Raw genomic sequence first — 55611 nt, 5'->3', positions numbered from 1 at the left:
ATCGAGGTGCGCTCACGCTCTCGCTCGAGGACTCCGACGCCCGCATGACCCGCCTCGGCCGCTCCGAGCTCGGCACGGGCGAGTTCACCGACCTCGCGACCGCCCTCGAGCGCGTGGACCAGGTCACCACCGCCGACGTCCTCGACCTGGCGCGCGACCTGCTCACCCGCCCGACGATCACCTCGGTGGTGGGCGCCGTGCGGCAGGACGAACTGGCAGCCGCGATCAGGATCGGCGGTTGAGCACCGACATGTCGCACTACCTCTACCTCGTCCGGCACGGTGAGCACCAGGACGCGGAACACGGACTCCGCGACGGCAAGCTGTCGGAGCGCGCGGCAAGCGGCAGGCGGTCGTGGCGGACCGTCTCGGCGGGGTGCCCTTCGACGGCGTCGCCACTCCCCCGTTGGAGGCCCCGAGCGAGACGGCGTCATTCTTGGCGCAGCGGTTGCCGGCGATCCAGCCGGAGCCGTCGACCCTGCTCTTCAAGCTGCATCCCCTCCGGACCCACGCCGGACATGCCGCACGCCTACCAGGGGTGGTACCGGCGACATCACCGAAGAGGAGATCGTCGCCGGACAGGCGCAGATGGGCGACGCCGTCGCCAGTGGTTTCACGCCCGCGCGCAGGACCGGCACGACCTCATCACGCACAACGCCGTCATCGGCTGGTTCGTGCGCGAGGCGTTCCAGGCGCCGGAGTGGCGCTGGATGGGCACGAACGTCGCGCACACGGCGCTGACGATCATCCGCATCCGGTCCGCGAAGCCGGCCGGGGTGGTCGCCCTGAACGACCTGGCGCACCTGCCCGTCGAGCTCCTGCAGGGTCTGCCCGTCGGCCAGCCCGTCCAGCGTCCCGCCCCGGCGGATCGTCGCGTCGTGCCGTCCTGGAGGCGCGGATCGCCTCAGCGCACCGGCTTGCGGTACCAGGCGGTCGCGTTGGGGTTCGCGTTGAACGGCTCCACGCGCTGGTAGCCGCGGCTCAGCACATCGCCCCCGCGGCGACGGGTAGTCGTTCGTGTCGAGCACGACCGCGGTTGCCCCGAGCCGCACGGCGTCGGCTTCGAGCGCGTCCATGACCGCGGTCGCGACGCCACGTCCCGACCCGCGGGGGTGACGAAGACGTGCTTCACCTCGAAGCGGACGTCGTCGCCGTCGTCGTCGCCGTCGTCGTTTGGGATCCGCCGGAGCCCGCCGCAGCCGACCGGCAGGCCGCCGTCGTACCCGCCCACGACGAAGGTGCCGTTCGGCGGCGTGAACTCGTCCGCCGGGGTGCGCTTCCAGGCGTACGAGCCCTGCGCGCTCGGGAACGTCGCCTCGCGCTCGTCGAGGTAGGCGTCGAGCAGCTCGTCCTGGGGCGTCTGCCGGCACGGTCCTGACCTCGAGCGTCATGTGTCGATCCTAGGATGGGACGCATGGTCACTCCGTCGCCGTCGTCGGCGCCACCGGTCGTCTCGGGGGCCTCGTGGCCGCCGTCGTCGAGGAACACCCGGACTTCGAGCTCGTCGCGAGTCTGTCGTCGAAGGACAGGGGCACCTGAAAACCGGCCCGTCGGTGTTCCGCGGCGCCGCGCTCGTGGTCGACGTGACGGTCCGGCGCTCGGCCCGGCCATCGTGGACACCGCCCTCGAGAGCGGCGCGAACGTCCTGGTCGGCACGTCCGGGTGGTCGCAGGACCGCCTGGCGAAGCTCCGTGCCGGGCTCGAGCAGCGCCCCGGGCAGGGCGTGTTCGTGGTCCCGAACTTCTCGATCGGGTCGGTGCTCGGCACGCACCTGGCGACGATCGCGGCGCCGTGGTTCCCGTCGGTGGAGATCGTCGAGACGCACCACGCCCGGAAAGATCGACTCGCCCTCGGGCACCGCCGTCCGCACCGCCAGGCTCATCGCCGAGGCCCGGCGCGAGGTCGGTCCGGTCGAGGCCCACCCCAGCGCGCCCGCGGCCAGCAGGTCGCCAGCGTGCCGATCCACTCGCTCCGGCTGCCCGAGGTGAAGGCCGTGCAGGACGTCCTGCTGAGCGGACCCGGCGAGACCCTGACGATCCGGCACGACACCAACGACGACGTCGCCTACCTGGCCGGCATCCGCGCCGCGCTGTCGGCGGTCGGCTCGATGCGCGGCCTGACGGTCGGCCTCGGCAGCGTCCTCGACATCGGCTGACCCGCCGTGGGCGTCGCTCGATCGCTGCGGTCGCCGTTCTGGGGCGCCGCCCTCATGACGGTGCTGCTGGCGCTGTACATCGTGCTCGTCGGGCAGCGGGCCGTCGCGTTCATCGCGACCGGGTTGCCGATCGGCATCGGCATCGGCGTCGCGCTCTTCGTCGTCGCGGCGATCGGCGCACTGCTGCTCGTGCTCGAGTTCCGGTTCGGCATCCGCATCACCCGCCTCGGGGCACGGCTCGAACGCGAGGGCGCCCCGGCCGACGTGGTGCCGGGAATGCGACCCTCGGGGCGGCCGGAGCGCGAGGCCGCCGACGAGCTGTTCCCGACCTACAAGGCCGCGGTCGAGCAGGACCCGGCGGACTGGCGAGGCTGGTACCGCCTCGGCGTCGTGTACGACGCGGCCGGTGACCAGGCGCGCCCGCGCCGCCATGCGCACGGCCCTGTCGAAGTCGAGCGCGGTGCGGAGGGCTAGAACGGCACTGGGCTAGAACGTGGCGTCGACCGCGTCCTCGGCGCGCGGGTACCGGGCATAGCCGGACTCGAGGGCTTCGTCATCTGCTGGCTCGACAGCAGCATCTCGTCGGCGGCCTCGCGCAGCACGAGCCGGAGTGCGAACCCGGGCATCCGGAACAGGTACGGCCGGTGCAGGTCCTCGGCGACGCGCTTCGTGATGCGGTCGGCCACGGCGGGCTCAGGTCCGGCGAGGTTCACCCGGCCCGCACCTCCAGGACGCGGACAGGCTCGTCGCGAGGTGCACGATCGCGCCGACCTCGTCCTCGAGCGCGATCCACGACCAGAACTGCCCACCGGTGCCGAGCCGCCCGCCGAGTCCGGTCTTCGTGAGCGGGACGAAACCGGAGCCAGGGCACCCGCCGCCCTTGCCGACGGTACGGTGCGGGCGATGACGGCGCGGACACCCTCGGGCGCCGTGTTCGCGCGGCCTCCCACACCGTGCAGACCTCGGCGCGCGCGCGCGCGCGCGCGCGCGCGCGCGCGCCGCTGCCCCCGGGCGGCGTCGTCCTGCAGGACGTCGGCCGGCCGGTCGCCGTACACGCCCGACGCCGAGCCGGACAGGAAGAGCGCAGGTGGGACCGCGCGGCGCCGCATCGCCTCGACGAGGGTCTCGGTGACGTCGACGCGCGACCGGCGGATCTCCTGCTTGTAGGACTCGGTCCAGAGGCTGCCGATGTTCGCGCCGGCGAGGTTCACCACCACGTCGGCGCCGTCGAGGATGGCCGGATCGAGCGGCCGGAAGCCCGGGGACCAGCGGAACTCGCTCGCCGTGCGCGGTTCGCGCCGGACGGGCGCGTCGTCACCTGGTGTCCCGCGTCGCGCAGGGCGCGGACGAGCGGGGTGCCGATGAAGCCGGACGCGCCGGCGACGAGGATCGAGAGCAGCTGTTCCGCCGTGTCTGCCATGGCTGCAACGCTACTCACGTCGACGTAGTCTTCTGTGTGTGACCGACAGCGAGACCGTGCAGCCCGACCCCACCGTCCCGACGCCGTACGAAGAGACTCTGCTCCGCCCGGGTCCTCGACGAAGGGGCTCCGAAGGGCGACCGCACCGGGACCGGCACGCGGAGCATCTTCGGCACTTAGCTCCGCTACGACCTGTCGAGAAGGGCTTCCCGCTCGTCACGACCAAGCGCGTGCACTTCAAGTCCGTGGCCGTATGAGCTGCCTCTGGTTCCTCCGCGGTGACGGCAACGCCCGCTGGCTGCAGGAGCACGGCGTCCGCATCTGGAACGAGTGGGCGGGCGAGGACGGCGACCTCGGTCCGGTGTACGGCGTGCAGTGGCGCTCGTGGCCGACGCCGTCGAGGAGCACGTCGACCAGATCGCGCACCGGGTCATCGAGCAGATCACGTCGAACCCGGACTCCCGCCCGCCTGATCGTCTCGGCGTGGAACGTCGCCGACGTGCCGGACATGGCCCTGGCCCCGTGCCACGCGTTCTTCCAGTTCTACGTCAACGACGGCAAGCTGTCGTGCCAGCTGGCCACCAGCGGAGCGCGGACATGTTCCTCGGCGTGCCGTTCCAGCATCGCGTCGTACGCGTTGCTCACCCACCTGATCGCGGCGCAGGCCGGGCTCGAGGTCGGCGACTTCGTGTGGACCGGCGGCGACTGCCACGTGTACGACAACCACGTCGAGCAGGTCGAGGAGCAACTGTCCCGCACGGCCTACCCGATGCCGATGCTCGACTCGCCCCGCGCGACTCGATCGACGACTACGAGTACGAGGACTTCACGCGTCGTCGGATACCACCACCACACGGCCATCAAGGCCGCCGTCGCCGTCTGATGCCGGACGGCAGCGCGACCGAGCTGGCTGGACCGAGCCGGTCCGCGGCTTCGTCGGCATGAGTCTGGGCGCGGTCCACGAACGGCGTCATCGGCGCCGACGGCGGGATGCCGTGGCACGTGCCCGAGGACCTCGCGCACTTCCGGCAGGTCACCGGCGACGCCACGGTCGGCGATGGGGCGGCGCACGTGTAGAGTCCCTGCCCGAGCGCTTCCGCCCGCTGCCCGATCGCCGCAACGTCGTGCTCACCCGTGACGGGTCGTGGTCGGCCGAGGGCGCCGAAGTGGCGCACGACCTGGCGACCGCGCTCGACACGGACGAGCCGGTGTGGATCATCGGCGGCGGGCAGGTCTACGCGGCGGGGCTGCCCTTCGCGGACCACGTCTCCGAGACGGTCGTCGACCTCGACGTGCCCGGCGACACCGTGGCGCCGGCGTTCGGCGGCGACTGGACGCTTCGTCGACGAGGGCCCGTGGCGAACGTCGCGGAACGACGGCACACCACTACCGCTTCCTCGAGTGGCGCCGCCGCGCTTGACGCTCTCGTGCGTTCGCGCCCCGTGCGAACGTCGCGCCCCCGCACACTGGGGCGCGACGTCTGCTACGGGGAGTGCAGCGTGGCTCGGCGGCCGGCCGACCACCGGGCAAGGACACGCCTGACGGGGGCGATCCGTGCCTCCAGGACGGCCACCGTCCACACGGACGGCGGTCCCGGCGCGCATCCCCGGTACGCTGGTGCCCGTGTCCCCGCGTGAGGAATCCCTTCGGTCCAGGTCCTCGTCGCCCTCGTGACCCCGTTCACGGCCGACGGCGAGGTCGAACTGGCCCGGCGTCGAGCAGCACATCGACGACTGCATCACGGCCGGTGCCGACGGCATCGTCGTGACCGGCACGACCGGCGAGACCAGCACCCTGACCGACCCGGAGAAGCTCCGTCTGGTCGAGGTCGGCAAGTCGGTCGCCGCGGGCCGCGCGAAGATCATCACCGGCGGCGGCTCGAACGAGACCGCGCACGCGATCCACCTCTGCAAGCAGAGCGAGCGGGCCGGCGCCGACGGCGTCATGATCGTCACGCCGTACTACAACAAGCCGACGCAGTCCGGTTGTACTCACCCACTTCCGGATGATCGCGGACGCCACCGACCTGCCGGTGATCCTGTACGACATCCCCGGCCGCACCGGTATCCCGATCGCCTACGAGACGATCGTGCAGGCCTCGCACCACCCGAACATCCTCGCCGTGAAGGACGCCAAGGGCGACTCGCCGAGGTCTCGCGGGTGCTCAACAACACCGACCTCATGTACTTCTCCGGTGACGACATGAACGTGCTCCCGCACCTGTCGATCAAGGGCAACGGGCCTGATCGGCGTCACCCGCGAACATCGCGTCGACGCCGTACCGCACCATCGTCGACGCGGTGAACCGGGGTGACCTCGCCACCACCGCACTGACCGCCGAGCACAAGCGCGTCGAACCCCTCGTCCGCGCGGTGATGACGCACGTGCCCGGCACGGTCGCGGCGAAGTACATCCTGCACGGGCTCGGCCGCATCGGCAGCCCGCGCGTCCGGCTGCCGCTCGTCGGCCCGGAGAACTCCGAGGCCTACGCCATCGAGACCATCCCTCGAAGCCGTCAAGGACATCCCGAACCCGACTTCTCGAACTTCCGCCCCGACCGCAACGCAGCGGCCGGCGGTGCTCTACCAGAAGGTGCCAGGCACCACCCGCTAGCCGAACAACCGCGGCGCGCAGCACGCGCGTCGCCCGAATCCGCAGGACCGAATGCCCACACAGATCTCCGAACCCCAGCCGCTCGAAGCCGGCACCCTCCGCGTGATCCCCATCCGGGAACTCGGCGAGATCGGTCGCAACATGACCGTCTACGAGTACGAGGGCAAAGCTGCTCATCGTCGACGCCGGCGTCCTCTTCCCCGAGGAGCACCAGCCGGGCGTCGACCTGATCCTGCCCGACTTCGCGCCGATCCAGGACCGCCTCGACGACATCCTCGGGGTCGTGCTCACCCACGGTCACGAAGACCACATCGGCGCCGTCCCGTACCTGCTGACGCCGACTCCGCAGCGACCTCCCGCTGATCGGCTCCACGCTGACCCTGGCGCTCGTCGAGGCGAAGCTCAAGGAACACCGGATCAAGCCGTACACGCTCGTCGTGGCCGAGGACCAGACCGAGCAGCTCGGCCCGTTCCACCTCGAGTTCGTCGCCGTGAACCACTCCATCCCGGACGCGCTCGCCGTCGCGATCACGACCCCGCCGGTGCGTCGCACCCGCACCGGCGACTTCAAGATGGACCAGCTGCCGCTCGACGACCGCATCACCGACCTCCGTGCCTTCGCGCGGCTCGGCGAGGCCGTCGACCGACCTGTTCCTGCCGGACTCGACCAACGCCGACGTCCCGGACTACACGCGCCCCCGAGCGCGACATCGGCCCGGTGCTCGAGAACATCATCATGCGCGCCCGCAAGGAGGTCGTCGTGGCGAGCTTCTCGTCGTCACGTGCACCGCGTGCAGCAGGTCCTCGACGCCGCCGCCGCCGCGAACCGCAAGGTCGCGTTCACCGGGCACTCGATGATCCGCACCATGGCCGATCCGCCGCCGACCTCCAGGTACCTCCGGGTGCCGGAGAACGTGCTCATCGACCACGAAGAAGGCGAAGAACGTCCCCGGCGGCCAGATCGTCTACACATCGACCGGGTCCCAGGGCGAGGCCGATGAAGGCCGTGCTCGCGCGGATGGCGAACCTCGAGCACCAGATCGAGATCGGCGAGGGCGACACCGTCATCCTCGCGTCGTCACTCATCCCGGGCAACGAGAACGCCGTCTACCGCGTGATCGACGGGCTGACGAAGCTCGGCGCGAAGGTCGTGCACAAGGGCAAGCGCGAAGGTGCACGTCTCCGGGCACGCATCCGCCGGCGAGCGACTCCTCTACTGCTACAACATCCTGCGACCGCGGAACGTCCTGCCGGTGCACGGCGAGCAGCGTCACCTGTACGCGAACGCCGACCTGGCGATCCAGACGGGCGTCCCGCCGCGCAACGTGATCCTCGGGCAGGACGGCATCGTCGTCGACCTGAAGGACGGCGTCGTGAACGTCGCCGGGCAGCTCGACATCGGGTACGTCTACGTCGACGAGGTCCACCGTCGGCGAGATCACCGACGCCGACCTCAAGGACCGCCGTGTCCTGGCGGAGGAGGGCTTCATCTCCGTCTTCTGCGCCGTCGACTTCACGACCGGCCAGTGCGTCATCGGCCCGGAGATCCAGTCGCGCGGCTTCGCCGAGGACGACTCCGTCTTCGACGACGTCCGTCCGCAGATCGCCAAGGCCCTGGCCGAGCGGCCGCGAGCGGCGGGCGACGGCCACGCGTTCAGCCAGGTCGTCCGCCGCACGGTGGGCCGCTGGGTGAACACGAGCACCGCCGCCGTCCGATGATCGTCCCGGTGGTCATCGAAGGCGTAGCGACCGCGCGCCGGTCCCGCTGGGTGCGACGCGCCTGCAGACCGGCCAGGAGGCCCGGTGCACGTTCCTCACGGACGTGCACCGGGCCTCCAGTCCGTTCCGGAGCACGCGGCCGGTCTGGGCTGTCGGCACGGTTCGGCGAGTGGCTGGGTCCGCGCTGCGCGCGAGTTTCCGGCCTGTCGGCCAACCTGGTTCATCCCACAGGATGATGTTCTGTCGGTATGTCACTCAATAGTGTGCCGGTGTGACCGTCCTGCGTCGCTGGGTGTGGCCCGGCCTGAAGTTCCTCGTGTTCGCCGCCATCGCGGTGGCCCTCGTCCACCTCGCGTTCTTCGCGGCCCAGCCCGAGGGTGAGGAGACCGTCCCCACCGGGCAGATCGCCGGCCCGACCGTGACCGTCGAGAAGGGCGACGTCGTCAACGACGTCGAGGCCACCGGCACCATCCGCTCGGTCGCCTCGACCGCCGTTCGGTCGTCGGCGGAGGGGACCGTCAACAAGGTCTTCGCCGGGAACGGCGCCCACGTCGAGCAGGGTGCCCCGGTGATCGACCTGCGCGTGGGGCCCGTCCGACCGGCACCACCGACGACGGCGAACCGCTGCCGCCCACCGTGACGTTCTCGACCGTCGTCGCGCCGGCCGCCGGCACCGTGTCCGGGCTCGACCTCGTCGCGAAGCAACCCGTCGCGATCGAGAACACCGTCGCCCAGGTCGCGCCCGAGGCCTACCGCGCGAGTGCGACGCTCGACGCCGCGCAGCTGTACCGATTGACCTCCCGGCCGTCCAGGCCACGGTCACCGTGAAGGACGGCCCGGCGCCGTTCACGTGCACGAACCTGTCGCTGACGAGCGCCGCTGGCGGCTCGCAGGTGCCTCGTCCGACGCCGGTGACGGGTCCGACGGCTCCGACGGCTCCGGTGGCGGCGACGCCGCCGGCGGGACCCAGCTCGAGTGCGACGTGCCGAGCGGGGTGACCGTGTTCCCGGGCCTCGAGGTCACGGTCGCCGTGCCCGCCGGCAAGGCCGAGGGCGTGCTGACCCTGCCGACCACCGCCGTGCAGGGCACCGCGCAGAAGGGCGTCGTCACGGTGCTCGACGACGCCGGCAAGCGCTCCGAGCGGACGATCGTGCTCGGGCTCAACGACGGCGAGACCGTCGAGGTGCAGTCCGGTCTGCACGAGGGGGACACCGTCCTGCAGTTCGTGCCCGGCAAGGAGCAGGCAGAGGACGACGAGTCCGCCGACGGCGGTTCGGTGATGGTCGGATGAGCCTGGTCTCCGTCCGCGGGCTGCGCAAGTCGGTCGAGCTGCCCGACGGCTCGCCGCTCGAGATCCTCCGTGGCGTCGACCTCGAGGTCGACGCGAGCACCTCGTGTGGCCATCGTCGGCCGTTCCGGCTCCGGCAAGTCCACGCTCCTCAACGTGCTCGGTCTGCTCGACACCCCGACCGAGGGCGTCCACGAGTTCGACGGCGTGGACGTCGGTCGCGCCGGCTCGCTCCGACGTGACCGCATCCGCGGCGACGAGGTCGGGTTCGTGTTCCAGCAGTTCAACCTGCTGCAAGGGGCGCACCGCGATCGAGAACGTCGAGGTGCCGCTCCTCTACGCGACCGGTCGTGCGTTCTGGCACCGTCGGCGGCTCGCGCTCGAGATGCTCGACCGGGTCGGGCTGGCGGACCGCGGCGACACGCAGCCGCACCGGCTGTCCGGTGGCGAGCAGCAGCGCGTCGCGATCGCCCGCGCCTCGTCCGGCAGCCGCGACTGATCCTCGCCGACGAGCCGACCGGTGCCCTCGACGTCGACACCGGCCGTGCCGTGATGGAGCTCCTCGAGACCGTCGCGGCCGAGACCGGTGCGGCGCTCATGACGATCACGCACGACGCCGCGGTCGCCGCCCGCGCCGACGTGGTGCACCGGAGTCGACCACGGGGTGGTGGTGGACCCCGCAGCGGCCTCGGCCGAGGGGATCGCCGCCGAGGTGGCCGGCGCGGGGGGTGTCCGCGTGAACCGCGTGCTGACCACCGTCGTCGGGACGTTCTCCCGTCGAGGTCCTGCTCAAGGAAGCTCCGCGTGCACCGGACGGCCATCGTCCTCCTCGAGCCTCCATCCGGGTCACGATCGCCGCGTCACGATCCCGCTCGGCCAGGTCGTGGTCGGGTTCGGATCCCTGGCCGGAGCGGGTCACCGCGGCGTTCAGCGAGCAGTACGGCGGTTAGGCCGCGACCTACAGCCTGACGGGGACCGGCCCCGGCGACGCGCGGCTCGGCCTCGGACACAGCGACCTCGGACGCCCTCGACCGGGAGCTCCGATGCCGCCGTCGCCCAGTACGACGTCCGCTACACCACCGAGGCGACCTACACGTCCCGCCTGGTGCAGTTCCCGGACGGCGTCGCCGAGGTGCAGGGCCAGACCGTCGATCCGCCGTACGCCGAGATGCACCGGCTCCGGATGGCCTCGGGGGAGTGGTTCACCGAGTCCGACCGCGAGCGCCTCGCACCCGCGATCGTGGTGAACCAGGCGTTCCTCGACCAGCTCGGTGGGGCCGACGTCGTGACCCACCCCACCGTCCGGCTGCCCGGCACGCCCGGGGTCACCGCCGTGGTGGTCGGCGAGTACACCTCGTCCGAGTACGACACCGACCCGATGTTCTACCAGCTGGCGAACTCGGTGGCGACCTCGAGCGGTGGCCCCGGGGACGGCCGACGGCAACCCGCGGTCGTTCGAGGTCTGGGTGCCCGAGTCCGGCGGCAAGGCCCTCGCGAAGCGCATCGCCAGCGATGCCGAACGCGCCGTCGGCGACGGGATGTCCGTCGACGCGACCCGCATGGACGCCGCCGGCTCGGTGGACGGCGACCCGCTCGGGGCGATGCGGTACGTCATCGCCGGCGTCGCGGTGCTCGTCCTCGTACTCGGTGGCCTGGGCCTGCTCAACGTCTCGCTCGTCAGCGTCCGGCAGCGCATCCGCGAGATCGGCATCCGCCGGGGCGTCGGAGCCTCGGCCGGTCGGATCTTCGTCGCGGTGCTCCTCGAGAACGTGCTCGGCACGCTCGTCGCCGGCGGGGTCGGTGTCATGATCGGCGCCGCGGTGCTCGGCAACGACACGGTCCGCGGGCTCATCACGAGCGGGGTGGAGGTCGGCGGGGCGCCGTTCCCGCTCGAGGCGGCCCTGGTCGGCGTGGGCTCTACGGTGTTCGTCGGCGCGCTCGCCGGGTTCCTCCCCGCGATCGTCGCGGTGCGGGTCAGGCGTCATCGACGCGATCCGGTACTGACCGCGCCCTCGGCCTGGAGGCCCGTCCCGCGTCCGCCCCGGACGTCGCGGCGGGCCTCCCTCGGTTTGTCCTGAGAGGGGGATTAGGGTTCTGCCCATGGCCGGAGGCACCAAGTCGACCACGCGCTCGCGCGCGTCCTCGTCGTCCCGTGGAAGCGGGACGCGTGCTCCGTCGCGCACCCAGGCCACGACGAAGAAGCTCCCGCAGGCGGCACCCACGCCGGTGTTCCGCGAGCAGAGTCCGTTCGTGACGTTCTGGCTCGCGATGGCGCACGGCGTCGGGGCGATGTTCCGTCTGCTCGGCAAGGAGACCCTCGAGAAGGACCAGCGCCGCGACGGCTTCCCGTTCCTGCTGTTCGTCCTCGCCATCGCCGGCGCGGTGGTGGGTGGCTCAACCCGACGAACTCCGTCTCGGTCGCGCTCGACGCGTACACGTTCGGCGGGCTCTTCGGCCGGCTGGCGTTCGCGCTCCCGGTGATCATGGTCGTCTTCGCCGGCTGGCTGTTCCGGCACCCGGCCTCGGTGCACGACAACACCCGCATCGGGATCGGCCTCGGGCTGCTGCTCGTGTCGATCGCCTCGCTCTGCCACGTGTTCGGCGGCCGGCCCAGCGCCGCCGACGGCATGCCGCGCTCGCCGCGGCCGGCGGGGTGATCGGGTGGGTCGTCATCGGGTGGCTCGTCACCATCGCCACGGCCTGGGTCGCGGTGCCCGTCGCGATCGTGCTGCTCGTGCTCTCCCTGTTCATCATCACGAAGACCCCGCCGAACAAGCTCGGCCGACGGCTGCACGAGCTCTACGCCTACCTGTTCGGTGCACCGGCCCCCGCGGCCGAAGCCGAGGCCGAGGTGGCCGAGGCTCCTGCACCACGAGCGCGGTCGACGAAGCGCGCGAAGAAGGGCGACACCAACTTCCAGCTCTTCGACGACCTCGGCTTCGAGGGCGACGAGGCCGCAGCGGCCGACGCCCGCCGAGGACGGCGGCACCGTCCCGTGGTGGCGCCGGAACAAGTCCGGCCGCGAAGAGGACCCTGCCTACGACAGCCCGGTCATCACGGGCGCGACCTCGACGGTCCCCGACGTGCCGGCAGCCGCCGCGTCCCCGAGCCCGAACCCGGGTGCCGCGGCCGGCCTGATCGACCATACCCCCGCCGAGCCCGCGTCGGTGAACCTCAACGACTCCGTCGAGCACGACCTCGAGGTCGCCGAGCAGGCGCTCCGCGACTTCGGCACCGTCGTGCCGGACCGCGCCGACGCCACCGAGGTGATCCGTCCGGACGCGTCCGTGTCCCCGGTGGTCTCCCCGTCCCTCCCGGCCGAGGACCCGGCAGACGACGTCGCCGCCGACGCCGCCGACGGACTGCCGCCGATGTCCGGCACCGACGAGGACCCGTCCGCGCCCTACCGCCTGCCCGCCGCGACCACCCTGAGCTCCGGCTCGCCGTCGGTCGCACGCAGCCAGGCGAACGACGACATCGTCGCCGCGATCACGAGCGTCCTCACCGAGTTCAAGGTCGACGCGAAGGTCACCGGCTTCTCGCGCGGCCCGACGGTCACGCGCTACGAGATCGAGCTCGGCCCGGGCGTCAAGGTCGAGCGCGTCACCGCGTCTCGAAGAACCTGTCGTACGCGGTCGCCTCGAACGAGGTCCGCATCCTCTCGCCCATCCCCGGCAAGAGCGCGATCGGCGTCGAGATCCCGAACTCCGACCGCGAGACCGTGTCGCTCGGCGACGTCCTCCGGTCGAACGCCGCTCGGAAGTCCAAGCACCCGATGACCATCGGCGTCGGCAAGGACGTCGAGGGCGGCTTCGTCGTGGCGAACCTCGCGAAGATGCCGCACCTGCTCGTCGCCGGCTCGACCGGGTCGGGCAAGTCGGTCTTCATCAACTCGATGATCACCTCGCTCCTCATGCGCGCCGAAGCCGTCTGAGGTCCGCATGGTCCTCGTCGATCCGAAGCGCGTGGAGCTCTCGATCTACGCCGGGGTCCCGCACCTCATCACGCCGATCATCACGAACCCGAAGAAGGCGGCCGAGGCGCTGCAGTGGGTCGTGAAGGAGATGGACATGCGGTACGACGACCTCGCGTCGTTCGGGTTCCGCCACGTCGACGACTTCAACAAGGCGATCGAGAACAACGAGATCGTCCTGCCCGCGGGCAGCGAGCGGAAGCTCAAGCCGTACCCGTACCTGCTCGTCGTGGTGGACGAGCTCGCCGACCTCATGCTCGTGGCACCCCGCGACGTCGAGGAGTCGATCGTCCGCATCACCCAGCTGGCCCGTGCCGCCGGCATCCACCTCGTGCTCGCGACGCAGCGCCCTCGGTCGACGTCATCACCGGCCTGATCAAGGCGAACGTCCCGTCGCGCATCGCGTTCGCGGTCACCAGCGTCACGGACAGCCGGGTCATCCTCGACCAGCCGGGCGCCGACAAGCTCATCGGGCAGGGCGACGCGCTCTTCCTGCCGATGGGGTCGTCGAAGTCGCTCCGCGTGCAGGGCGCCTGGGTGAACGAGAGCGAGGTCGCCGAGGTCGTCCAGCACGTCACCCGGCAGGCCCGTCCCGAGTACCGGCAGGACGTCCAGGCCGTGGTGGAGCGCAAGGAGATCGACGCCGACATCGGTGACGACCTCGAGCTGCTGCTGGCCGCGGTCGAGCAGGTCGTGTCGACGCAGTTCGGCTCGACCTCGATGCTCCAGCGCAAGCTGCGCGTCGGGTTCGCCAAGGCCGGACGCCTCATGGACCTCATGGAGTCGCGTGACATCGTCGGCCCGTCCGAGGGGTCGAAGGCGCGCGACGTGCTCGTCACCGCCGACCAGCTGCCGTCCGTGCTCGCGAAGCTCCGGGGCGAGGAGCCCCCCGGCTCCGGCGGCTCCGCCCGCGGGTGCTGCGCCGACGGCCGCGGCCGTCGACGGGCCGCTCTCCGGTGGCGATGACCGCTACGGCGCCGACCCGGTGGGGGACATGACCCGCGGGTACAGTGAGGTCGACGACGAGCCCGACGAGGACGCGTGGGGACGACGGGCAGGGAGTGAGTGCGATGACCGCCTCGAACGGTACGGACACGTCGCACGGCGCCAAGTTCCCGTGGCGCGGACGCCTGCTCCGCAAGGGCACCGGTCCGGCGTCCACGGCGAACGTCGCGAACATCATCACGGTGGTGCGCATCCTGATGGCGCCGCTGTTCTTCGTCCTGCTGCTGGCGGACGCCGGCGCCGACGGGCCCCTGCGGATCTGGGCAGCGGTCGTCTTCGTCGTGGCCATCGTCACCGACAGCGCGGACGGCATCATCGCCCGCCGGCAGAACCTGGTCACCGACTTCGGCAAGCTCGTCGACCCGATCGCCGACAAGGTCCTGATCGGTGGTGCCCTCGTCGCGCTGTCGATCCTCGCCGAGCTGCCCTGGTACGTGACGGTCCTCATCATGGTGCGCGAGATCGGCATCACGGTGTTCCGCTTCGCGGTGCTGTCCGACCGGGTGATCCCGGCCAGCCGCGGGGGCAAGATCAAGACGGTACTGGCAGGCAGTGGCGCTGACCGCCGCGCTCTTCCCGTGGTGGAACCTGGTGGGCGAGTGGGCGCACTGGGTGAACGGCATCCTGATGACCGCCGCGTTCCTGGCAACGATCCTGAGCGGCATCGACTACCTCTGGCAGGCATGGAAGCACAACCGCAGCGCAGCGTGACCGACGACCCCGCACCGGTGCCGGTGCCCGTGGCTCCCGGCCTCATCGCCGAGCTGACCGCACAGGGCGAGACCGTCGGCGTGGCCGAGTCACTCACCGGCGGGCTCGTCGTGGCCACCCTCGTGGACGTCCCCGGTGCGAGCGCCGTCGTCCGTGGCGGTGTCGTGGCCTACGCGACCCCGATCAAGCACGAGCTCCTCGGGGTCGACGCCGACCTCCTCGACGCGAAGGGCGCGGTCGACCCGGAGGTCGCACGGCAGATGGCAGCCGGTGTCCGGATCGCGATGTCCGTCGACGGAGCGCCGGCGACGTGGGGGATCAGCACGACGGGTGTCGCCGGACCGGACCCGCAGGACGGCATGCCCGTGGGGACGGTGTTCGTCGGGATCGCGTCGGCGAACGGTGCCGAGGCGTACGAGCTGCACCTCGACGGTGACCGGGAGGCAATCCGGCACGCCACCGTCTCCGAACTCCTGGCACGGATGTCGTCCACGCTCCGGGGCCGGGAATAGGTCCCGTTTCCACTGGGTTACATCTCACGCAATCTCCAGCGGTACAGCAGCCGGCCTCGCTAGCATGCTGCAACCGGCAACGCTATTGTTGCTCAACCCGAACTCGGCCATCCGGTCCGAGCGGGCGCGGAGACGACAGAGAGGAGGAGTTCTCATGGTTCTCGTTCGTCAGGAAATCGGCGACGTTCTGCGGGACTTCCGCTTGCAGAAGGGCCGGACCCTCCGTCAGGTCGCGTCCAAGGCCAGCGTTGCCCTCGGGTACCTCAGCGAGGTCGAGCGCGGGCAGAAGGAAGCCAGCTCGGAGATCCTCGCGTCCGTCGCGGACGCGCTGGACACCCCGATCTCGACCATCATGCGCGAAGTGGGCGACCGCCTCGCCGTGGTCGAAGGGCTCACCCCCGTCCCCGACACGCTCCCCGACGACCTCGTCGCCGAGTTCGACAACGACCTCGCGGTGCGCTGACGCCACCGCTCCCGAACGCCCCCGCCGGTCCTGCCGGCGGGGCGTTCGTCGTTCCGGTCCGTCCGCACCGGTCGTGCTCGTTACGCTGGAACGATGCGGGTGAGTGAGTTCTGGCGGGCCGTCGACCAGGTGTTCGGTGACGCCTACGGTGCCGTGGTCAGTCGTGACGTGGTGCTCGAGGAGCTCGGTGGGCGGTCGGCGGCCGACGCGCTCGACGCCGGCATCGACGCGCGCCGGGTGTGGGAGGCGCTCTGCGACTCGCAGGACGTCCCGCTCGACAAGCGGCACGGCAAGGGTCTGGCGGAGCCCCGGGACTGACCCGGAGGACGACCAGCGCGTCCGAACACGTGTTCGGCGTGTTGCTCGAACGCGTGTTCGATCGGTGGTAGCTTCCTCCACATCGGCGCTGTTCGAGGAGTTCGTCCACAGATCGCGCGGCTGACGGCAGTGATGTCGGTGGCCCGCCCTAGGTTCGGAGTCAACGGGAACAGCCCGAAGCCTTGTCGCAGAACCACTGGCCTTGCACCATCGGCCGGTGTGGACGCGACAGCCTACAGGCGGCCGACACCGAGCAAGAAGGAGCACCCCATGCCATCACCGGCAGACCGCGAGAAGGCCCTCGAGACCGCACTCGCCCAGATCGACAGAGCAGTTCGGCAAGGGTGCGATCATGCGCCTCGGGTCGGACGACCGCGCCCCGGTCAACGTCATCCAGACCGGGTCGGTGGCGCTCGACGTCGCGCTCGGCATCGGCGGACTTCCCCGCGGCCGCATCGTCGAGATCTACGGCCCGGAGTCCTCGGGTAAGACGACCCTGACCATCCACGCGATCGCCAACGCCCAGCGTGCCGGCGGCATCGCGGCGTTCATCGACGCCGAGCACGCGCTCGACCCCGAGTACGCCAAGAAGCTCGGTGTCGACATCGACGCCCTCCTGGTGTCGCAGCCCGACACCGCCGAGCAGGCGCTCGAGATCGCGGACATGCTCGTCCGCTCCGGCTCCATCGACCTCATCGTGATCGACTCCGTCGCGGCCCTCGTGCCCCGTGCCGAGATCGAGGGCGAGATGGGCGACTCGCACGTCGGCCTGCAGGCCCGACTCATGTCCCAGGCGCTGCGCAAGCTCGCCGGTGGGCTGAACCAGACCCAGACCACGATGATCTTCATCAACCAGCTGCGCGAGAAGATCGGCGTGTTCTTCGGTTCGCCGGAGACCACGTCCGGCGGTAAGGCGCTGAAGTTCTACGCGTCCGTCCGACTCGACATCCGCCGTATCGAGACGCTCAAGAGCGGGACGGACGCCGTCGGCAACCGCACCCGCGTCAAGGTCGTCAAGAACAAGATGGCGCCGCCCTTCAAGCAGGCCGAGTTCGACATCCTGTACGGCGTCGGCATCTCGCGAGAGGGCTCGCTGCTCGACTTCGGTGTCGACCACGGCATCGTCAAGAAGTCGGGTGCCTGGTACACCTACGACGGTGACCAGCTCGGCCAGGGCAAGGAGAACTCGCGGTCCTTCCTGATCCAGAACCCGGAGATCGCCGCCGAGATCGAGGGCAAGATCCTCGCGAAGCTCGGTGTCGGCGCGGCGAAGGCCGAGGCTGACGCACCCGTCGAGTCGATCGCGCCGAAGATCGCGGAGCGCAAGGGCGCGTGACGACCGACCACCACGACGACGAGGACCTCGCACCGGTCACCGACCTGTTCGGTGCGCGGTCCCGTCGTCGGGCCGCGGCTCCTGCTCCCGCTCCTGCCCCCACCTCGGTACCGGACCCCTCGGATCCGAGTTGGGGAACGGGCGTCGACGCGCCGTCGGCGAGCGTGCGGTCGCAGGACGCCGATGCCGACACCCCCGTGCCGCTGCCGATCCAGGGCGCGCGCGCCCAGAGCAGACTGGCTGTCGCCGGTCGTCGGTGACGGGAGCGGCCGCACCGCCCGCGCCGAACAGGACGGCTACGACGAGGACTCGACCGCCGACGCCTCGACCGCGTCGGTGTTCGCCATCGACTCCGGCGCCGAGATCGACCCGGCCGACGCCCCGCGCCCGATCGACGAGCAGCGGGCCGACGCCGAGCGACTGAGCATGCGCGCGTTGAGCCGCAAGGGCGTGAGCGAGTCCGAGCTCCGGAAGATGCTCGCCGAGAACGACCTCGACGCCGACGTGGTCGAGTACGAGATCGAGCGGCTCACCCGGGTCGGCCTGGTCGACGACGTCGCCCTCGCGACCGACCTCGTCGACCGTCTGCACGACCGGAAGGGCCTCGGCCGGCAGGGTGTGGTCGCGGAACTCCGACGCCGGGGCATCGACCAAGCCGCCATCGACGCGGCGCTCGAGGCCGCGGCCGACGACGAGGACGACGAGTTCGTGCGTGCCATCGAGCTCGCGCAGAAGCGTGCGGGGCAGTTGCGCGGGCTCGACCGGGCGACCGCCGAACGCCGACTCTCCGGGTTCCTGATGCGCAAGGGCTACAACGGCGGCGTCGTCCGGATCGCGGTGGAGCGAGCGCTCGACGGCGGCGGGCGGCCGAAGGGCGGGCCTCGCGGGCCCGTGCGGTTCGAGTAACCCGCACCGCGCCCATCCGTGCGTGGTCCGCACTTGGTCTGTGCGTGGTCCGATTTACACTGGGACGACCATGGCCACCCTCGAAGCGCGCCCCCGCACCTACGAAGTCCGCACCTACGGGTGCCAGATGAACGTGCACGACTCCGAGCGGCTGAGCGGTTCGCTCCAGGCCGCCGGGTACGTCGCGGCCGACGGCGAGCAGGCCGACGTCGTCGTCATCAACACCTGCGCCGTGCGTGAGAACGCCGACAACCGCCTCTACGGCAACCTCGGGCAGCTCGCCGGCATCAAGCGCGAGCACCCCGGCATGCAGATCGCCGTGGGCGGGTGCCTGGCGCAGAAGGACAAGAACGTCATCCTCGAGAAGGCGCCGTGGGTCGACGTGGTGTTCGGCACGCACAACATGGGGTCGCTGCCGACGCTGCTCGAGCGGTCGCGTCACAACGACGAAGCGCAGATCGAGATCCTCGAGGCGCTGGACGTGTTCCCCTCGACACTCCCGACGAAGCGCGACTCGACGCACAGTGGCTGGGTGTCGATCTCCGTCGGCTGCAACAACACCTGCACGTTCTGCATCGTGCCGTCGCTCCGCGGTAAGGAGAAGGACCGTCGCCCCGGGGACGTCCTCGCCGAGATCCAGGCGCTCGTCGACGACGGTGCGATCGAGGTCACCCTGCTCGGCCAGAACGTGAACTCCTACGGCGTCGAGTTCGGTGACCGGCAGGCGTTCGGCAAGCTGCTCCGCGCGGCAGGGCAGATCGACGGTCTCGAACGCGTGCGGTTCACCAGCCCGCACCCGGCCGCCTTCACCGACGACGTCATCGACGCGATGGCCGAGACGCCGAACGTCATGCCGCAGCTGCACATGCCGCTGCAGTCCGGGTCCGACCGGATCCTCAAGGCGATGCGTCGGAGCTACCGGAGCGAGCGGTTCCTCGGCATCCTCGACCGCGTCCGCGCGAAGATCCCGAACGCGGCGATCTCGACGGACATCATCGTCGGGTTCCCCGGCGAGACCGAGCAGGACTTCGAGGACACCCTGCGCGTCGTCGAGCAGTCCCGGTTCGCGTCGGCCTTCACCTTCCAGTACTCGATCCGACCGGGTACGCCTGCGGCGACGATGGACGAGCAGCTGCCGAAGCACGTCGTGCAGGAGCGCTACGAACGGCTCGTCGCCCTGCAGGAGCACATCACCGCGGAGGAGAACGCGAAGCAGGTCGGCCGTCGCGTCGAGGTGCTCGTCGCCACCGGCGAGGGGAAGAAGGACGAGGCGACGCACCGCCTGTCCGGCCGCGCGGAGGACTCCCGTCTCGTGCACTTCGCCGTCCCCGAGGGTTCCGACGTGCCGCGCCCGGGCGACGTCGTCACGGTCGAGGTGACCCGGTCCGCCCCGCACTTCCTCATCGCCGACAACGCGGGCCCACTGCCGATCCGTCGCACCCGCGCCGGCGACGCGTGGGACCGTGCCCAGGCCGAGAGCTGCGGCGTCCCGACCCCGCCTGCGCCCAGCGAGGGTGCGCGTGCGGTCTCCCTCGGGCTGCCGACCGTCCGTGTCGGCCGCTGACGGGAAGGGGCCCGCTGACGGGACGGGGCCCGCTGACGGGACCGGTCCCGCGGGCGCAACCGGCGCGGTCGATCCCACGGACGCGGCCGGTCCCGACGCCCTGATCGCGGTCGTCGGCGCCACGGGCACGGGCAAGTCCGACCTCGGCATCGCGATCGCCGAACGGCTCCGCGCTGCCGGACGCGACGCCGAGATCGTCAACGCCGACGCCATGCAGCTCTACCGCGGCATGGACATCGGTACGGCGAAGCTCCCGCCGGACGAGCGGCACGGCATCCCGCACCACCAGCTCGACGTGCTCGACGTGACCGACGAGGCGAGCGTCGCCGCGTACCAGCGCGACGCCCGAGCCGACGTCGCGGCGATCCAGGCGCGGGGCGGCGTCGCGGTACTCGTCGGCGGCAGCGGGCTGTACGTCTCGGCGGTCCTGTTCGACCTGGCGTTCCCCGGGACCGACCCGGAGCTCCGCGCACGCCTCGAGCGCGAGCACGACGAACTCGGCCCGGGCATCCTGCTCGAACGGCTGCGCACCCTCGACCCGACGGCCGCAGCGACCATCGACGCGCGCAACCCGCGGCGGTTGATCCGCGCACTCGAGATCGCGAGCCGATCCGAGGTGGTGACCCCGAGCCTCCCGTCCGTGCCCCGCCCCTGGCGACCCGCGCGGATCCTGCACCTGCACCGCGACCGCGCGCAGCTCGTCGAGGCGCTGCACCAGCGTGCCGCCCGGATGTTCGACGCGGGCCTGGTGGACGAGGTCCGCGCGCTCCGCGACCGCGGGCTGGAGCAGGGCCGGACGGCCCGAGCCGCGATCGGGTACTCGCAGGCCCTCGAGGTGCTGCACGGCGACGCGACCGTCGAGCAGGCGGTGGAGGCGACCGGGATCGCGACCCGCAAGTACGCCCGTCGCCAGGTCTCGTGGTTCCGCCGGTACGCCGACGCCGAGGTCCTCGACGTCACCGGCGCCGACCGCGCCGCGCTGACGGACGCTGCCCGTAGGATCGTCCCGTGACCGAGCTGCACTTCACCAAGGGCCAGGGGACCGGCAACGACTTCGTCCTGTTCGCCGACCCCGACGCCACGGTCGACTTGACCCCCGACCGCATCCGGGCCATCGCGGACCGGCGGTTCGGCGTCGGCGGCGACGGCGTCATCCGCGCCGTGCGGTCCGAAGCACTGCCGGAGGGTCGGGCGCTCGTCGCCGTCGAGCCCGCCGCGACCTGGTTCATGGACTACCACAACGCCGACGGCTCGGTCGCCGAGATGTGCGGCAACGGCATCCGCGTGTTCGCCCGGTACCTCACCGAGTCCGGCCTGGTCGACCTCGCCCCGGGAGAGACCCTGACGGTCGGTAGCCGCAAGGGCCTGGTCGACGTCCAGCGCACCACGAACGGCTTCTCGGCCGACCTCGGCCGCTGGGGGCTCGGCATCGAGGGCGGCGGCGCGGACGACGTCCTGGTGCGCGCGAAGAACCTCGACCGTGCGCGCCCGGGCCTCGGCATCGACGTCGGCAACCCGCACGTCGTGGTCGCCCTCGCGACGGAGGACGAGCTCGCGGACGTCGACCTCACGTACATCCCCGTGCTCGACCCGCTGCCCGCTGCCGGAGCGAACGTCGAGTTCGTCCTGCCCGGTGACCCGCTCATCAAGGACGGCGTGGGCGAGATCACGATGCGCGTGCACGAGCGGGGCAGCGGCGAGACGCTGTCGTGCGGCACCGGCGCGGTGGCCGCGGCCCTCGCGACCCGCCACTGGGCCGGCAACGGTGCGCCGGACACCTGGCGCGTGCGCGTGCCCGGCGGTGTCGTCACGGTCCGCATGTTCGCGGCGGAGGACGGCGAGCACGTCTCGCTCTCCGGTCCGGCGGAGCTCGTCTTCTCGGGTGACCTGACGGTCTGATCCCGTCGGCGCGTGTCCACCGGACGCGACCACGGTGGGCGGACGGGAGGCCCGCCCAGCGTCACCGACGTCGGTGCGGTGGGTCGTGCCTCCAGGCTGACGTCCGTGGTGCGTCGAAGGAGAGGCGGCGGCGGTCCGTCTCGGGGACGCGGCGCTCAGGCGGTGCGGTGCACCCGCAGGACGCGGAAGCCCTTGTCCGTCGTGGCGCGCGTGACGTGGAAGCCGTCGTCGAGCGTGTCCCGCAGCCAGCGCTGCAGCGAGTCGCCGCCGAGGTCCTTCGACACGACGAGCCAGGCGTCGCCGCCGACCTCGAGCCGGGGGAGCCAGGTGAGCAGGATCTGGTGCAGTTCGTCCTTGCCGACACGGATCGGCGGGTTCGACCAGATCGTCCGGAACCGCAGGTCTGCCGGGACGTCGTCCGGCAGCGCGATCGAGACGTTCCCGGCTCCGGCAGCCGCGGCGTTCGCCCGGGCGAGGCCGAGGACCCGTTCGTTGACGTCCACGCCCCAGACCTGCGCGTCGGGGGACTGGAGCGCCATGGTGATCGCGATCGGGCCCCAGCCGCAGCCGACGTCGAGGAGCGCGCCGTCGGACGCCGGTGGCGGGACGGAGCCGAGCAGGACGCGGGTACCACGGTCGAGACCGTCGGGGCTGAACACGCCGGCCGCGGTGGTCAGCGTGAGGGTCCGGCCCGCGAGGGTGACGGTGATCTGGCGAGGCCGAGCATCGCTCTCCGGACTCGCAGAGAAGTAGTGGTCGTTCGCCATGGATGAACCGTACCGGCAACCCCGTGTGTCCTGAGCACGGCGGAGGTACCCTGTGGACAGCATGACGGACTCCAACGAGCACGACCAACCAACCACTGACGACAGCGCTGCCGGTGTCGTCGAACGAGTCCTGCGCAACGCCGACTCACGGGCCTCGTCGTCCGTGTTCGCGCCCGCGCAGGCGATCCAGACCCGGTCGGTGGACGACCGCGGCTGGAACGGCGACGGCGACCAGTACGACCGCGAGGACCGCGCGGCCCTCCGTCGCGTCGCCGGCCTCTCCACCGAACTCGAGGACGTCACCGAGGTCGAGTACCGGCAGCTCCGGCTCGAGCAGGTCGTCCTCATCGGCGTGTACCCGCAGGCCGACGCCGCCGACGCCGAGAACTCCCTCCGTGAGCTCGCCGCCCTCGCCGAGACCGCCGGCGCGGTGGTGCTCGACGGGCTAGCTGCAGCGCCGACCGAACCCCGACCCGTCGACGTACCTCGGCAAGGGCAAGGCCGAGGAACTCGCGATGGTCGTCAAGGCCACCGGCGCCGACACGGTCATCGCCGACACCGAGCTCGCACCGTCCCAGCGCCGAGCGCTTGAGGACGTGGTGAAGGTCAAGGTCATCGACCGCACGGCCGTCATCCTCGACATCTTCAGCCAGCACGCGAAGAGCCGCGAGGGCAAGGCACAGGTCGAACTCGCCCAGCTCGAGTACCTCCTGCCGCGCCTGCGTGGTTGGGGTGAGTCGATGTCCCGCCAGGCCGGTGGTCGGGTCTCCGGCGGTGCCGGTATGGGTTCGCGTGGCCCCGGTGAGACGAAGATCGAGCTCGACCGCCGCCGCATCCACACCCGGATGTCGAAGCTGCGTCGGCAGATCGCTGGCTTCCGCCCCGCGCGTGAGGCCAAGCGTGCCGACCGGCACCGGAACGACGTGCCGAGCGTCGCGATCGCCGGCTACACGAACGCGGGCAAGTCCTCGTTGCTGAACCGGCTGACGAGCGCGGGCGTGCTCGTGCAGAACCAGCTGTTCGCGACGCTGGACGCCACCGTGCGCCGCACCGAGAGCGCCAAGGGCCGCGAGTTCACCTTCGTCGACACGGTCGGCTTCGTGCGCAACCTGCCGCACCAGCTCGTCGAGGCGTTCCGCTCGACGCTGGAAGAGGTCGGCGAGGCCGACGTCATCGTGCACGTGGTCGACGGGTCGCACCCCGACCCCGCTGCGCAGCTGTCCACGGTGCGCGAGGTCATCGGGGACGTCGGGGCCCGGGACATCCCGGAGATCGTCGCGTTCAACAAGGCGGACCTGATCGACGAGTCGCAGCGGCTCGTGCTGGTCGGCCTCGTGCCGGACGCTGTGTTCGTCTCCGCTCGCACGGGCGAGGGCATCCAGACCCTGCTCGAGGCGATCGAGGCCCGGCTGCCCGAACCCGACGTGTCGCTCACCGTGGTGATCCCGTACGACCGCGGTGACCTCGTGTCGTCACTGCACGACGCGGGCGCGGTGGACGCGGTCGACTACGTCGAGGACGGCACACGCGCTGCAGGTGCGGGTGTTCCGTCGGCAGGTCTCGGAGCTGGACCCGTTCGTGGTCGCGCCGGTCGTGCCGGTCGCTTCCGCGTAGCGCGTTCGCGCCACCGCGTTCCGCAAAAGCGCAACGAAGGCGGCTACTCGCAGAGGTACACCCCTGCGAGTAGCCGCCTTCGTTGCGTTTTGGAGGAGATTGCGTCCCCCGAGGAGGAGGGGGCGCCGGCTCAGAGGGAGCGGAGGACCGCCACGACCTTGCCGAGCACGGTGGCCGCGTCGCCGAGGATCGGTTCGAACGCGGTGTTGCGGGGGAGCAGCCACGTGTGGCCGTCGCGCTGCCGGAAGACCTTGACGGTGGCTTCCTCGTCGAGCATGGCCGCGACGATGTCCTCGTTGTCGGCGGTCTGCTGCGACCGCACGACCACCCAGTCGCCGTCGCAGATCGCGGCGTCGATCATCGACTCGCCCACGACCTTGAGCATGAAGAGGTCACCCGTGCCGACGAGCTGACGGGGGAGCGGCACGATCTCGTCGACGTGCTGCTCGGCGGTGATCGGGACGCCAGCGGCGATCCGGCCGACGAGCGGGACGAGCGTGGTGGCGTCGACGTCCGGTCCTTCGACGTCGGGGTGGGCTCGTCGACCAGGACCTCGAGCGCCCGGGGGCGGTTCGGGTCGCGACGGATCCAGCCGCCGAGTTCGAGCTGACCGAGCTGGTGCGAGACGCTCGAGAGCGAGGACAGCCCGGCTGCGTCGCCGATCTCACGCATGCTCGGCGGGTACCCCCGGCTGGCGATCGACGCGCGGATCGCGTCGAGGATCGCCTGCTGCTTCGCCGTCAGCGGCTTCTGTCCCCGCAGTTCGTCCACCACGTCGTCTCGCCCTTCGTCGGTGCCGGGACGGTGCCCGCGGGAATGTCGGTGGTCCCCGCTTGACTTGTCCCAGTCGATCGAAACAGTATCCGACCGGTCACCGCCGGACAAACACCTGTTCGAGCGTGTCGGCGGAAAAACCCCCAGAAATCTCTGCACGCCACTTGTGCGACCACGGAGTCGAACGTATGTGTTCGGTACAGGGCTTCGGTCCACCCGAACGGGAAGGCAAGAACGACATGAGCACCATCGCCATCGCTGACACCCAGCGCACCTCGGCGCCCGCCGTGCGTACGCGCCTGCGTCTCACGCGCCGCGGACGCTTCGTCATCACGACGCTGACCGCGATCCCCCTGCTCCTCGGCGTCGGATTCGCGGTGCTGAACGGTGGCCAGGCCTCGGCCGGCAACGCCGCAGCGGACGTGCACTTCGACACCGTGACGATCCAGCCGGGCGAGACGCTCTGGCAGCTCGCGGAAGAGACCGCTCCGAACGCCGACCCACGCGACTTCGTGCAGGACGTCATCAGCCTGAACGCGCTGGACGGATCCGGGCTGTGGGCCGGCGAGCAGATCGCCATCCCGGCCAAGTACACCTCCGGCCAGTAATGCCGAAGTACGGCCAGTAACGCGCACGCGGGAGCGCTCGCTGCGCACCGTCCGGACGGCCGGTCCTCGGACAGGTCACTCGGCCTACGATGGATCGGTGGCATTCACGCTCGAAGACCTCCCGATCCGAGACGACCTACGCGGGCAGAGCCCCTACGGCGCCCCGCAGAAGCACGTCCGCGTGCAGCTCAACGTCAACGAGAACACGCATCCGGTGCCGGCGGACGTCGCCGAGGACATCGTGGCGTCGATCCGGCAGGCGCTGACGACCGTGAACCGCTACCCGGACCGCGAGTTCACCGAGCTCCGCCAGTCCCTCGCCGCGTACCTGCAGCGCGGGCTCGGCACCGAGCAGCAGATCGGTCCCGAGCAGATCTGGGCCGCGAACGGTTCGAACGAGGTCCTGCAGCAGCTCCTCCAGGCCTTCGGCGGACCGGGCCGCACGGTGCTCGGCTTCCCGCCCACCTACTCGATGCACTCGATCCTCGCGTCGGGCACCGGCACCACTTGGATCCCGGCGCAGCGTGACGACGAGTTCCGCATCTCGCCGGAGACCGTGGTCGCCGCCATCCGCGAGCACCAGCCGGACATCGTGTTCCTCTGCGGCCCGAACAACCCCACCGGCACGCCGCTCGCCATCGAGACGATCGAGGCCGCGTACGCCGCGACTGACGGCATCGTGATGGTGGACGAGGCGTACGCCGAGTTCATGCCGTCCGACGCCCCGAGCGCGCTCACGCTGCTGCCCGGGCGCGAGCGGCTCGTCGTGTCCCGGACCATGAGCAAGGCCTTCGCCTTCGCGGGCGCGCGCGTCGGCTACATGGCGGCACACCCCGCTGTGATCGACGCGATCCGGCTTGTCCGGCTGCCGTACCACCTCTCCGCCCTGACCCAGGCGGCGGCGGTCGCGGCGCTCCGGCACGCTCCCGAGATGCTCGCGATGGTCGACGACATCAAGGGGCAGCGCGACCGGATGGTCACCGAGCTGCAGGCGATGGGGTACCGGACGTACGAGACCTGGTCGAACTTCGTCTTGTTCGGCGGCGTCGCCGACCCGCACGCCGCGTTCGAGGCGCTGCTCGAACAGGACGTCATCGTCCGTGACCTCGGCATCCCCAACCACCTCCGGGTGAGCGCGGGGACCGCGGAGGAGACCACGGCCTTCCTCGACGCCATGCGCCGCGTGGCCGCCGAACAGCCGCCCGTTAGGGCTGGAGCATGACCGCCCGCACCGCCTCGATCAGCCGGAGCACGAGCGAGTCGAGCATCGAACTCGCGCTCGACCTCGACGGCACCGGCTCGTCCGACATCTCGACGAGCGTGCCGTTCTTCGACCACATGCTCACGGCGTTCAGCAAGCACTCGCTCATCGACCTCCGCGTGCGGTCCACGGGCGACACGGACATCGACGTGCACCACACCGTCGAGGACACCGGCATCGTGCTCGGCCAGGCGCTCAAGCAGGCCCTGGGGGACCGGGCTGGCATCGGCCGGTACGGTGACGCCCTCGTTCCGCTCGACGAAGCACTCGCGCAGGCCGTCGTCGACGTCTCCGGGCGTCCGTTCCTCGTGCACACCGGCGAACCCGCAGGGTTCGAGTTCCACCGCATCGGCGGGCACTTCACGGGATCGCTCGTCCGCCACGTGTTCGAGGCGATCACGTTCAACGCCGGCATCACGGTGCACGTCCGCGTCCTCGAGGGCCGCGATCCGCACCACATCGCCGAGGCCGAGTTCAAGGCGTTCGCCCGTGCGATGCGCAAGGCGGTCGAGCTCGACCCGCGGGTCGACGGCATCCCGTCCACGAAGGGCAAGCTGTGACCGACGCGCAGACCAACGACGACAGTGCCCGCGACGCGCGGACCACGAACGACGGCGCCCGCGACACGAACCCGACCGGTGCGCGGCCGAACGTCGTCGTCCTTGACTACGGCTCCGGCAACGTGCACTCGGCGGCGAAGGCCCTCGAGCGCGCCGGCGCGGACGTGACGCTGACCTCGGACAAGCAGGCCGCGCTGAACGCCGACGGCCTGCTCGTCCCCGGCGTCGGCGCGTTCGCCGCGGTGATCGACCAGCTCGAGGGCGTGCAGGGCGGCGAGATCGTCGACCGGCGGTTGGCGGGCGGTCGACCGGTGCTCGGCATCTGCGTCGGCATGCAGGTCCTCTTCGCGCGGGGCATCGAGCGCGGTGCCGACGTCGAGGGTCTCGGACAGTGGCCCGGCACGGTCGAACAGATCCAGGCCGAGGTGCTGCCGCACATGGGCTGGAACACGGTCCAGGCGCCGGAGGACTCGGTGCTCTTCGACGGTCTGCACGACGAGCGCTTCTACTTCGTGCACTCGTACGGCGTGACAGACTTCCCGCTCGAGGCGTACGGGCCGTTCCGAGCACCTCGTCTGACGTGGGCGGAACACGGGCAGCGGTTCGTCGCCGCGGTCGAGAACGGCCCCCTGACCGCCACGCAGTTCCACCCGGAGAAGTCGGGGGAGCCGGGCATCCGGCTGCTCCGGAACTGGGTGAACTCCCTCTGACCCGGCCGCGACCAGCGACCCGGCCGCGACCGGCGACCCGGCCGCGACCGGCGACCCGGCCGCGACCGGCGACCCGGACGCGACCGGCGACCCGGACGCGACCACCGACCCGGCCGCGACCACCGGCCGCCCACCACCCCGTCACGACCCGGCCGACCGGTCGGGGCGAGACGCGGGACGGACCGGCACCGCGCCTCCAGGCCGACACCGCACCGCGGACCACCGCACCCGACCCGCCCGCCACCGCAACGAAGACAGGACCATGACCGACCTCATCGCCACCCCGCCCCTCGTCCTGCTGCCCGCCGTGGACGTCGTCGACGGCCAGGCGGTCCGTCTCACCCAGGGCGAGGCGGGGAGCGAGACCTCCTACGGCGACCCGGTGTCCGCCGCCCGCACCTGGCGCGACCAGGGTGCCGAGTGGATCCACCTCGTCGACCTCGACGCGGCGTTCGGTCGCGGCGACAACCGCAAGGTGATCGCGCACGCCGTGCGCGAGGTCGAGGGCGTCAACGTCGAGCTGTCGGGCGGCATCCGCGACGACGCGTCCCTCGAGGCGGCGCTCGCCACCGGCGCCGCGCGAGTGAACCTCGGCACCGCCGCGCTCGAGAACCCGGAGTGGGCGGCGCGCGTGATCGGGACGTACGGCGAGCAGATCGCGGTGGGGCTCGACGTGCGTGGGACGACGCTCGCGAGCCGCGGCTGGACGGAGGACGCGGGGGACCTGTGGGAGGTGCTCGACCGCCTCGAGGAAGCCGGCTGCGCCCGCTACGTCGTGACCGACGTCACGAAGGACGGCACGCTCCAGGGGCCGAACGTGGACCTGCTGCGCGAGGTCTGCGACCGGACCGACCAGCCCGTCGTGGCGTCCGGCGGGATCTCGACGCTCGACGACCTCCGGGCGCTGCGGGAACTCGTTCCGCACGGGCTGGAGGGCGCCATCATCGGCAAGGCGCTCTACTCGGGGGCGTTCACGCTCCCGGCCGCCCTCGACATCGCCTCGGAGTAGCCCCGTGGCGGGCATCTCGAACGGCCGCGGCACCGGCCCGGACGCGCCCGAGCACGCCGGGCAGCCAGCCGCGCCCGGGCAAGCGACCACGAACGGCCACCCGGCCGCGAACGGGCACCCCGACGACGCGCACACCCCGGGCGGCGCAGCCGACTCGGCGGGCTTCGCCTGGGCCGGCCGCGCCTTCGACCAGCACGACACGACCTTCGACGACGACGACGGACTGGCGGACCCGGCCCTCGTCGCCGCGATCACGGCCCTGCCGGAGGGCGGTTCGCAACGCGCGATCGTCGATGCCCTCCGCACGGCACGCCTGCTCATCCCGCTCATCGCCGAAGCGGGTGACGTCGGCCACACCGACACCGGCAAGCTCGTCGAAAAGACGCAGGAGCTCTCGATCGTCACGGTCGCCGGCCCCGACGGGCGCAGCGTGATGCCGGCGTTCACCTCCGTCGAGGCGATGCGTACGTGGGACGCCGACGCCCGCCCGGTGCCGGCCGAGTCGCGTCGGGTGGCGATGGCCGCGGCGAGCGAGGAGACCCAGCTCGTCGTGCTCGACCCCACGGCGCCGACCGAGTTCGTGCTCCGTCGACCGGCCGTGTGGGCGCTCGGCCAGGACCTGCCGTGGACGCCCTGCTTCGAGGACCCGGAGGTCGCGCAGGCCTTCGCCGACTCCGTCGTCGGGGAGCGCGCGGTGGCACGGGTCGAGCTCTCGCCGGGGGACCCGCTCGGGCGCTTCGCGGGGGCGGAGCTGACGGTCGGGCTGGCGCTCCACCCGGGGCTCGACCAGGGCCAGGTGCAGGAGCTCGTCGGTCGCCTGCAGCAGCGGTGGACGGCGGACGCCGTCATCGCGGAGCGCGTGGACAGCATGCGGGTGGCGTTGCGCCCGGCGTGACGGCCTGGAGGCGCGGCTCGCCTCCGCCCGTCGGCGCGCGGCCCGGATGTCGCGTGCGGTCGTCGGTACGGCGGTGCGGCCCGGTCCGGGTGGCCGTCGCCGGTACGATGGCCGGGTGAGCACGAACCCGACGACCACCCCCGGAACCGGCGAGACCACCTACGGTCCGACCGGACGGCCCGTCCGGCAGTTCGCGGTGCCCGAGGAACTCGACGGTCACGGCCCCGCTCGCATCATCGCGCTCTGCAACCAGAAGGGCGGCGTCGGCAAGACCACGACGTCGATCAACCTCGGTGCGGCGCTCGCGGAGTACGGCCGCAAGGTGCTCGCGGTGGACTTCGACCCGCAGGGCGCGCTGTCCGCGGGCCTCGGTGTCCGCACGCACGACATCCCCACGGTCTACGACCTGCTGATGGGCTCGATCAAGGACCCGAACCAGGTCATCCAGCCGACGAACACGCCGTACCTCGACGTCATCCCGGCGAACATCGACCTGTCCGCAGCCGAAGTGCACCTGGTGAACGAGGTCGCCCGCGAGCAGATCCTCGCGAGCGTGCTCCGCAAGGTCGCCAAGGACTACGACGTGATCCTCGTCGACTGCCAGCCCTCGCTCGGGCTGCTGACGGTGAACGCCCTCACGGCGGCGCACGGCGTGCTCATCCCGCTCGAGTGCGAGTTCTTCGCCCTCCGCGGTGTGGCGCTCCTCATCGAGACGATCGACAAGGTGCGCGACCGCCTGAACCCGGCGCTGCAGCTCGACGGCATCCTCGCGACCATGTACGACTCGCGCACGCTGCACTCCGCGCGAGGTCATGGAGCGCGTCGTCGACACGTTCGACGACCGCGTGCTCGACACGGTGATCGGGCGCACGGTGAAGTTCCCGGACGCGACCGTCTCGGCCCGGCCGATCACGCAGACCGCTCCGGACCACGCCGCCGCGCACTCGTACCGGCAGCTCGCACGGGAGCTCGTCGAGCGTGGCGCCGTCGCCTGACGACGCCGCCGTCCCGCAGCCAGCCGACGCGCCCGCGCCCGCGGGCACCACGACCGTGCCCGGGTTCCGGGTGCGCCTGCGGAACTTCGACGGTCCGTTCGACTTGCTCCTCTCGCTCATCACGAAGCACGAGCTCGACATCACCGAGGTCTCGCTCGGTGCGGTGACGGGGGAGTTCATCCAGTACGTGCGCCTGGCGGAGTCCGAGGACGAACTCGACGAGGCGAGCGAGTTCCTCGTCGTCGCGGCGACGCTCCTCGACCTGAAGATCGCCGGGCTCCTGCCCCAGGGCGAGCTCGTCGACGCCGAGGACGTCGCCCTGCTCGAAGCACGCGACCTGCTGTTCGCCCGGCTGCTGCAGTACCGCGCGTTCAAGCAGGCGGCCGACTGGTTCGGGTCGCGCTGGCTGAGCGAGTCGCGTCGGCACGTGCGGAGCGTCCGCCTCGAGGAGCGCTTCCGCGCGCGGACCCCCGAGCTCGTCTGGACCCTGTCGGTACAGGACTTCGCGGCGCTGGCGACGATGGCGTTCGCCCCGCGGGAGATCCCGACGGTCGGGCTCGACCACCTGCACGCGCCGCTCGTCAGCATCCGCGAGCAGGCGGCGATCGTCGTCTCGATCCTCCGGACCCGGGCCGACGAGGACGTCTCGTTCCGCGAACTGGTCGCCGGCGTCGCGGAGACGGGTATCGTGGTGGCTCGCTTCCTCGCGATCCTGGAGCTGTACCGGAACGCGTCCATCTCGTTCGAACAGCTCGAACCGCTCGGGGAGCTGACCCTCCGCTGGACCGCCGCCGACTGGTCCGACGAGAGCCTCGCCAACCTGGGAGCCGACTATGACGGATGACGTCGCCGACGCACCGCACGAGCACGCGCACTCGTCGAGCGCCGAACCCGGCGGGGCCGACGAGATGGCCGACGCCCGGGCGATCGAACGTGAGATCCACGAGCGCCGCGAGCACGAGCAAGCAGGCGAGCAAGCGGACGAGCGGGCCGAGCACCACGTCCCGCACCCCGACATCCCGATCGACCGACAGCTCGAGGCGATCCTGATGATCGCCGACGAGCCGCAGTCGCTCGTCGCGCTCGGTGCCGCGGTCGACGCGCCCGTCCCCGCGGTCCGCCAGGCGATCGAGCGCCTCGTCGCGGACTTCGACGGCGTCGACGGGACCATCCGTCGCGGGTTCGAAGCTCCGCGAGGTCGGCGGCGGCTGGCGCTTCTACGTCCGACACGACCTCGACGACGTCGTCGAGCAGTTCGTCGAGGCCGAGCGGCCCTCACGGTTGTCGCAGGCCGCCCTCGAGACCCTCGCGGTCGTCGCCTACAAGCAGCCGATCACCCGGTCGCAGATCGCCGCGATCCGCGCCGTGAACGTCGACGGGGTCGTCCGCACGCTGGTCGCGCGGGGGCTCATCGAGGAGTCGTTCACCGACGCCGAGACCGGCGCCATCAACTACGTCACGTCCGACCTGCTCCTGCAGCAGCTCGGCATCAACTCGCTCGACGAGCTGCCGCTCATCTCGCCCCTCCTGGACGACGGTGCCGGCGGCTTCGAGCAGAACGAAGGGATCCCCGATGGCCGCGTATGAGGAAGAACGACGAGGCGGCCCACGAGGCGGTTCGGGTCGCGACGGCGGCAGCCGGCCTGGAGGCCCGTCCCGCGACCGCACCGCCGGCTCCGGCCGTGCGGGTGGCCGGTCCGGTGACGACCGTGGCGGGTACCGCGGGCGCGACGAGCGACCGTCGGGTGACCGCGGTGGGTACCAGGGTCGTGACGACCGTTCCGGTGGGACCGGCGGCTACCGCGGCCGTGACGACCGTTCCGGTGGGACCGGCGGCGGCTACCGGGGGCGCGACGAGCGTCCGTCGGGTGACCGTGGTGGGTACCGGGGTCGTGACGACCGTTCCGGTGGGACCGGCGGCGGCTACCGGGGGGGGCGCGACGAGCGTCCGTCGGGTGACCGTGGTGGGTACCGGGGTCGTGACGACCGTTCCGGTGGGACCGGCGGCGGCTACCGCGGCCGAGACGACCGTTCCGGCGGCACCGGCGGCACCGGCGGCGGGTACCGGGGGCGCGACGAGCGTCCGTCGGGTGACCGTGGTGGCTACCAGGGTCGCGACGACCGTTCCGGTGGCGGGTACCGCGGTCGCGACGAGCGCCCCGCGTCCGGCGGCTACCGCGGCCGTGACGACCGTTCCGGTGGGACCGGCGGCGGCTATCAGGGTCGTGACAACCGTTCCGGTGGGACCGGTGACGGCTCCCGCGGGCGTGATGAGCGCCCCACGTCCGGCGGCTACCGCGGCCGCGATGACCGCTCCGGTGGAACCGGCGCCGGCTACCAGGGTCGGGACGACCGTTCCGGTCCGACCGGAGGCGGGTACCGCGGCCGTGACGACCGCCGTGACGACCGCCGAGACGACCGCGGCGGTGACCGCGGACGCTTCGTGAGCCGTGACGACGATCGTCGCGGCGGCGACCGCGGCGGCTTCGTCCGTCGTGAGGACGACCGCGGTGGCTACCGGGGTCGTGACGACCGACGTGACGCCCCACGCCGTGACGACGACCGGGGTGGCTACCGGGGTCGTGACGACCGCCGTGACGCCCCGCGCCGCGATGCTCCGCGCCGCGACGACGACCGGCGCGACCCCGCCCGCGAGGACCGCCGCACCCCGGACGGCCGCCCGAGCAGCGTGTGGGCACAACGGCCGCCGCTACGTCGGCGGCACCACTGACCGCACGCAACAGCGACCGCAACCGGGGCTCCGGAACCCGGTCCACCGGCCCCCGCACGCCCGACCGCCGCACCACCCCGCAGCCGGAGGGTGCCCGCGACCAGTCCGGCGCTCCGCTGGAGGGCACACCCGAGCGACCGATCATCCCGGACTGGGACGCATCGGAGGGAGCGCGCCTGCCGGGGCCGCACCGGGCCTCCAGGCAGAGGGAGAGCGCCTGCAGAAGGTGATCGCCGGTGCGGGCGTGGCATCCCGACGCGTCGCGGAGAACCTGATCGTCGAGGGCCGCGTGACGGTCAACGGCGAGGTCGTCGACGCGCTCGGCCGCCGGGTCGACCCGGCGACCGACGAGATCGCCGTGGACGGCGTGCCGGTACAGATCGACAGCTCGCGTCGTTACGTGCTCCTCAACAAGCCGACCGGCATGGTGTCGAGCCTGCAGGACGAGCGCGGGCGCCGCGACCTGTCCGAGTACGTCGACCGGTACGAGGAGCGCCTGTTCAACGTCGGCCGTCTCGACACCGAGACGTCCGGGCTGCTGATCCTGACGAACGACGGGGACCTGGCGCACGTGCTCGCGCACCCGTCGTTCGGCGTGACGAAGACCTACATCGCGAAGGTGCGCGGCAACGTGAACCCGGCGACGGTGCAGCGGCTGCTCGACGGCGTGGAGCTCGAGGACGGGCCGATCGCCGCGGACAAGGTGCGGCTGCTCGAGTCGTCGCGCGGGGAGTCGCTCGTCGAGATCACGCTGCACTCGGGCCGGAACCGCATCGTCCGCCGGATGCTCGACGAGGTCGACCACCCGGTGCTCGAACTCGTCCGTCGCTCGTTCGGCCCGCTGCAGCTCGGGTCGCTGCCGATCGGCAAGACGCGCGAGCTGTCGACCGTCGAGCTCGGCAGCCTCCTCCGCATCGCCCGTCAGGCGAAGGGCACCCCGCGGGACACCGACGGCGAGGAGTCGTCGGACTGACGCATCGGTAGGCTGGCCGGGTGACCGACCGCACGCTCCTCTCCGCCGAACCGGACATCGACCGGCGGCTCCGGGGACCCGTGCGCATCGTCGGCGCCGGCCTGCTGGGTGCGTCGATCGGCCTGGCGCTCCGTGAGAAGGGTGTCGACGTCGTCCTCGACGACGTCTCGCCCGCCGCCTTGGCGCTCGCCGTGGACTACGGCGCCGGTCGGCACCCCGCAGACGGTGACGCGCCGGAGCTCGTCGTGGTGGCGGTCCCGCCGGACGTCGTGGCGACCGTCGTCGCACACGAGCTGACCACGTACCCGCAGGCCGTCGTGACCGACGTCGCGAGCGTGAAGTCCGGGCCGCTCGCGGCGCTCCGGGCGTCCGGTGCCGACGTCAGCCGCTACATCGGGTCGCACCCGATGGCCGGGCGCGAGCGCAGCGGTCCGACCGCCGCCCGCGCCGACCTGTTCGTCGGCCGCCCGTGGGTGGTCGCCGGGCACGACGGCATCAGCTACCAGCGGGCCGCCGTGGTCGAGGACCTCGCGCTCGACGTCGGGGCGACCGTGGTGCCGATGGACCCGGAGTCGCACGACCTCGCCGTGGCGTACGTCTCGCACGCGCCGCAGCTCGTGTCGACGCTGATGGCCTCGCGGCTGCGGGACGCCCCCGACGGGTCGCTCGACCTGGCCGGCGGCGGCGTCCGCGACGTCACGCGCATCGCGGCGAGCGACCCCGGCCTGTGGGTGCAGATCATCGGGGCGAACGCCGGGCACATCCGGCCGGTGCTCGCCGACCTCCGGGCCGACCTCGACCGCGTGCTCGAAGCGCTCGACGACCCGGCGGCGACCCGGTGCCCCCCGGGCACTCGCCGAGACGATCGCCGCGGGCAACCGTGGTGTCGAACGGCTGCCGGGTAAGCACGGCACCACCAAGCGCTTCGCCCAGGTCGTCGTCCTGGTGGACGACACCCCCGGGCAGATCGCCGCGCTCCTCACGTTCATCGGGGAGATCGGCATCAACCTCGAGGACATGCGCCTCGAGCACTCACCGGGTGCACCGATCGGCATCGTCGAGGTGTCGGTCGTCCCCGAGCAGGAACAGCGACTCGTCGAGGAACTCGAGGGTCGCGGATGGAGGATCGCAGCAGCATGGGCCTGAACGAGAACACCGACCCCGGAACGACCGCAGCCGCGCAGGACTCCGGGGTGACCGGCGGCCCCGACGGACCCGACACCGGCCTGCCCACCCCGGGCGACGGCGCGGGTGGCGGCGCCGACGGCGGACCGCTCGGTGGTCCGGCCGGCGGCCTCGGCGAACCCGGCGGCGAGCCCGGTTCGACCAGCGCCCCGATGCCGTCGGGGCATGCCCGACGGCGCCTACGTCGCAAAGACCGTCATCCGCGGTCGACGGCCCCGCGGGCAGCGGCAAGTCCAGCGTGTCCCGTGCCGCGGCCCGGGCGCTCGGATTCGGCTACCAGGACACCGGCGCCGCGTACCGCGCACTCGCCTGGCACGCCCTGCAGCAGCGCGTCGACCTCGACGACCCGGCAGCGGTGCTCGCCAGCTGGGAGACCTTCGACTACGCGATCGGCACCGACCCCGACGCCTACTTCGTGCGGGTGGGGGAGACCGACGTCACCGACGCCATCCGCACCCCCGAGGTGACCGGCGCCGTGGCCCACATCGCCAAGCTCCCCGAGGTCCGGCATCGCCTCGTCCAGCTCTTCCGCACGGTGATGCGGAAGGCCGACGCCCCGGGGATCATCACCGAGGGACGGGACATCACGACGGTGGTCGCCCCGGACGCCGAGGTACGGATCCTGCTGACGGCCGACGAGTCGGTCTAGGATGGCACGGCGTGCGGCCGAGGTCACGACCCAGTCCGCCGCCGAGACCTCTGCCGCACTCGCCTCGTCGCGACGCGGCGGACGCGAAGGTCGTCGACTTCATGAACGCCGCCGACGGCGTCACGACGCTCGACTCCACCGACCTCGACTTCGACCAGACCGTGCAAGCGGTCGTCGACCTGGCCCGCGCGGCCACGCACTGACACCGACATCCCGGCCCCGCGCGGCCACGCACTGACAACACGCGGCCGCAGGGTCGCCGGCAAGGAACCCACATGGCGCAGCTCGACAACGACCACGACGACTTCCCCCAGTACGACGACGCGCTCGGCGAGCGTCTCGCCGGACTCGACGAGGCCGAGGCCGAACAGCGGGCGACCGCGCTCCGCGCCGGGCTCGAGGACTACGAGCTCGACGAAGAAGACGTCGCACTGCTCGAGGCCGGCCAGCTCGGCACGGACGGCATCACCTACCTGCCGGCGTACCCGGTGCTCGCGATCGTCGGGCGCCCGAACGTCGGCAAGTCCGCGCTCGTGAACCGCATCCTCGGTCGCCGCGAAGCCGTCGTGCAGGACGTCCCCGGTGTCACGCGCGACCGCGTCTCGTACAAGGCCGACTGGAACGACAAGCGCTTCACGCTCGTCGACACCGGCGGCTGGGAGCCGGACGCGCAGGGCATCAACGCCTCCGTCGCCGCGCAGGCCGAGGTCGCGATCGACCTCGCCGACGCCGTGCTCTTCGTCGTCGACGTCACGGTCGGCATCACCGCCACCGACGAGCACGTCGTGAAGATGCTCCGTGGCACCGACCGCCCGGTCATCGTCGTCGCGAACAAGTCCGACGACGACCGCCGCGACCTCGACGCGTACGAGCTGTGGAACCTCGGCCTCGGTGAGCCGCACCCGGTGTCGGCGCTGCACGGCCGTGGCGTCGCGGACCTGCTCGACCTCATCATCAAGACGCTCCCCGACACCTCGGCCGTCGCCAAGCAGGAGGTCGGCGGTCCCCGCCGCGTGGCCATCCTCGGCCGCCCGAACGTCGGCAAGAGCTCGCTGCTCAACAAGGCCGCCGGCGAAGAGCGCGTCGTCGTGAACGACCTCGCCGGCACCACCCGCGACCCGGTGGACGAGCAGATCGAACTCGGCGGCAAGGTCTGGCGCTTCGTCGACACCGCCGGCATCCGGAAGCGCGTGCACCTGCAGCAGGGCGCCGACTTCTACGCGTCCCTCCGCACCACGGCCGCGCTCGAGAAGGCCGAGGTCGCCGTCGTCGTCCTCGACGTCACCGAGCCGATCTCCGTGCAGGACCTCCGCATCATCGACCTCGTCCTCGAGTCCGGTCGTGCCCTCGTGCTGGCCTACAACAAGTGGGACCTGCTCGACGACGACCGCCGCCGCTACCTCGAGCGGGAGATCGAGCAGGACCTCGCCCACGTGGCGTGGGCCCCGCGAGTGAACATGTCGGCCCGCACCGGCCGCCACCTCGAGAAGCTCGTGCCGGCGCTCGAGACCGCGCTCGAGTCGTGGGACACCCGCATCCCGACCGGCAAGGTCAACGCCTTCATCGCCGAGCTCGTGCAGGAGCACCCGCACCCCGTCCGTGGTGGCAAGCAGCCCCGCATCCTGTTCGGCACGCAGGCCTCGAGCCAGCCGCCGACGTTCGTGCTCTTCACGACCGGCTTCCTCGACCCGCAGTACCGACGGTTCATCACCCGTCGTCTCCGCGAGGTCTGGGGTTTCGCGGGCACGCCGATCAACGTCAACATGCGCGTGCGCGAGCGCCGCAAGCGCTGAGCCCGACCGGGGAGCGGACATGACCGCGGCGCGGCGACGGTGGCTGTACGCCACCGTCGCCGCGCTCTTCGTCGTCCTGGTCCTGGTCGCCTGGCACACCCTCCGGGCCGAGCGTGGCACCGACACCGCGGAGCCCGCCGACACCGCGCAGCCCGTCGCCACCGCGCAGCCCGTCGCCACCGCGACCCCGCTCGCCGAGCAGGGCGTGCAGGGCGGCACGCGGGTGTCGCCCTCGAACACGCTCGGCGCTCCAGTCCCGGCGCCCGAGACCTCGGCCGACACCGACGACCGTGCCGACGGGTCGCCGATCGACCCGTGGTGGCGACGCGTCCCGCCGGTCGCCGGTGACCTGGTGCCGATCGACCGGTTCGCCTCGGGACACGTCCGGATCACGCGTGCCGGGGAACACCTGCTCGTCACCATCTCGGACCTCCGGGTGGCGTCGTACGACGCCGAGCTGCCCACCGTGCGGGTGCTGCTGTCCGAGGGCGCGGTGGTCGGTGCTCGCCGCGGGTACTGGACGCGGCAGGGTGCGGACGACGACCTCGGCACGATCCCGTCCGACGTCGGGACCATCACCTTCGACATCGAGGTACCCCGGGGCATCCCCGACCCGGTGCGCTCGCTCGTCCTGCTGGACCCCGACTCCGGCGAGGTCCTCGGCGGCGCGGCCCTCATCCCGACCGACTGAGTCGGCGCCGCGCGGCGTCGCCCGGTGTGTTCGTGGGTCAGGTCGCACCCCGCTGTGCACGTCGCGCCCCGGGGTGCGGGGGTGCAACGTCCGCAGGCGGGTGCGGACCGCGCGCGGGCTCGGCGCGGGTCGCCACTGGGCCGGCGTCGCCCGGCGTCCGCCGTGCGCGCTCGTGGGTCACGTCGCACCCCGCTGTGCACGTCGCGCCCCGGGGTGCGGGGGTGCAACGTCCGCAGGCGGGTGCGGACCGCGCGCGGGACGTCGGCCTGGAGGCGCGGTGCCGGTTCTCCACGCTGGATGCGGCACCATGGGAGGGTGACGCAGCAGAACGCCGGGCTCGGTGCCCTCGCCGACCGCCTGTGGTGTCGCCTCCGGCTCGACCGGCTCGCCGGGGGCCGGCAGGGCGGGTACGTCATCCGCGAGGACATGCTGGAGCACCCCGACACCGTGCGGTCGTTCCGTCGGATCCGCTGGCTGCTCGTCGCCGAGACGGTCGTCGGGATCGCCGCGATCGTCGTCGCGGTGCTGCTGACCCACGCGGGGCAGACCGTCCCCTGGGCGGTGTGGTTCCGGGCGACGGTCGTGCTGCTCATCACCCTGACGCTCTACGTCTTCGCGTGGCGGGCGCAGCTCGGGTACTACTGGGCGTACCAGCGGCTCCGGTTGTTCAGTCGGATCTTCCCGGTCGTGACGCTCGTGGTGGCGGCGATCCCGGGCCTGTACCCGTTCTGGATGGTGATCGAGCAGATCGTGTTCTCACTGCTCATGATCGGCATCGGGGACGTGCTCACCACAGACCACATGCGGGCCGCGTTCCCGAAGCCCGTCCGGCGGTAGGGGAGCGGCGGGGCTGCGCCGGGGAGCGTCGACTCGGACCGTGCACGCGCGGGGTGTTGCACGCGCGCGAGGACGACTCCGTCGGTGTCGTACGACGTCGACCTCGTCGTTCCGAGTCGGCCTCCGCACGCCGGCCTCCGCACGCCGGCCCCGCCGCCCCGCCCCGATCCTGGTCCTCGTGGTCCCAGGGACCGACGGGGCCTGCCAGCAGCAGCCGGAGGGGCGCATCGTGGTGACATGACCGAAACGACCCTCCCCGGCGGCACCTACCGTGCTGCCGACGACCTCGAACTCACCCGCGTCGGCTACGGCGCCATGCAGCTGGCCGGACCGGGGGTCTTCGGGCCGCCGACCGACCGCGACGAGGCGATCCGGGTCCTCCGCACCGTCGTCGAGCTCGGCATCACCCACATCGACACGTCGGACTTCTACGGCCCGCACGTCACGAACGAGGTCATCCGCGAAGCGCTCCACCCGTACTCGGACGGCCTGCACATCGTCACGAAGGTCGGCGCCCGCCGTGACGCCGAGGGCGGATGGCCGCACGCCCGCGAGCCGCACGAGCTCGTCGAGCAGGTGCACGACAACCTGCGGAACCTCGGCCTCGAGCAGCTCGACGTGGTGAACCTCCGGATGGGCGGCTTCGACGCTCCCGAGCCGGGCAGCATCGCGCCGCAGTTCGAGGCGCTCGCCGAGCTCCAGCAGCAGGGCCTCATCAAGCACCTCGGCCTGTCGACCGTGAACCCCGAGCAGCTCGCCGAGGCGCAGACGATCGCGCCCGTCGTGACCGTGCAGAACCTCTACAACGTCGCCCGGCGCGAGGACGAGGCGATGCTCGAGCTCACCGCGGCCCAGGGCATCGCGTACGTGCCGTACTTCCCGCTCGGTGGGTTCTCGCCCATCCAGTCCGGCGCGCTCGACTCGGTCGCGGCACGACTCGGCGTCTCCCGCCTGACCGTCGCGCTGTCGTGGCTGCTGCAGCGCTCGCCGAACATGCTGCTGATCCCCGGGACCTCGTCGGTGGCGCACCTGCGGGACAACGTCGCCTCGGCCGGGTTCGCCCTGCCGGAGGACGCCGTCGTCGAGCTCGACGCGATCGGCACCGCCGCGTAGGGGTCAGGCGACGGTGGCCAGGGCGAACGGGAGCACGGCCGACGCCCCGGCACGCCGGAGTTCCCGCCCGGCGACGGTCATCGTCCACCGGCTGTCCACCAAGTCGTCCACGAGCAGCACCGGCCCCTCGTGCCCCTGCAGCGCGGCAGCGAAGCTCGGGCCCGACCTCGAACGTGTCCCACACGCCGGACAGCCGGTAGGCGCTGTTCGTCGCGCCGTCGCCCCGGGGCGTGCCGCCGGTCCGGCCGAGCGTGCCGAGGAACATGCAGCCGGCCGATCGAGGACAGCGCCTGCGCGAGCGACCCGACGAGTTCGGGCCGGGACCGCGACGACATCGCCACGACCCCGGTCGGCCGCGTCTCCCACGGCCAGTCCTTGAGCGCGCGGACGCAGCCGTCGACGAGCTCGCGGGTGATCGGGGCATCGGGCGCGGCGGGAGCGAACAGCGCCCGGAGCGGCCCACCCCAGCCGAGGTCCGTGAGCCGTGCGACGGCGCGGCCGGGCTGCACGAGCTCGTCCGGACCGATCTTGCCCCGCACGGCGACGCCGAGGGCGGACATCCCCGACGGCCACTGTGCGCGCGGGGCGATCTCGACGCCGACCTTGTCGAGCGCGGCCGCGGCACCGGACGCGTCGGTGTCGGACACCGACGTCGGGAACCAGGCACCGGCGCAGTTGTCGCAGCGACCACACGGCTCGGCCGAGGGGTCGTCGAGGTCCTGCTGCAGCAGCTGCATGCGGCACTGCGACGTCGACTCGTAGTCGAGCATCGACGCGGCCTCGGCGGCGCGGGCTGCGGCGACCCGCTCGTACCGGGGCGCGTCGTACTCCCAGGGCTGGCCGGTCGCGACCCAGCCCCCGGTCACCCGGCGGACGGCACCGTCGACGTCGAGGACCTTGAGGAGCAGCTCGAGCGTCGACCGCTTGATGTCGACGAGCCCTTCGAGCGCCACGGTGGACATCGAGGTGTCGGTGGACAGGGCGTTCAGCACCGCGGTCGCACGTTCCTGCGTGGGCATCGACGCGCTCGCGAAGTACTGCCAGATCTCGCGGTCCTCGCGGCCGGGCAGCAGCAGGACGTCGGCGTTGTCGGTCGCGCGCCCGGCGCGACCGATCTGCTGGTAGTACGCGACGGGGGACGAGGGTGCGCCCACGTGCACGACGAACCCGAGGTCGGGCTTGTCGAACCCCATGCCGAGCGCGCTCGTGGCGACGAGGGCCTTCAGCTCGTTGCCCTTGAGCTGCTGCTCGACCTGCTCGCGTTCCTCGGTGTCGGTCCGCCCCGTGTAGGCCCGGACGGCGTACCCGTTCTCGCGCAGGAGTCGCGCGATGTCCTCGGCCGCCGAGACGGTCAGCGTGTAGATGATGCCGCTGCCGGGCAGGTCGCCGAGGTGCGCGAGCAACCACCCGAGCCGTTGCCGGGCGTCCGGGGAGGGCCAGCACCCCGAGCCGGAGCGACGCCCGCGCGAGGGATCCACGGATCGTGAACACCGGGTCGGCCGGACCGGCGGTGAGCTGTTCGGCGACGTCCTCGACCACGCGCTCGTTCGCCGTCGCCGTGGTCGCCAGGACCGGCACCCCGTGCGGGAGCGACCGGATCAGCTCGGCGAGCCGCCGGTAGTCCGGCCGGAAGTCGTGGCCCCAGTCGGAGATGCAGTGCGCTTCGTCGACGACGAGCATGCCCATCCTCGCGATGAGCGTCGGCATCTGCTCGTCGCGGAACTTCGGGTTGTTGAGCCGCTCGGGGGAGACGAGGAGCACGTCGACCTCGTCACGGGCGAGTGCCGCCTGCGTGTCCGCCCACTCGTGCGCGTTCGCCGAGTTGATCGACACGGCACGGACGCCGGCCCGGGCCGCGGCGGCGACCTGGTCGCGCATGAGCGCCAGCAGCGGCGACACGAGCACCGTCGGCCCGCCACCACGGCGCCGGAGCAGCAGGGTCGCCAGGAAGTACACCGCCGACTTGCCCCATCCGGTGCGCTGTACGACGAGGGCGCGCTGCCGGTGCTCGACGAGGGCGGAGATCGCCTCGAGCTGGCCGGGGTGGAAGACGGCGTCGGGCCGCCCCGTGAGCGCAGCGAGCGCCTGCTGCGCCTCGGCGGCGATGTCCGCAGACGGCGAGACGACAGGCGGGGCGGCAGCGGGGGTGTCCATGCCCCCAATGCTGTCAGCACCGACCGACGAAACGCAGGTGGTGTCTTCAGACTGTGGACAGCGCTACTGGTACGTGATCAGTGCCGGCGTCGGCGAGACGTCCGCCATGGTCTGCTGCGGCGTCAGCATCGGCGTGTCCTCGTCGGTGAAGTTCTTCCAGCCCCAGTGCACGCCCTCGGGCGCGTCGACGTGCAGCGCCTTCCACGTCGCCTGCTTGTCCGGCTGCGAGCCCTGCCCGTCCACGTGGATCAGCGTGTCCAGCTCGGGGTGCGACTCCAGCGAGGCCCGGTCCTGGATCATCGACAGCCGGAACTGGTGCAGCACGAACGCCTTGGGCGGCAACCCCTTCGACCGGACGAGCGACGCCAGCCACGACGACACCTCGTTCACCTCGGACGCCGACACGCTGCCGATCTGCCGCAGCGGGACCTGGTCCTCGGTGAGCCGCCACTCCGGGTCGAGCGCCAGCCACACGCCGGGCTTCGACAGCAGCTTCTCGTACCGCTTCGCCTGCGACAGGAAGTCCGCCCGACCGGGCTGCAGGTCGAGGATCACGGGCATCCCGGCGTCGTGCGCGGCGTCGACGTAGGGCTCCAGCGTCGACACGGGGAGCTCCGTCGAGTAGTCGCCGTCCGCTCCCGCGTCCCCGGCGGCGACGGTCGCGATGACCTCCATCGCCGGCGTGATCGGCGAGCCCCCGAGCCCCCGGTACTCCGCCGCCACGGACCGCGCGCGCTCGACGGTCGCCTTCGGGTCCTGCTCGCCGAGGACCCCGAGTGCCGGTGCTCCCGGCGCGCCGTACAGCGCGACGTACCGGTGGCCGTCGAAGGGCCGCTGCCCGCCGCGCGGCAGCTGCCAGCCGTTCTCGGCTGCCCGGACCGTCCAGTCCGGATCCTGCAGTGCCGCGAACGCCGATCCGACCAGCACGGTCGGGTGCGTCCGCTCCTCGTGCAGCGCACGCACCACCCCGGACGAGGCCGCCGGATCCGTCACACCCTCCGGCATGACGACGACCCGAGCACCGGCCGCCTTCGCCGTCGCCACGACCGCAGCGTCCGCGGTCGCGTCCGCCACGACCACGGTCGCCGTCCTGGAGGCGCGGCTCGCCTCCGGTGCGTCGCCACCGTCCGGCGCGTCCCGCTCGGTGACGTCGGTGTCGATCGAGACGTCGCCCTCGGCCTGGTACCAGTCGGCCCCGAGTCGGTGCAGCTCACGGGGCACGGCCGCGTCGTCCTTCCCCGCCAGCAGCACCGGGACGTGCGCCGACGACGCCGCGCTCGCCGCGGTCCGGATCGCCGCGGCGTCGTCCGCCGGGGCCACGACGGCGCCGGGGGCCGACGCGAAGAGCGCGCGACTCGCCCGGACCGCGCGGGTGGGGGCGTCGTCCTGCGCGGCGACGGTCACGGAGTCGGCGGGTGCCTTCACGAGCGTGGGACGGGCCTCCGACGACCCGCCCGAGGTGCACCCGGCGGCGCCGAACAGCAGGCCGGTGGCCGCGAGCGCGAGGAGGACACGGGAGGTGGGGCCGGAACGCATCGGGCCACCCTACGAGCCGTCCGGGGAGGACCCTGGGAATCCGACGGGTGTCGTCTCGTAGAAGGGAGGCATGCCCGACGCCGACCGCCCGCTCATCGGCGCGGGTGCAGCCGCCCGCCGTGCACTGCATGACCCTCAACGTCCGGCGCCGCGTGCCGCGGCCCGCCGACCACCCCGACGCCTGGGAGCGCCGACGTGACGCCGTCGTCGCGCTCGTCACCTCGGAAGCGCCCACCGTCCTCGCCGTCCAGGAGGCGCTGCCCACCCAGGCGGACGACCTCACGTCCGCCCTCGGGTCGCGTCTCGAACCCGTGCTCGTCGGGCGCGGAGCACGCGGTGGCGGTGAGCAGGTCGGGCTGTTCCTCGACCGCTCCCGCCTCGAGGTCGTCGAGCAGCGCACGTGGGCGCTGTCCCGCACCTCGAACCGTCCGGGATCCCGCTCGTGGGCGACATCCTTCCCCCGGCACGCCGTCGCGGCCGTGGTCGAGGACCGCGCGACCGGCGTCCGGTTCACGGCGATCGCGACGCACCTCGACGTCGCCTTCGCCGTGGGCCAGGCTGCGGTCCGCCGAGCTCCTGGGCAGGATCGTGCGGGAACGCGGCCTGCCCGCCGCGGTGATGGCCGACTGGAACAGCCCGGCCGGATCCGCACCGTGGCGAGCCCTGGCGGAGGCGGGTGTCGTCGACAGCTGGGGTCGCGCCTCCAGGCAGGTGGGTGAGCCGTACGGGACGTACCCGCACTACGGGAGTCCGCGTGTCGGCGGCCGGCGGATCGACGGCGTCCTGACGACGACGGACGCGACCGTGGAGCGGGTGGCGGTCTCGAACCGACGGCCGGGTGGGGTGTGGCCGTCCGACCACGCGGCCGTGCACGCCGTCGTGCGGTGGGCGTCGTGATCCGGGCGCTCGGGCCGACGTTCCTGCGGCCACGGTTCCTGGTGGCCGACGTGGTGCGTGCCCTGACGCTCGTCAGCCTGGTCGTGGCGAGCATCGGGTGGGGCGGCACCGCGCTGCCGGTGATGGCGCTGGCGCTCCTCGGGGTCGTGGTGCCGCGGATGCTCGGGCTGCGGCCGGCGTTCGACCTGGCGGTGTGCGTGCTGGTGCTCCTCGCCGGGTGGTCGAGCGTGCTCGAGTGGTACACGACGGTGTTCCTGTGGGACAAGTTCATGCACGTCGTGCTCACCGGGCTGCTCGCCGCCGTGCTGTACGTCATCGGTGCCGACCTGCGCGCGGTGCCGGCGCCGCACGCCGAGCGTCGGGGGGTCGTCGCGGTCCTCGGGCTGTGTGCGGGGCTCGCGATCGGGGCGGCGTGGGAGATGGGGGAGTGGCTGGGGCACAACTTCGTCGACTCGGCGATCTTCGTCGGGTACGACGACACGATCGGGGACCTGGCGGCGGACGGCGCCGGGGGCTTGCTCGTCGGGCTCGGGTTGCCATGGTTGGCGGGGCGGCGCGAGGTGGTGCGGCCGGGCTGAGCGTGTCGGTCGGGTCGCGTTGCTCCGACCCGCCGTGGCGCGGAGGGGCTCTGACGTCCGCTATGCTGGACCGGTCGCTCGCGCTCCGGTCGGACGCGGGCGAGGGTCCTCCGGGATCCTGAGGCTCTCGGGTCTCGCGGGCTGTGGCGCAGCTTGGTAGCGCACTTGACTGGGGGTCAAGGGGTCGCAGGTTCAAATCCTGTCAGCCCGACCGACGGGTGCCAGACACCACATCAGAAGCCCACCGAGGAACTCGGTGGGCTTCTTCGTCGCATGGGGCGAGCACGGAATCGTCGTGTTCGACGAGCGCCCGACGGCGGAGGCCGCCGCCGGCACCGCCCGTCAGTGCCCGTGGCGGGGGTTCGCCGTGACGACGAGCTTCGTGGACGCCGTCTGCGTCGAGGACTGCCCGACGAGGGCGAGCCGGTACGCGCCCGGGCGCGGCACGATGGACGACGACACCCGGACGGTGCCGGACACCGACCCGCCGGTGCTCGCCGTCAGCGACGCCCCGGTCGACCGACCGTTCACCGTGACGAGCACGCGCTCGCACGGTGCGTACCCACCCCCGCGCACCACCACACCACGCGACGCTCGCCGCGGACTGCGTCGTGGTCGCCGCGCTCGCGGTGGCCGTCGGCTTCGGGGTGAACAGGTCGGTCTCGTTCCCGAGCGTGATGCGGGTCAGCGTCGAGTTCCGTCCGGCGAACTTCTGGTCGCCGGGAACCGTCGACCAGCCGGTGATCGTCGCGTGCTCCCGCTGCAGGAGCGTCGTCAGCTGCGCGGAGGTGTAGGTCGTGGTCGGGGACGCGCTGTCGGTCCACGTCGGGCTCGTCCCGGTCTGGGGGACCGTGGTGAACCCGCCGTCGGAGGTCGCGAGCGTGATGGAGTCGAGGTTCGTCACGACGAAGGAGGCGTCGCGCACCGCGGTCCGCAGCCCGGCACCGGACACCGGGTGCGCGAGCGTGTGGGTGAGCGCGAACAGCGAGCCGTCCAGCGTGGTCAGGCCGTTCGGCCCGAACGTCGCGTACCTGGTGATCGGTTGCACCGTCGAGCCCTCGCGGAACGGCGAGAAGACCCAGCTGCCGGCGGCCGGTGTCCCGGTGACGGAGAGGTCCTCGACGAAGTCGGCGGCGCCCACCCACCGGACGGTCGCGGCCGCCGGGGTGCAGGTCGCCGCCTGCGCGGTCGCGGGGATCATGACGGCCGCGGTGGTGGCGATGCCGACGGCCGCGAGGGCCGCAGCGAGACGAGTTGGAGTGCGCACGAGGAATCCGTTCGGGTCGGATCAGCCGGGGCGGCCGACCCTGCCCGGCGAACGCGCCTCGAGGAGTGCGGATGCGCGATCCCAGCCGGAGGCTAGCAGCGGGCCGGGGCGCCGGAAGGGGCGCTCGGAGATCGGCGGGATAGGTGCGTTCCTCCGGGAGGGAACGATGCGCTCGTGGGGGCGGAAGCAGCCAGGCAAGCGGTGCAGCTGGGTCCCGAGGCACGCCGGTGAAGGATCGGCGTGCGGTGGGGCATGCTCGAACACGGGTGTCCTGAGTCGAATGCCCTGGGACGGAAGCGGGCTTCACGATGTCTGGACAGCAGATCGGGATGGTCACCGCAGGATGCTTCGTCATCGTCGCCTGCGTCGGCGTGATGGTGACCTCACGCGGACTCGCGCGCACCATCCACGAGGCATCGTGGGGCAGGTTCGGGGTGCCGTTCCGGCCGCGACTCGCGCGCATGGGCGTCATCGGAGCTTGCGCGCTCGGAGTCCTGGTCGGCTCGAGTGTCGTGATCCTGGCGCTCACGGTCGCTGCCTCCTGACGCGCGGCCCGGAGTGGATCGACCTCGGACACGGTCCGGCCACCGTGTCATCCTGTCGGTGTGCACCACCGGCTCATGAACGACTACAGCGTGGCGTGGCCGTTCTGGGATGAGGACGGCCTCTGCGAGGAGGGCACGCCGTCCCTCTCGCCGAAGCTCGTGACCGAGGTGCTCGCCTGGGCGAACGAATTCAACGACCACTACGGCATCGACGCGGGCTGGCCGTCCGAAGCCGCCGCACGCTCTCACGAGCGTCAGGGGTACCGCCTCCTGCAACTCGTCGAACGCGAGTTGCAGGCTGGGGACGACGTGGTGCTCGGCTACTGGGAAAACGAACAGGCGGAAGGGCCTGTAGCCCAGGGACTCGCACCGCCCGGATGTGATCCACGGCGCCGTCGAGAACCCATGAGACGATTCCCGACGTGGGGGAACTGATCGATGACGACCGGCCTGAACGACCGCCGGTCGGCTCTGAGCACGTGCTCGAGCGGCGAAGGCATGCTGTCCGGCGAGCCGTCGCCGTGGTCGGCGTCGTCGTCGCCACGGTCGTCACCGTGCCGATCGTCCTCGTTGCCGCCGTTCTCGTCTGGTGGAGTGCGAGTCACGCCTTCGCGCCGAACGCCGCCCGCGACGCCGTCGAACCGGTCACGGCCGTGCTCGAAGACAGCGGGGCGGAGAAGACCTCCACGGAGTCCGACCCCGGCCTTGGTCCCGACAACATCACCCCGTGGTTCACCGTGGCCTACGACGTCACCGACGTCGCCACGGCACAGCAACTACTGGAACGCTCCGCAGCGGACCTCGGCCGTCCGCTCCTCCCACTGGAAGACGGCTCGACCAGCACGCCAGCGCCCTGCACGGAGATCCTCCATTGGGCAGGGGCGGAGGGGCCAGACGGGAACTCCACCCTCACCGCTGAGGTCACCCGCGCCACCGACGCAGCCGGACAGTGCCTCGAGCACGGCACCATCACCGTCAGCGGAACCGCTCCGACCCCCATCTGATGACCCGCCACCGAGCACGACGAGGTACTCCGACGACGCGAGCGTCCGCCGCGCGGTGCGGGACGCGTCGAGGGTCGCGCATACGCCGGGCTCGGGCGCGAGGACCACAGGACGCGCTTCCCCGTCGTGCGCCGGACGCGTACAGTCCCACGCAACGCAGGACTGGCGGGCGGGGGACGCGATGCGATCGATCACAGGGACGTCACTGGTCGTGGCGCTGGCGGCAGCCGCGATGCTCGGCCTCGCTCCGCCGGCGATCGCGGCCGGGTCGGGGACGATCGCCGTGCAGCTCGCGACGCCGGACGGCACCGCGATCCGTCTGGCGAACGTCGAGCTCGCGGCGATCGGGGTCGACGCCGTCGTCGGGAACGCCATCACCGACGCCGACGGCACCGCGACGTTCACCGGCATCCCCGCTCCGGAGACCGTCACGGTGACGACGCGCAGCTCCCGCCGCACGGAGCGGAGACGTACGCGCCCGACTCCGCTCGGACATCGCGGTTCGCGGCGGTTCGACGGTCGCCGTCACCGTGCCGCTCGTGATCGGCGCCACGGTGCAGGGCGGGGTGGTCGGACCCACGGGCCCCGCTGCCGGACGCCTGATGTACGCGTGGAACGACGACACCTCGCAGGTGTTCCGGACGACTTCGGACAGCGCGGGCCAGTACCAGTTCGTCGGGTTGAGCACCGGTCTCTACCGCATCGAGGCCTACGCCAGCGGTACGGCATCGCCTGCCGTGTGGAAGACCCGGGTGTACCAGCAGCGGGGGACCCTCCCGGCGTCGCAGGTGACGTTGTCGCGGCACTACGCGCACAGCGACTACGACCTGTCCGTCTACGCGGCCACGGCGTCCCGCACACCGTCGGCGCAGCTCAGCGGCGCGAGCGTCGTGGTGACGGACGTGACGACCGGTGCGTCGTTCTCGACCCGGTTCTCGACGGTGCTGGACAGCGAACAGACAGCGTCAGTTCCAGATCCCCTCCGGGCGGTACGTGGTCGAACTCCGACGGCGGCGACGACCACCACGCCGGCGCGGGTGCTGTGGCTCGGGCGTCCCGGTGGCGTGTACGAGTACGTGGCCGACCGGGCGCAGGCCGCGCCGGTGCAGGTCGTGTTCGGCGGGTTCAACGGTTGGGGTGGGGCGGTGCCGGAGGCGGCATCGCGCTGAACCGTCAGCGACCTCCTCGACCAGGCAGTGGCAGACGGCGCCGTCAGGAACGACGTCACCGAGTGAACGGCGCGACTGGCCCTCGGAGTCCCGCGGTGCGGTCGAACTCCTGATCGCCGGGCTCGCGGCCGTCTGACGGTCGTTCCCCCGAGACGGACTCGGTGCCAGCCCTCCCGCGAGCCGATCGGCAACCGAGGCACTGTGCTGCAGAGTCTCGTCCCTCGTGCCGCGTACGCTTCCGGCATGACTGGACCGGTCCGTGGTGCTCGTGTCGCCGGCGTCTCGATCGACTGTGCGGACCACCGAGCGTTGGCGACGTTCTACGCTCGACTGCTCGGCGGTCACGTCGACTGGGTGACCGACAGCGCCGCGGGGGTGACGGCAGGGAGCTACACGCTGATCGCGCAACGGGTCTCGCCGTACCGGAAGCCGGTCTGGCCGGATCTTCGGTCGTCCATCTCGATCTCACGTGCCGGCGGGACGACCTCGACGCGTTCGCAGAGCACGCACTGGCGTACGGGGCGGTGCTGGCGCCCGAGCAGTTCGATGATCGCTGGGTCGTGATGCTCGACCCGGCCGGCCATCCCTTCTGCCTGACACCCATCGTGTCGGAGGGCCCGCAGGCCGATCGTCGGCGGGACAGCTCCTCGGAACGCTCCCGAACCGCTCGGTGGATGACCCGGCACCCCGGCACACCCCGCGTGACGGGTCGCTCCTACGGGAGTATCTGGTGGAACAGGGCGACCGACCGCGTGATCCCGATGACCGCGCCGATGACGACCACCGCGAGTGACACCCACAACGGCCACATGGCCCGCCCCGGGGCGACCTTGCGCACCACGACGTACCGGCCGATGACGTAGACGATCGACGACAGGAACGCCCACGGCCACGGGAACGGGCGAACGACACCGCGGCGCGTCAGCGCACGGTGGTCGAAGAACGCCAACAGCACGTTCGCGGCGTACAGGAGGAGACCCACGCCCTGCACGACGAGGTACCCGGCGGTGTAGATCGACGTCGGGTCGACGGTCCGTACGTGTGACGGGCCGATGAACTCGTACCGGAAGTGCGGCTGGTAGGCGAGCAGCAGCGGTGCGGTGACCAGGGGGAGCAACGCCATCAGCCACACGAAGACCGTGTCGGTCCGCGTGGTGTCGGGAATCGGTGGACGGGGCGTCTGCGACGTCGGCGGCGCGAGGTGCTGGGTCCACTGCGCCCCGTCCCACCAGCGGGTCCCGTGGCTGCCGGACGGGTCCGGGTACCAGCCCGGCGGCGTGGCAGACGACATGGCTACTCCTCGAGCGTGGACGGCGATCGGTTCAGCGTTCGACGCTAGACCGGCGTCGGTCGGGTCGGACCGTTCACAAGATGACGAAGGATTCAGGTTCGGGGCCCGCCCGGTTCAGATCGGCGTGACGTCGTGGGCGCGGTAGAAGTAGCCGTCCTGCCCCGACGGGTACGGCTCGACGTCGAACCGAACGCGGTTCCCTGGTTGCAGCGCGTGGTACCCGTCCATGCGCAGGCCCGCGAAGTGGGCGAACACGTCCGACTCGACGTCGTCGGAACGGAGCGCACCCCAGCCGTCCTCATCGCTCCACCAGACGCACGTTCCCTCGACGTTCCGCATGGCCAGACGCTACCGCTCAGTGGCGTCCGTAGACTGATGCTGCCCTCGACCCTCGGCGCCGGAGCTACGCTCGTGCCGTGAGCGAGATCGGCGTGGCTGCGACGAGTCTCCTCGCGGCGAGCGTCGCGATCCTGGTCGGGACGGTCGCGCTCTTCGTGTGGCGTGCGCGGAACCCGGTCTGGGTCCGTGACGCGCAGCTCACCCAGAACGCCAGCCCGGTGACCAGCGTGCTCCTGCTCGTGCTCGGCGTCCTCGTCGCCGCGCTCGTCCTCGCCTTCGGGATCGTCCTGATCAGGACCGGGCACGGCCTCGTCGGGTGGGCGATGGTCTGCCTCGCGGCGGCCAGGCTGGTGCACGCATCGGTCGCCGTCTGGATCCGACGACGACCGCTTCCCTGAGGACTACCGCGCCCGCACCCCGAGGAACCCGAGCACCAGGCGGACCGTCTCCTCGAGCCGCTGCGTGCTGTCGACGACGAGTCGGTCATCGGTGCGGGGCTCGTACTCGTCGGCGGTGCGCTGCACCTCGTCCCACGTCGGCAGCGTGAACCCCGGGATGTCGTTCGCGCGCTCCTCCACGCGGCGACGGTGTTCGTCGACGTCCGGGCACGTCACCTCGATCACGCCGGAGCGGGACCCCGGCGGCGTCCGCCGTCGCCACCCAGCCGGCCCGAGCGGCCTCGACGCCGCTCACCGCGTCGGCGATCACCATCCGGCCGCGCCGCAGGTTCGGCTCCGCGATCGCGTGCATGACCGAGTACGCGGCGATCCCCGACTGGTCGCGCGGGATCCCGTACTGCCACATCGCGCCCTCGATCGCATCGACGCGCAACGTCAGCGCGGGCACACGCTCCGCGATCGCAGCGGACAACGTCGACTTCCCCGCACCGGGGAGCCCACAGACCTGGACCAGCATCGACAACCCCTTCGTCAGCATGCGTCGCCTGTCTACCGGACCGGGAGGTCGCGTTCTCAGGACGCGCGCCCGGGCGCCCACCCGAGTTCCGGCCCCAGACGCTCCGCGATGTCCGTGATGATCTGGGCGTAGTCGTCGGGCTCGAACGAGAACGGCAGCGCGAAGGCGACCTCGGTGACCGCCTGGTACCCGGCGTCGGCGCGCAGGCGGTCGGCGATCTCGACGGAGGGACCGACGAGGTCCGCGGCGAAGAGCATCCCCGCCGGCCCCTGCGGCACGCCGACGCGTCCCGAGCGCCCGTCGACGTACGCGCGGTAGCGGGCTTCCTGCTCGGGCGTCGCGGTGTCGGTCGGGATGACCACCAAGCCTTGCGAGACCCGGGCGGCGGCGGGGTCGGGGTGGACGTCGAGGTAGGCGTCGATCTGCGCCCGCTGGTTCGTGGCGAAGTCCGCGCCGACCTCGCTGCGGGTGACGCTCGAGGTCAGCAAGTGGAAGCCGTTCTCGCCGGCCCACACCGCCGACTTGGTGCTGCCGGTTCCGTACCAGATGCGGTCGGCCAGGCCGGCGCTGTGCGGCTGGACGGTCTGCGCGAACTCCTCGATGTCACGCCGCTCGACGGTGTCGGTGACCGGGTCGCCGCGCACGAGGTCGCGGAAGCGCAGCAGACGGTCGTTCCCGAGGTCCTCCTGGTCGGCGGTGTCGGGGTAGAGCGCCTCGCGGTACAGGTCGTAGTGCATCGGGGTGCCGACCGAGAAGCCCGGGTTCAGTCGGACCGCCCAGCAGGACGTCGACGGTGCCCAGGTCCTCGGCGAGCCGGAAGGGGTTCTCCGCACCGATCGGCGTGACGGCGGTGCCGAGGATCGATCCGCGACGTCCGCTGCGAGGCCGCTGCCATCACCGCGACCGGGGAGGAGATGCCGTGCTGCAGGTGCCGGTGCCGCAGCCAGGCGCTGTCGAAGGCCGAGTGCCTCGGCGCGCTCGACGACCCGGAGCGTGTCCTCGTGGCCCTCGGACGGCCGGGCGGGGTCGAACGACCCGATTGTCAGGAAGCCGAGCCGTGCCAGGGGAGTTCCGTCGAGGGGCATGCTCCGATCGTGCCAGACCGCGGGGAACAGCAGGAGGGCGTGCGCGGTGACGGCCTGGAGGGCGCGGGGCGGGCCCGCACCGCGCCTCCAGGCCGTCAGCCGGTCGCGTCGAGGGCACACGGCGGCACGCGGCGGCGCGCGCGGTCCGCATCGCGGTCCCTCGAAGAGGGGACCGACGTTTACCGGACTGCCAGGTGAACGCGCATGTTCGGCCCCTAGGGTCGCGCCAAGCGCAAACGCGTGAACTCACTCGCATTGGTTGAAGGACCGATCCGTACCGGAAGGCGGTCCTGATGACCACCACTCCGCTCGCACCGGGTTACACCCGCACCACCCCTGGGACGGGGAGCCGCAAGGGCACCTCGACCTACTCTGCGCTCCTGGCGCAGGTGAAGGAGAACGGCCTGCTGCAACGTCGCACCGGGTTCTACTGGGCACTGTTCGGCTCCCTGGCCGGCACCCTCGCCCTCACCTGGGTCGCGTTCGCGTTCCTCGGCGACTCCTGGTTCCAGCTCATCGTGGCGGGCGCGCTCGGCGTGCTCTTCACACAGTTCGCGTTCCTCTCGCACGAGGCCGCACACCGTCAGGTCTTCGCGTCGCAGCGGTGGAACGACCACGCCGGTCGCTACATCGGCACGTTCCTCGTCGGCCTCAGCTACTCGTGGTGGATGAACAAGCACACGCGCCACCACGGCAACCCGAACACCGTCGGCAAGGACCCCGACATCATGCCGGACGGCGTCCGGTTCCTGCCGGAAGACGCCGCCGCCGTGCGCGGACCCCTGATGAAGACGTTCATGCGGTTCCAGGGCTGGCTGTTCTTCCCCCTGCTGACGCTCGAGGGCATCAACCTGCACCGGTACGCCGTGATGTCGGTCGTCACCGGCAACGGCACCAAGGCCGACGTCAAGCACTGCGCATCATCGAGGGCGCGCTGCTCGTCGCCCGCTTCGCCATCTACCTGACCGTCGTGTTCTGGTTCCTGCCGTTCGGCATGGCGTGCGCGTTCCTCGGGGTGCAGCTCGCCGTCTTCGGCGTGATGATGGGCGCCTCGTTCGCCCCGAACCACAAGGGCATGCCGACCATCGCGCACGACGCCAAGGTCGACTTCTTCTCCCGCCAGGTGCGCACCTCGCGCAACATCCGCGGCGGCTGGTGGGTCTCGTTCCTCATGGGCGGCCTGAACTACCAGGTCGAGCACCACCTGTTCCCGTCGATGCCGCGACCGGCGCTGAAGCAGGCCCGCCTGCTCGTCCGCGACCACTGCGACACGCTCGACGTGCCCTACACCGAGACCACGCTGCTGCGCTCGTACGGCATCGTCGTCCGGTACCTGAACCGGGTCGGGCTCGCCGCCCGTGACCCGTTCGCCTGCCCGATGGTCGCGCAGCTGCGCATCCACCGACGCCGTGCTGACGACCATGCCCACCGGCACCGTGAAGTGGTTCGACCACAACAAGGGCTTCGGCTTCATCACGCCGGACGACGGCTCGGAAGAGCTCTTCGCGCACTTCTCGAGCATCGTCGTGACGACGGGCTACCGCTCGCTCGAGGAGCACGACCGGGTCCGGTTCGACGTCGGACCCGGCAAGAAGGGCCCGGAAGCGGCCAACATCTCGATCATCCGCTGAGCGGTCAGCAGCAGCACCACCACAGCCGGGGTCCCCGCTGAGCCAGAAGGCGCAGCGCGGGCCCCGGCTGCGGTGTCTCGCCGGGATCGGCGGCTTCCCGCACCGGCCTCCGAAGCGGGCGCGGTGTCCGCGGAGCGCGGGTTACCGTCGGAGC

Annotated in this window: 53 protein-coding genes, 1 tRNA gene and 20 pseudogenes (1 of these 74 running past the window's edge); 61 read left to right on the top strand and 13 right to left on the bottom strand. The window is 71.8% G+C overall.

The genetic code is table 11. The features are described 5' to 3' along the window. From ACZ8AI_RS20875 to ACZ8AI_RS20845, 7 genes and pseudogenes are all read left to right on the top strand, one after another. Positions 1–48: the 3' portion of an insulinase family protein gene (locus ACZ8AI_RS20875; protein ID WP_464859700.1), read on the top strand. Its footprint begins 162 nt before the window's first position; 48 of the gene's 210 nt are visible here — the last part of the coding sequence; its start codon lies beyond the left edge, outside the window; it ends in the stop codon at positions 46–48. Continuing rightward, positions 45–242: a hypothetical protein gene (locus ACZ8AI_RS20870; RefSeq protein WP_464859699.1), complete on the top strand. Its 198-nt coding sequence runs from the start codon at positions 45–47 to the stop codon at positions 240–242. Before ACZ8AI_RS20875 ends, ACZ8AI_RS20870 begins: the two co-directional genes overlap by 4 nt. A gap of 8 nt (positions 243–250) precedes the next feature. Beyond that, a pseudogene (locus ACZ8AI_RS20865) lies at positions 251–847 on the top strand (histidine phosphatase family protein); the annotation flags it as partial. Between the two features lie 275 nt (positions 848–1122). Continuing rightward, positions 1123–1377 (top strand): hypothetical protein, encoded by a 255-nt coding sequence (locus tag ACZ8AI_RS20860; RefSeq protein ID WP_464859698.1) that lies wholly within the window; start codon positions 1123–1125, stop codon positions 1375–1377. A gap of 86 nt (positions 1378–1463) precedes the next feature. Then, on the top strand, positions 1464–1538 hold the full coding sequence (locus ACZ8AI_RS20855) for a hypothetical protein (RefSeq protein ID WP_464859730.1): 75 nt from the start codon (positions 1464–1466) through the stop codon (positions 1536–1538). Positions 1539–1611: 73 nt separating this feature from the next. Continuing rightward, positions 1612–2154 (top strand): dihydrodipicolinate reductase C-terminal domain-containing protein, encoded by a 543-nt coding sequence (locus ACZ8AI_RS20850; protein ID WP_464859697.1) that lies wholly within the window; start codon positions 1612–1614, stop codon positions 2152–2154. 6 nt (positions 2155–2160) lie between these two features. Next, positions 2161–2628 (top strand): tetratricopeptide repeat protein, encoded by a 468-nt coding sequence (locus tag ACZ8AI_RS20845; RefSeq protein WP_464859696.1) that lies wholly within the window; start codon positions 2161–2163, stop codon positions 2626–2628. Here ACZ8AI_RS20845 and ACZ8AI_RS20840 read toward each other — a convergent pair. Both ACZ8AI_RS20840 and ACZ8AI_RS20835 read right to left on the bottom strand, forming a co-directional pair. Continuing rightward, complete coding sequence (locus tag ACZ8AI_RS20840) at positions 2625–3365, bottom strand: hypothetical protein (protein ID WP_464859695.1); 741 nt, start codon at positions 3363–3365, stop codon at positions 2625–2627. The genes ACZ8AI_RS20845 and ACZ8AI_RS20840 overlap by 4 nt on opposite strands. Continuing rightward, positions 3362–3574 (bottom strand): NAD-dependent epimerase/dehydratase family protein, encoded by a 213-nt coding sequence (locus tag ACZ8AI_RS20835; RefSeq protein ID WP_464859694.1) that lies wholly within the window; start codon positions 3572–3574, stop codon positions 3362–3364. The genes ACZ8AI_RS20840 and ACZ8AI_RS20835 overlap by 4 nt, the downstream gene beginning before the upstream one ends. Positions 3575–3612: 38 nt before the next feature. Here ACZ8AI_RS20835 and ACZ8AI_RS20830 point away from each other — a divergent pair, with 38 nt between their 5' ends. The 24 genes and pseudogenes from ACZ8AI_RS20830 to dapF all read left to right on the top strand — a co-directional run bounded on the left by ACZ8AI_RS20830 (position 3613) and on the right by dapF (position 21881). Beyond that, entirely contained in the window at positions 3613–3831 is a 219-nt protein-coding gene (locus ACZ8AI_RS20830) for a hypothetical protein (RefSeq protein WP_464859693.1), read from the top strand. After that, on the top strand, positions 3828–4457 hold the full coding sequence (gene thyA, locus ACZ8AI_RS20825; RefSeq protein WP_464859692.1) for a thymidylate synthase: 630 nt from the start codon (positions 3828–3830) through the stop codon (positions 4455–4457). The genes ACZ8AI_RS20830 and thyA overlap by 4 nt, the downstream gene beginning before the upstream one ends. A gap of 58 nt (positions 4458–4515) precedes the next feature. Then, on the top strand, positions 4516–5211 hold the full coding sequence (locus tag ACZ8AI_RS20820; protein WP_464859691.1) for a dihydrofolate reductase: 696 nt from the start codon (positions 4516–4518) through the stop codon (positions 5209–5211). 3 nt (positions 5212–5214) lie between these two features. Further along, a pseudogene (dapA, locus tag ACZ8AI_RS20815) lies at positions 5215–6187 on the top strand (4-hydroxy-tetrahydrodipicolinate synthase). A 283-nt stretch (positions 6188–6470) separates the two neighbouring features. Next, positions 6471–6584, top strand: a pseudogene (locus tag ACZ8AI_RS20810) (MBL fold metallo-hydrolase); the annotation flags it as partial. Between the two features lie 40 nt (positions 6585–6624). Further along, complete coding sequence (locus tag ACZ8AI_RS20805; protein ID WP_464859690.1) at positions 6625–7188, top strand: hypothetical protein; 564 nt, start codon at positions 6625–6627, stop codon at positions 7186–7188. Further along, positions 7185–7256 (top strand): annotated as a pseudogene (locus ACZ8AI_RS20800) (hypothetical protein); the annotation flags it as partial. The gene ACZ8AI_RS20805 and the pseudogene ACZ8AI_RS20800, both read left to right, overlap by 4 nt. 103 nt (positions 7257–7359) lie before the next feature. After that, on the top strand, positions 7360–8142 hold the full coding sequence (locus ACZ8AI_RS20795) for an MBL fold metallo-hydrolase RNA specificity domain-containing protein (protein WP_464859689.1): 783 nt from the start codon (positions 7360–7362) through the stop codon (positions 8140–8142). Between the two features lie 35 nt (positions 8143–8177). Then, positions 8178–8546: a hypothetical protein gene (locus ACZ8AI_RS20790; protein ID WP_464859688.1), complete on the top strand. Its 369-nt coding sequence runs from the start codon at positions 8178–8180 to the stop codon at positions 8544–8546. Next, the gene (locus tag ACZ8AI_RS20785; RefSeq protein ID WP_464859687.1) at positions 8543–8734 is read left to right on the top strand and encodes a hypothetical protein; all 192 of its coding nucleotides are present in this window, start codon (positions 8543–8545) and stop codon (positions 8732–8734) included. Before ACZ8AI_RS20790 ends, ACZ8AI_RS20785 begins: the two co-directional genes overlap by 4 nt. A gap of 22 nt (positions 8735–8756) precedes the next feature. Then, the gene (locus ACZ8AI_RS20780) at positions 8757–9197 is read left to right on the top strand and encodes a hypothetical protein (protein WP_464859686.1); all 441 of its coding nucleotides are present in this window, start codon (positions 8757–8759) and stop codon (positions 9195–9197) included. Then, positions 9194–9830 (top strand): annotated as a pseudogene (locus tag ACZ8AI_RS20775) (ABC transporter ATP-binding protein); the annotation flags it as partial. The gene ACZ8AI_RS20780 and the pseudogene ACZ8AI_RS20775, both read left to right, overlap by 4 nt. A gap of 28 nt (positions 9831–9858) precedes the next feature. Further along, positions 9859–10494: pseudogene (locus ACZ8AI_RS20770) on the top strand (ABC transporter permease); the annotation flags it as partial. A 118-nt stretch (positions 10495–10612) separates the two neighbouring features. Then, entirely contained in the window at positions 10613–11272 is a 660-nt protein-coding gene (locus tag ACZ8AI_RS20765; RefSeq protein ID WP_464859685.1) for an ABC transporter permease, read from the top strand. 22 nt (positions 11273–11294) lie between these two features. Further along, positions 11295–14215, top strand: a pseudogene (locus ACZ8AI_RS20760) (FtsK/SpoIIIE family DNA translocase); the annotation flags it as partial. A gap of 13 nt (positions 14216–14228) precedes the next feature. Next, positions 14229–14883: pseudogene (gene pgsA, locus ACZ8AI_RS20755) on the top strand (CDP-diacylglycerol--glycerol-3-phosphate 3-phosphatidyltransferase). Then, positions 14856–15395, top strand: a complete 540-nt coding sequence (locus tag ACZ8AI_RS20750; protein ID WP_464859729.1) for a CinA family protein — start codon at positions 14856–14858, stop codon at positions 15393–15395. Before pgsA ends, ACZ8AI_RS20750 begins: the two are co-directional and overlap by 28 nt. 154 nt (positions 15396–15549) lie before the next feature. Beyond that, positions 15550–15858, top strand: coding sequence for a helix-turn-helix domain-containing protein (locus tag ACZ8AI_RS20745; protein WP_058742950.1), 309 nt, complete (start codon positions 15550–15552; stop codon positions 15856–15858). A gap of 93 nt (positions 15859–15951) precedes the next feature. After that, positions 15952–16176 carry a DUF3046 domain-containing protein gene (locus tag ACZ8AI_RS20740; RefSeq protein WP_071293810.1) on the top strand — a complete coding sequence of 75 codons (225 nt, stop codon included), beginning with the start codon at positions 15952–15954 and terminating at the stop codon, positions 16174–16176. Positions 16177–16446: 270 nt separating this feature from the next. Then, positions 16447–17512: pseudogene (recA, locus tag ACZ8AI_RS20735) on the top strand (recombinase RecA). A gap of 183 nt (positions 17513–17695) precedes the next feature. After that, positions 17696–18418, top strand: a complete 723-nt coding sequence (locus ACZ8AI_RS20730; RefSeq protein WP_464859684.1) for a regulatory protein RecX — start codon at positions 17696–17698, stop codon at positions 18416–18418. A 70-nt stretch (positions 18419–18488) separates the two neighbouring features. Next, positions 18489–19982, top strand: coding sequence for a tRNA (N6-isopentenyl adenosine(37)-C2)-methylthiotransferase MiaB (gene miaB / locus ACZ8AI_RS20725; RefSeq protein ID WP_464859683.1), 1494 nt, complete (start codon positions 18489–18491; stop codon positions 19980–19982). A 100-nt stretch (positions 19983–20082) separates the two neighbouring features. Beyond that, positions 20083–20994: a tRNA (adenosine(37)-N6)-dimethylallyltransferase MiaA gene (gene miaA, locus ACZ8AI_RS20720; RefSeq protein ID WP_464859728.1), complete on the top strand. Its 912-nt coding sequence runs from the start codon at positions 20083–20085 to the stop codon at positions 20992–20994. Next, positions 20991–21881 carry a diaminopimelate epimerase gene (dapF, locus tag ACZ8AI_RS20715; RefSeq protein ID WP_464859682.1) on the top strand — a complete coding sequence of 297 codons (891 nt, stop codon included), beginning with the start codon at positions 20991–20993 and terminating at the stop codon, positions 21879–21881. Before miaA ends, dapF begins: the two co-directional genes overlap by 4 nt. Before the next feature lie 155 nt (positions 21882–22036). Here the strand turns inward: dapF and ACZ8AI_RS20710 are convergent, their stop codons facing one another. Then, positions 22037–22648, bottom strand: a complete 612-nt coding sequence (locus tag ACZ8AI_RS20710; protein WP_464859681.1) for a class I SAM-dependent methyltransferase — start codon at positions 22646–22648, stop codon at positions 22037–22039. 61 nt (positions 22649–22709) lie between these two features. On the opposite strand from ACZ8AI_RS20710, the pseudogene hflX reads away from it, so the two are divergent. Next, positions 22710–24262: pseudogene (gene hflX, locus ACZ8AI_RS20705) on the top strand (GTPase HflX). Between the two features lie 130 nt (positions 24263–24392). Here hflX and lexA read toward each other — a convergent pair. Further along, a pseudogene (gene lexA / locus ACZ8AI_RS20700) lies at positions 24393–25036 on the bottom strand (transcriptional repressor LexA). A 239-nt stretch (positions 25037–25275) separates the two neighbouring features. On the opposite strand from lexA, the gene ACZ8AI_RS20695 reads away from it, so the two are divergent. The 17 genes and pseudogenes from ACZ8AI_RS20695 (at position 25276) to ACZ8AI_RS20615 (ending at position 41046) form a co-directional block, all read left to right on the top strand. Then, positions 25276–25644 carry a LysM peptidoglycan-binding domain-containing protein gene (locus tag ACZ8AI_RS20695; protein WP_464859680.1) on the top strand — a complete coding sequence of 123 codons (369 nt, stop codon included), beginning with the start codon at positions 25276–25278 and terminating at the stop codon, positions 25642–25644. A gap of 97 nt (positions 25645–25741) precedes the next feature. Beyond that, positions 25742–26866, top strand: a complete 1125-nt coding sequence (locus ACZ8AI_RS20690) for a histidinol-phosphate transaminase (protein WP_464859679.1) — start codon at positions 25742–25744, stop codon at positions 26864–26866. Then, positions 26863–27465: an imidazoleglycerol-phosphate dehydratase HisB gene (gene hisB / locus ACZ8AI_RS20685; protein WP_464859678.1), complete on the top strand. Its 603-nt coding sequence runs from the start codon at positions 26863–26865 to the stop codon at positions 27463–27465. Before ACZ8AI_RS20690 ends, hisB begins: the two co-directional genes overlap by 4 nt. Positions 27466–27587: 122 nt before the next feature. Next, on the top strand, positions 27588–28175 hold the full coding sequence (hisH, locus tag ACZ8AI_RS20680) for an imidazole glycerol phosphate synthase subunit HisH (protein ID WP_464859727.1): 588 nt from the start codon (positions 27588–27590) through the stop codon (positions 28173–28175). A 262-nt stretch (positions 28176–28437) separates the two neighbouring features. After that, a complete protein-coding gene (priA, locus tag ACZ8AI_RS20675) occupies positions 28438–29184 on the top strand; it encodes a bifunctional 1-(5-phosphoribosyl)-5-((5-phosphoribosylamino)methylideneamino)imidazole-4-carboxamide isomerase/phosphoribosylanthranilate isomerase PriA (protein WP_071293819.1) in 747 nt (248 codons plus the stop codon). A gap of 4 nt (positions 29185–29188) precedes the next feature. Further along, positions 29189–30079 carry an SseB family protein gene (locus ACZ8AI_RS20670; protein WP_464859677.1) on the top strand — a complete coding sequence of 297 codons (891 nt, stop codon included), beginning with the start codon at positions 29189–29191 and terminating at the stop codon, positions 30077–30079. 115 nt (positions 30080–30194) lie between these two features. Next, a pseudogene (locus ACZ8AI_RS20665) lies at positions 30195–31074 on the top strand (ParA family protein). Continuing rightward, complete coding sequence (locus ACZ8AI_RS20660; protein ID WP_464859676.1) at positions 31058–31918, top strand: segregation and condensation protein A; 861 nt, start codon at positions 31058–31060, stop codon at positions 31916–31918. The pseudogene ACZ8AI_RS20665 and the gene ACZ8AI_RS20660 overlap by 17 nt, the downstream one beginning before the upstream one ends. After that, a pseudogene (gene scpB / locus ACZ8AI_RS20655) lies at positions 31908–32661 on the top strand (SMC-Scp complex subunit ScpB). The gene ACZ8AI_RS20660 and the pseudogene scpB overlap by 11 nt, the downstream one beginning before the upstream one ends. After that, the gene (locus tag ACZ8AI_RS20650) at positions 32648–33805 is read left to right on the top strand and encodes a hypothetical protein (RefSeq protein ID WP_464859675.1); all 1158 of its coding nucleotides are present in this window, start codon (positions 32648–32650) and stop codon (positions 33803–33805) included. Before scpB ends, ACZ8AI_RS20650 begins: the two are co-directional and overlap by 14 nt. Positions 33806–34031: 226 nt before the next feature. Then, a complete protein-coding gene (locus tag ACZ8AI_RS20645) occupies positions 34032–34778 on the top strand; it encodes a pseudouridine synthase (RefSeq protein WP_464859674.1) in 747 nt (248 codons plus the stop codon). 20 nt (positions 34779–34798) lie between these two features. Then, positions 34799–35924 (top strand): annotated as a pseudogene (locus tag ACZ8AI_RS20640) (prephenate dehydrogenase). Between the two features lie 277 nt (positions 35925–36201). After that, positions 36202–36815 (top strand): annotated as a pseudogene (locus tag ACZ8AI_RS20635) ((d)CMP kinase). Positions 36816–36887: 72 nt separating this feature from the next. Next, positions 36888–38405, top strand: coding sequence for a ribosome biogenesis GTPase Der (der, locus tag ACZ8AI_RS20630; protein ID WP_071293822.1), 1518 nt, complete (start codon positions 36888–36890; stop codon positions 38403–38405). A 19-nt stretch (positions 38406–38424) separates the two neighbouring features. Further along, the gene (locus ACZ8AI_RS20625) at positions 38425–39096 is read left to right on the top strand and encodes a hypothetical protein (RefSeq protein WP_464859673.1); all 672 of its coding nucleotides are present in this window, start codon (positions 38425–38427) and stop codon (positions 39094–39096) included. Positions 39097–39411: 315 nt separating this feature from the next. Next, positions 39412–39933: a hypothetical protein gene (locus ACZ8AI_RS20620; protein ID WP_464859672.1), complete on the top strand. Its 522-nt coding sequence runs from the start codon at positions 39412–39414 to the stop codon at positions 39931–39933. A 237-nt stretch (positions 39934–40170) separates the two neighbouring features. Then, the gene (locus ACZ8AI_RS20615; RefSeq protein ID WP_464859671.1) at positions 40171–41046 is read left to right on the top strand and encodes an oxidoreductase; all 876 of its coding nucleotides are present in this window, start codon (positions 40171–40173) and stop codon (positions 41044–41046) included. Between the two features lie 3 nt (positions 41047–41049). On the opposite strand, the pseudogene ACZ8AI_RS20610 reads toward ACZ8AI_RS20615, so the two are convergent. Continuing rightward, positions 41050–43200, bottom strand: a pseudogene (locus ACZ8AI_RS20610) (RecQ family ATP-dependent DNA helicase). Positions 43201–43263: 63 nt separating this feature from the next. After that, positions 43264–44736 (bottom strand): hypothetical protein, encoded by a 1473-nt coding sequence (locus ACZ8AI_RS20605; RefSeq protein WP_464859670.1) that lies wholly within the window; start codon positions 44734–44736, stop codon positions 43264–43266. A gap of 70 nt (positions 44737–44806) precedes the next feature. Here ACZ8AI_RS20605 and ACZ8AI_RS20600 point away from each other — a divergent pair, with 70 nt between their 5' ends. The 4 genes from ACZ8AI_RS20600 (at position 44807) to ACZ8AI_RS20585 (ending at position 46422) form a co-directional block, all read left to right on the top strand. Further along, on the top strand, positions 44807–44935 hold the full coding sequence (locus ACZ8AI_RS20600; protein WP_464859669.1) for a hypothetical protein: 129 nt from the start codon (positions 44807–44809) through the stop codon (positions 44933–44935). After that, complete coding sequence (locus ACZ8AI_RS20595) at positions 44932–45633, top strand: endonuclease/exonuclease/phosphatase family protein (RefSeq protein WP_464859668.1); 702 nt, start codon at positions 44932–44934, stop codon at positions 45631–45633. The genes ACZ8AI_RS20600 and ACZ8AI_RS20595 overlap by 4 nt, the downstream gene beginning before the upstream one ends. Continuing rightward, entirely contained in the window at positions 45621–46211 is a 591-nt protein-coding gene (locus tag ACZ8AI_RS20590) for a DUF2238 domain-containing protein (protein ID WP_464859667.1), read from the top strand. The genes ACZ8AI_RS20595 and ACZ8AI_RS20590 overlap by 13 nt, the downstream gene beginning before the upstream one ends. A gap of 137 nt (positions 46212–46348) precedes the next feature. Continuing rightward, positions 46349–46422: transfer RNA gene (locus ACZ8AI_RS20585), tRNA-Pro, on the top strand. Here the strand turns inward: ACZ8AI_RS20585 and ACZ8AI_RS20580 are convergent. After that, complete coding sequence (locus ACZ8AI_RS20580) at positions 46414–47478, bottom strand: hypothetical protein (RefSeq protein WP_464859666.1); 1065 nt, start codon at positions 47476–47478, stop codon at positions 46414–46416. The genes ACZ8AI_RS20585 and ACZ8AI_RS20580 overlap by 9 nt on opposite strands. Positions 47479–47807: 329 nt before the next feature. Here ACZ8AI_RS20580 and ACZ8AI_RS20575 point away from each other — a divergent pair, with 329 nt between their 5' ends. The 3 genes from ACZ8AI_RS20575 (at position 47808) to ACZ8AI_RS20565 (ending at position 49027) form a co-directional block, all read left to right on the top strand. Further along, a complete protein-coding gene (locus ACZ8AI_RS20575; RefSeq protein WP_464859665.1) occupies positions 47808–48023 on the top strand; it encodes a hypothetical protein in 216 nt (71 codons plus the stop codon). A 75-nt stretch (positions 48024–48098) separates the two neighbouring features. Beyond that, the gene (locus ACZ8AI_RS20570; RefSeq protein ID WP_464859664.1) at positions 48099–48458 is read left to right on the top strand and encodes a hypothetical protein; all 360 of its coding nucleotides are present in this window, start codon (positions 48099–48101) and stop codon (positions 48456–48458) included. Next, on the top strand, positions 48446–49027 hold the full coding sequence (locus tag ACZ8AI_RS20565) for a hypothetical protein (RefSeq protein ID WP_464859663.1): 582 nt from the start codon (positions 48446–48448) through the stop codon (positions 49025–49027). Before ACZ8AI_RS20570 ends, ACZ8AI_RS20565 begins: the two co-directional genes overlap by 13 nt. A 202-nt stretch (positions 49028–49229) precedes the next feature. Here the strand turns inward: ACZ8AI_RS20565 and ACZ8AI_RS20560 are convergent, their stop codons facing one another. Beyond that, positions 49230–49523, bottom strand: coding sequence for a hypothetical protein (locus tag ACZ8AI_RS20560; RefSeq protein ID WP_464859662.1), 294 nt, complete (start codon positions 49521–49523; stop codon positions 49230–49232). A 34-nt stretch (positions 49524–49557) separates the two neighbouring features. On the opposite strand from ACZ8AI_RS20560, the gene ACZ8AI_RS20555 reads away from it, so the two are divergent. From ACZ8AI_RS20555 to ACZ8AI_RS20545, 3 genes and pseudogenes are all read left to right on the top strand, one after another. Then, complete coding sequence (locus ACZ8AI_RS20555; RefSeq protein WP_464859661.1) at positions 49558–50196, top strand: carboxypeptidase-like regulatory domain-containing protein; 639 nt, start codon at positions 49558–49560, stop codon at positions 50194–50196. Positions 50197–50439: 243 nt separating this feature from the next. Then, positions 50440–50556: pseudogene (locus ACZ8AI_RS20550) on the top strand (VOC family protein); the annotation flags it as partial. Next, positions 50547–50735 (top strand): annotated as a pseudogene (locus tag ACZ8AI_RS20545) (hypothetical protein); the annotation flags it as partial. The pseudogenes ACZ8AI_RS20550 and ACZ8AI_RS20545, both read left to right, overlap by 10 nt. A 176-nt stretch (positions 50736–50911) precedes the next feature. Here the strand turns inward: ACZ8AI_RS20545 and ACZ8AI_RS20540 are convergent. Both ACZ8AI_RS20540 and ACZ8AI_RS20535 read right to left on the bottom strand, forming a co-directional pair. Next, positions 50912–51487 (bottom strand): DUF2510 domain-containing protein, encoded by a 576-nt coding sequence (locus tag ACZ8AI_RS20540; protein WP_464859660.1) that lies wholly within the window; start codon positions 51485–51487, stop codon positions 50912–50914. A gap of 114 nt (positions 51488–51601) precedes the next feature. Then, positions 51602–51826 (bottom strand): cold-shock protein, encoded by a 225-nt coding sequence (locus tag ACZ8AI_RS20535; protein WP_464859659.1) that lies wholly within the window; start codon positions 51824–51826, stop codon positions 51602–51604. A gap of 77 nt (positions 51827–51903) precedes the next feature. Here ACZ8AI_RS20535 and ACZ8AI_RS20530 point away from each other — a divergent pair, with 77 nt between their 5' ends. After that, complete coding sequence (locus ACZ8AI_RS20530; protein WP_464859658.1) at positions 51904–52224, top strand: hypothetical protein; 321 nt, start codon at positions 51904–51906, stop codon at positions 52222–52224. A 3-nt stretch (positions 52225–52227) separates the two neighbouring features. On the opposite strand, the gene ACZ8AI_RS20525 is transcribed toward ACZ8AI_RS20530, so the two are convergent. From ACZ8AI_RS20525 to ACZ8AI_RS20515, 3 genes and pseudogenes are all read right to left on the bottom strand, one after another. Then, a complete protein-coding gene (locus tag ACZ8AI_RS20525) occupies positions 52228–52350 on the bottom strand; it encodes a hypothetical protein (protein WP_464859657.1) in 123 nt (40 codons plus the stop codon). Beyond that, a complete protein-coding gene (locus ACZ8AI_RS20520; protein ID WP_464859656.1) occupies positions 52310–52741 on the bottom strand; it encodes a P-loop nucleotide/nucleoside kinase family protein in 432 nt (143 codons plus the stop codon). The genes ACZ8AI_RS20525 and ACZ8AI_RS20520 overlap by 41 nt, the downstream gene beginning before the upstream one ends. Positions 52742–52797: 56 nt before the next feature. Further along, positions 52798–53826: pseudogene (locus tag ACZ8AI_RS20515) on the bottom strand (LLM class flavin-dependent oxidoreductase). A gap of 293 nt (positions 53827–54119) precedes the next feature. Here ACZ8AI_RS20515 and ACZ8AI_RS20510 point away from each other — a divergent pair. Continuing rightward, positions 54120–55222: pseudogene (locus ACZ8AI_RS20510) on the top strand (fatty acid desaturase family protein); the annotation flags it as partial. Positions 55223–55611: the final 389 nt, after the last annotated feature.

The organism is Curtobacterium sp. AC273 (assembly GCF_979253735.1).
This window is presented reverse-complemented; position numbering and strand designations above follow the sequence as displayed.

Excerpts from the sequence above, each read along its gene's own strand:
- ACZ8AI_RS20520 (WP_464859656.1), bottom strand. The coding sequence starts at position 52,741 with ATGCTGGTCCAGGTCTGTGGGCTCCCCGGTGCGGGGAAGTCGACGTTG.
- ACZ8AI_RS20650 (WP_464859675.1), top strand. The coding sequence starts at position 32,648 with ATGGCCGCGTATGAGGAAGAACGACGAGGCGGCCCACGAGGCGGTTCG.
- ACZ8AI_RS20605 (WP_464859670.1), bottom strand. The coding sequence starts at position 44,736 with ATGCGTTCCGGCCCCACCTCCCGTGTCCTCCTCGCGCTCGCGGCCACC.
- thyA (WP_464859692.1), top strand. The coding sequence starts at position 3,828 with ATGAGCTGCCTCTGGTTCCTCCGCGGTGACGGCAACGCCCGCTGGCTG.
- ACZ8AI_RS20695 (WP_464859680.1), top strand. The coding sequence starts at position 25,276 with ATGAGCACCATCGCCATCGCTGACACCCAGCGCACCTCGGCGCCCGCC.
- der (WP_071293822.1), top strand. The coding sequence starts at position 36,888 with ATGGCGCAGCTCGACAACGACCACGACGACTTCCCCCAGTACGACGAC.
- ACZ8AI_RS20625 (WP_464859673.1), top strand. The coding sequence starts at position 38,425 with ATGACCGCGGCGCGGCGACGGTGGCTGTACGCCACCGTCGCCGCGCTC.
- ACZ8AI_RS20540 (WP_464859660.1), bottom strand. The coding sequence starts at position 51,487 with ATGTCGTCTGCCACGCCGCCGGGCTGGTACCCGGACCCGTCCGGCAGC.
- ACZ8AI_RS20575 (WP_464859665.1), top strand. The coding sequence starts at position 47,808 with ATGGTCACCGCAGGATGCTTCGTCATCGTCGCCTGCGTCGGCGTGATG.
- ACZ8AI_RS20570 (WP_464859664.1), top strand. The coding sequence starts at position 48,099 with ATGAACGACTACAGCGTGGCGTGGCCGTTCTGGGATGAGGACGGCCTC.
- miaB (WP_464859683.1), top strand. The coding sequence starts at position 18,489 with ATGGCCACCCTCGAAGCGCGCCCCCGCACCTACGAAGTCCGCACCTAC.
- ACZ8AI_RS20710 (WP_464859681.1), bottom strand. The coding sequence starts at position 22,648 with ATGGCGAACGACCACTACTTCTCTGCGAGTCCGGAGAGCGATGCTCGG.
- priA (WP_071293819.1), top strand. The coding sequence starts at position 28,438 with ATGACCGACCTCATCGCCACCCCGCCCCTCGTCCTGCTGCCCGCCGTG.
- ACZ8AI_RS20740 (WP_071293810.1), top strand. The coding sequence starts at position 15,952 with ATGCGGGTGAGTGAGTTCTGGCGGGCCGTCGACCAGGTGTTCGGTGAC.
- hisB (WP_464859678.1), top strand. The coding sequence starts at position 26,863 with ATGACCGCCCGCACCGCCTCGATCAGCCGGAGCACGAGCGAGTCGAGC.
- ACZ8AI_RS20820 (WP_464859691.1), top strand. The coding sequence starts at position 4,516 with ATGAGTCTGGGCGCGGTCCACGAACGGCGTCATCGGCGCCGACGGCGG.
- ACZ8AI_RS20750 (WP_464859729.1), top strand. The coding sequence starts at position 14,856 with ATGGAAGCACAACCGCAGCGCAGCGTGACCGACGACCCCGCACCGGTG.
- ACZ8AI_RS20560 (WP_464859662.1), bottom strand. The coding sequence starts at position 49,523 with ATGTCCGAGCGGAGTCGGGCGCGTACGTCTCCGCTCCGTGCGGCGGGA.
- ACZ8AI_RS20870 (WP_464859699.1), top strand. The coding sequence starts at position 45 with ATGACCCGCCTCGGCCGCTCCGAGCTCGGCACGGGCGAGTTCACCGAC.
- ACZ8AI_RS20730 (WP_464859684.1), top strand. The coding sequence starts at position 17,696 with ATGCCGACACCCCCGTGCCGCTGCCGATCCAGGGCGCGCGCGCCCAGA.
- ACZ8AI_RS20835 (WP_464859694.1), bottom strand. The coding sequence starts at position 3,574 with ATGGCAGACACGGCGGAACAGCTGCTCTCGATCCTCGTCGCCGGCGCG.
- ACZ8AI_RS20745 (WP_058742950.1), top strand. The coding sequence starts at position 15,550 with ATGGTTCTCGTTCGTCAGGAAATCGGCGACGTTCTGCGGGACTTCCGC.
- ACZ8AI_RS20535 (WP_464859659.1), bottom strand. The coding sequence starts at position 51,826 with ATGCGGAACGTCGAGGGAACGTGCGTCTGGTGGAGCGATGAGGACGGC.
- ACZ8AI_RS20600 (WP_464859669.1), top strand. The coding sequence starts at position 44,807 with ATGCCCGACGCCGACCGCCCGCTCATCGGCGCGGGTGCAGCCGCCCGC.
- ACZ8AI_RS20615 (WP_464859671.1), top strand. The coding sequence starts at position 40,171 with ATGACCGAAACGACCCTCCCCGGCGGCACCTACCGTGCTGCCGACGAC.